This window comes from Ruegeria sp. SAZD011, assembly GCF_059612545.1.
On the sequence record NZ_JBXWQU010000001.1, the window covers coordinates 112,850 to 155,515 of the forward strand.

The window sequence follows — 42,666 nt, forward strand, 5'->3', positions numbered from 1 at the left end:
CTGGATCCGACGCTGTCGGATGATGATTTCGGCGATTTCATCTTTGCCCCGCTGGGGGAATGGGTCGCGGCGGTGGGGATAGAGCATCCCGACCTGGCGCTTGATGTGCTGGCAGAGCTGACGCAGCGGTTTTCGATGGAATGGGCGATCCGCCCCTTTCTGAACCGCTGGCCGGATCAGGTGCTGGCGCGGATGGAGCTGTGGTGTGATCACGACAGCTATCACGTGCGCCGGCTCACCAGCGAAGGCACCCGCCCGCGGCTGCCCTGGGGGTTGGGCGTGTCACTGGATCTGGAGGCGGCGCTGCCGTTGCTTGATCGGTTGCACGGCGATCCCACCCGCTATGTCACCCGCTCGGTTGCCAATCACCTCAACGATATCTCCAAGAAGGCCCCCGATCTGGTGCTGACCCGGCTGGCGGACTGGCGCGAGGCGGGGCGGCAACGGCCCGAGGAGCTCAGCTGGATGACCGGCCACGCGCTGCGCGGTCTGGTCAAGGCAGGGCACCCGGGCGCCATGGCGGCACTGGGCTATGATCCCGACGCGGCACTTGACGTGGCGCTGAACCTGCCCGCCGAGGCCCGGATCGGCGGCGCGGTCGAGATCGGCGTGACCCTGAGCGGCGCGCCGGATGTGCCGGTGCTGGTCGACTATATCGTGCATTTCCAGCGCCCCGGCGGCAAGACCTCGGCCAAGGTTCACAAGTTGAAACAGGGGCGGCTGAGCGGCGGGCGTCTGCATCTGTCCAAGCTTCACAAGCTGAAGGGAGACGCCAGCACCTTTACCCTGGTGCCCGGACCCCACCGGGTGGAGGTGCAGGTCAATGGGCGGGTACGCGCCGCCGGAAGCTTTGCCCTGCTTGAGTGAGCGGGCAGGGGGCGCTGCCCCCGTCCTGCGGACTCCCCCGGAGTATTTTGGGCGAAATGAAGGGCGATCACGCTTGGTTCAGAGAGGGTGCGGCGCCGTTGTCTATGGTTGCGGTGCGGGTTAGGTCAGGGACGGATGGACAGGAGGGTGTGACATGACTCACGAAGCGGTTCAGAGCTATTATGGAGAGGTGCTGCAAAGCAGCGCCGATTTGCAGACTACTGCCTGTTGTACCCCCGACGCGGTGCCTGCGCATCTGAAGCCGGTGTTGGGCAAGCTGCATGACGAGGTGATGGCGCGCTATTACGGTTGCGGGCTGATCGCGCCGCTGGCGCTGGAGGGCGCGCGCATCCTCGATCTGGGCTGTGGTGCCGGGCGTGATGTCTATGCGCTGTCGGCGCTGGTGGGCGAAAGCGGCGCGGTGGTCGGCGTCGACATGACGCCCGCGCAGCTGGCGGTGGCGCGGTCCCATCAGGCCTATCATGCCGAGGTATTCGGTCACGGCGCGCCCAATACCGCGTTTCACCAGGGCTATATCGAAAAGCTGGACGAGTTGCCGCTGGAGCCCGGCTCGTTCGACATCATCGTGTCGAACTGCGTTTTGAACCTGGCTACCGACAAGGCGGCGGTGCTGCGCGGCGCGCAAAGACTGTTGAAGCCGGGGGGCGAGATGTATTTCTCGGATGTCTATGCCGACCGGCGCATCCCCGAGGCGCTGGCGCGCGATGAGGTGCTTTATGGCGAATGCCTGTCGGGCGCGCTTTATTGGAACGATTTCCTGAGCCTGGCGCGCGGTGCCGGTTTTGGCGATCCGCGCATGGTCGAAAGCCGGTTGCTGACCATCGAGAACCCCGAGCTGGAGCACCGCGTCGGCCCGATCCGCTTTCTGTCGGCGACCTACCGGCTGTTCAACCTTGCCGGGCTGGAGCCTGATTGCGAGGATTACGGACAGGCGGTGATCTACAAGGGTACGGTGCCGCATGCGCCGCATGAGTTCGTGCTGGATGATCATCACGTCATCGAGACCGGCAAGGTGTTTCCGGTTTGCGGCAACACATGGCGGATGCTGGCCGAGACACGGTTTGCGCCGCATTTCCAGTTCGTCGGCGATTTCTCGACCCATTACGGCATCTTTGCCGGATGCGGTGGCGCGTCGCCGTTCAATGGGCTTGAGGCCGCGGCGCCCGCGGTATCCGGTGGCTGCTGCTGACGCGTCCCGCCTTGCGCAGCGGGGGCGGGGTTGTTATCCCCGGACCAACTCCCGACCAAAAGGCTTGGGATAGGCAGCGAGGCCCGGCAGGTGAACGCAGGACAGACCCCTCCGCGACTGGAGATCCGCAATCTGGTGCGCGTCTTTGACGGGCGCCGGGTCGTCGATGACGTGTCGCTGCACATTCGCGCGGGGCAGGTGACCTGTCTGCTGGGCCCGTCGGGTTGCGGCAAGTCCACCACCCTGCGGATGATCGCCGGGGTCGAGATGCAGGACAGCGGCGAGATCTACGTGGACGGCAAGCTGATCTGCGACACCGTGTTCCGTGTCCCGCCAGAGCGGCGCGCGATCGGGCTGATGTTCCAGGATTTCGCGCTGTTTCCCCATCTGAGCGTGGCGGGGAACGTCGCCTTTGGCCTGAAAGGCAGCCGCGAGGAAAAGCGCGCCCGGGTTGAGGAACTGCTGGCGCGGGTATCGCTGAGCGGTCATATCGACAGCTATCCGCATCAGCTTTCGGGCGGTGAACAGCAGCGGGTGGCGTTGGCGCGCGCGCTGGCGCCCCGGCCGCGCATCATGTTGATGGACGAGCCGTTCTCGGGGCTCGACAACCGGTTGCGCGACGGTATCCGCGACGACACGCTGGCGCTGCTCAAGGAAGAGGATGCGGCGGTGCTGCTGGTTACGCATGAGCCGGAAGAGGCGATGCGCATGGCTGACGAGATCGCGCTGATGCGAGGTGGTCGGATCGTGCAGCAGGGCGCGCCATATAACGTCTATACCCGGCCTGCGGACCGGGCGGCGGTTGCCTTCTTCAGCGATATCAACGTTCTGCGGGCAACTGTCACCGGCGCACTGGCGCAGACGCCTTTTGGTCAGTTCCTCGCTCCGGGTATCCCGGACCGCACCGAGGTCGATATCGTGTTCCGGCCGCAGCATGTGAAGCTGGATTTCGACCGGGGTGGCAAAGGACCGCTGCCGACGCCCAGCGACGGCGTCGCCGCGCGCGGGGTGGTCGAACGGGCACGGTTTCTGGGCAGCGAGAGCCTTGTGGAGTTTCGCATGGATTTCGACGGGTCGCTGCTTAAGGCCACGGTGCCCAATGTGTTCATCCCTGAAACAGGGCGGGTGATGTGGCTGACCATCCGGCGCGACCGCTGTTTCGTGTTCCCGGCGGATCGCAAGCGCTGAGCGCGTGCCCGGGGCGGCGACAAAAAATGTCCCATTTTTTGTGCCAGAATTTCTGCGAAATTCTGGGCGTTCGCCGCGAGCTGAACGGGTTTCCTCGTAAGGGGTGTCCATAGCAGGCAGGGCACAGGTGCCGCAGGCGTGCAACAGTCCGTCGGCGCGCGCTTGCCGCGCGGTGGAGGGGCGTCTATCAAGGGCCAAACAGGGCGGGGCGACATGCGCATACTCATCACCAATGACGACGGGATCAACGCGCCGGGGCTGGCGGCGCTGGAGCAGGTGGCCGAGGAGCTGGCGGGGCCAGAGGGCGAGGTCTGGATCGTTGCGCCCGCGTTCGAGCAATCCGGTGTCGGCCATTGCATCAGCTATACCCATCCGATGCTCATCGCGCGCCTGGGCGAGCGCCGCTTTGCCGCCGAAGGCTCTCCCGCCGACTGCGTTCTGGCGGGCCTGCATGACGTGATGAAAGAGGCGTTGCCCGATCTCGTGCTGTCCGGTGTAAACCGGGGCAACAATGCCGCCGAGAACGCGCTCTATTCCGGTACCCTGGGGGGCGCGATGGAGGCGGCGCTGCAGGGCTTGCCCGCCATCGCGCTGTCGCAATTCTTCGGCCCGCGCAACTATGGCCGCACCGACCCTTTCGAGATCGCCCGAAGCCATGGGGCGCAGGTGATACGGCGTATCCTCGACACCTGGCCTGAGGAACGGCCGGATTACCGGCTATTCTACAACGTCAATTTCCCGCCCGTCCCCGCGGCCGAGGTCAAGGGAATCCAAGCCGTGCGCCAGGGCTTTCGCGAGGGTACGCGGTTTTCCGCCGAGCCGCATCTGTCGCCCGCGGGCAAACGGTTCCTTTGGATCAAGGGGGGCGACCAGCAGCAGCGCACCGCGCCGGGCACCGATGCGGCGGCCAATCTTGACGGTTATGTCTCGGTCACGCCGATGCGCGCGGACCTGACCGCCGACGATGCGCTGGAGGCCTTGCAGGCGACCTTATGAGCGGCCCCGATCCCGAAACCAAGATGCAGTTCCTGTTCGCGCTCCGCTCCAAGGGGGTGACGGACAAACGGGTGCTGGCGGCGATGGAAGAGGTGGATCGCGGCCTGTTCGTGCGCGGCCTGTTTTCCGAGCGCGCTTATGAGGATATGCCTCTGCCGATCGCCTGCGGCCAGACCATCAGTCAGCCCTCTGTGGTGGGGCTGATGACGCAGGCGCTGGAGGTCTCGCCGCGCGACAAGGTGCTCGAGGTCGGGACCGGTTCCGGTTATCAGGCTGCGATCCTGGCGAAACTGGCACGGCGGGTCTACACGGTGGATCGTCACGCCCGGTTGGTGCGCGCGGCGCAACTGGTGTTTCAACAGTTGCAACTGGTCAATATCACCACGATGACGGCGGATGGCTCTTTCGGTTTGCCCGACCAGGCACCTTTCGACCGCATCATCGTCACCGCCGCTGCCGAGGATGCGCCCGGCCCGCTCTTGGCGCAGCTCAAGATCGGGGGTATCATGGTTCTGCCCGTGGGGCAGTCGGATACGGTTCAGACCCTGATCCGGGTGCGCCGCACCGAACAGGGCTTTGACTATGAAGAATTGCGCCCGGTCCGGTTCGTGCCTCTGCTCGAAGGTCTGGGCAAGGATGGCTGACGGGGATATCCCGCGCCAATAGAGATTGAACGACGCAAACCCCCGGACCACATGGGGGGCGGCATTGAGGATTGTATGATGAGCGCTTTGTTCCGGACTCTGTCACGCCCGATGATGGGCCTTTCCGCGTTGGCCCTGGTGGCCGCCTGCGAGGCGCCGCTGGATTACGATCTGCGCGGGCAGATCGGGGCGTTCAACACGACTGAAGCCGCCCAGACCGCTCGCACCGCAGCGCGGCCGAAACCGGATGGGCGTGGGGTGATCTCATATCCCAATTACCAGGTGGCGGTGGCCAAGCGCGGCGACACGGTGGCGAGCCTGTCGGATCGTGTCGGCCTGCCGGTGGGCGAAGTCGCGCGGTTCAATGGGCTGGAACCGACCGACGGACTGCGCGAGGGCGAGGTGCTGGCGCTGCCGCGCCGTGTCGCGGAACCTTCGGGCCAGGGCAACAATGTCGATATCGCCAGCCTTGCCGGCAGCGCCATCGACCAGGCCCCCGATACGACCCCGGTCCAGACCACCGCGCTGGAACCGGCCAAGCCCGCGGCCCAGCCCGCGCCGAAACCGGCAGCACCCGAGCCTGTGCGGCACAAGGTCGAGCGTGGCGAGACCGCCTATACGATCTCGCGCCTCTATCAGGTGCCGGTCAAGGCGTTGGGCGAATGGAACGGGTTGGGTCCGGATTTCGCGATCCGCGAGGGCCAGTATCTGTTGATCCCTGTCAAGGATCAGCCAGCCCCGAAATCCAGTGCCAAACCGGCCGCGGCCGCCACCACGACCGCGGCGGTCAGCGCGCCGGGGGCCGGATCGGCCACGCCCACGCCTCCCAGCGCAACCAAGCCGCTTCCCGAGGAAAAGGTGCCCGCCGCCAAGCCGGCGGAACCCGATGTGTCGGTCGGCCAGCCCACCGCCAGCAGCAATGCGCGCCTGGGATTCCCGGTCAAGGGCAAGATCGTGCGGCCCTATTCCAAGGGCAAGAATGACGGGATCGATATCGCCGGCGCGCCTGGCAGCGCGGTCAGCGCCGCCGAGAGCGGCACGGTTGCCGCGATCACCGCAGATGCCGACCAGGTGCCGATCGTGGTGATCCGCCATGCCGACAACCTGCTGACGGTCTATGCCAATGTGGACGGGATCGAAGTCAACAAGGGCGATACCGTCAAACGCGGGCAAAAGATCGCCCGCTTGCGCGACGGCGAGAACGCCTATGTGCATTTCGAGGTGCGCAAGGGCTTCGACAGTTTCGATCCCGAACCCTATCTGAAATGACGGTTACGGGCCCTGCGGCCCGTGCCTCCGGCGGGAGTATTTTCGACCAGAAAGAAGCGGCAGAGAGTCCCGGCCCTTCATTTCGCTGAAAATACTCCGGGGGAGTCCGCAGGACGGGGGCAGCGCCCCCTGCCGCGCTCAGGGCTGGTAGTCGGCCAGGGTCTTGCCCGGCTCGTCGCGGAAGAGTTCGGGCAGGGGGCTGAGCGTTTCGATCAGGTCGATGCGGAACACGCGGAAGCCCGCGCGCAGCTCACACCAGGCGGTGAGCGTCCAGACCCGGCCCCAATACTCCATGTGCAGCGGGCGAATGGTGCGTTCGGTCAGTTCCCCGTCGATCCGGCGATAGACGAGCCGCAGCTTCTGGCGCGCCTTGATCGCGGCGCGGATCGGCGCCATATGCGCCAGCCCGCGGGCGGCATCGGCAAAAGGGTAGACCGCGAATTTCCAGGCATCGGCCTCGGCCACGGTCTGGGTGGGGAGCACCGCGTCGATCTTTTCCGCCAGGCGCTGGGCGGCGGCCTTCAGATCGGGATCGGCGGCCTCGGCCACGATGGCCATGCCGAGGTTCAGCGCCTCCAGTTCCTCGGGCGTCAGGTTCAGCGGCGGCAAGGTGATCTGCTCGCGCACCATGTAACCCACGCCGCGCTCGCCCTCGACCGGAATGCCCGAGGCGACCAGCGTGTCCATGTCGCGATAGATGGTGCGGACAGAAACCTCGAGCCGTGCGGCGATGTCGCGCGCGCGGTGCAGCTTCCCGTCGCGCAGGATCTGGATGATGTCGAACAGGCGGTCGGTGCGGCGCATGGCCTACCCTTCGCGCGGGCCGGGGGCGGTGGTCAAGGCGCAAACGAGCGCCCTGACCCAGGCGTCTACATCTGCCAGAGCACGGTTTCATGCCGCATGGAAACGCTGTCGGGCGCGATTGCACCCATCAGCGCGGCGGCGCAATCGGCGCTTTCAAACGCCTTGGCCGCGGCTGTGGCAGCCGCTGCGTCGGACCAGACGACATAGTCGGTCCAGCGGCCATCGGCGCCCAGGCTGAGCCTGCGATGCTGAAAGCCGGGCAGCCCGCGCACGAAGCGTTCTGTCTCCTGGCTCAGGGTGATGAATTCGGCCTCGGTCACGCCGGGCGCCAGTGCGAAGGTGACGATTTCCGCGGTTTGTTTCATGGTCTGCTTTCCTTGTGTCCATGTTGCGATGGGCTGGATCTATCCCCCTTCAACTGACATAAACCTGTCAGTTGATTGCGGCCGCCCCGGCGTTTTGTCGTTTTTTCGGGTTTTGCGTGGCTTGCCGGACCCTGTCCCGCTTTGCCGCGCCAGATCAGAAGAGTAGACCGGGGCAGAGACATTTGCGCGGGCCGGCAGGCCCCAACGAGATCAAGGAGAGATCACATGCTCAACAATATCGGTCTTCCCGGCCTTCTGCTTATCGCCGTTGTGGTGCTGGTCCTGTTCGGACGCGGCAAGATCAGCTCGCTCATGGGCGAGGTCGGCAAGGGCATCACCGCCTTCAAGAAGGGTGTGAACGACGGCACCAAGGAGCTGGAGGACGACGCGGCCCAGGTGGCCAAGGACGTCACCCCCGAGGCCGACAAGGACAAGGCATAACCGCGCATGTTCGATCTGGGCTGGAGCGAGCTTCTGGTGATCGGCGTCGTGGCGCTGATCGTCGTGGGGCCAAAGGACCTGCCGGTATTGTTCCGCAATATCGGGCGCTGGGTCGGCAAGGCCCGCGGGCTGGCACGTGAATTCAGCCGGGCCATGAACGACGCCGCCGACGAGGCGGGGGTCAAGGATATCTCCAAGGGGCTGAAAGCGGCGACCAACCCGGTCAGCACCGCGATGGACGGGGTGCGCAAGGCGGCCACCGATTTCAAGACCGATCTGGACCCCACCAAATACGACCCTGACAGCGAAACCGGCAAGCTGGCGACCGAGCGGGCCGAGCAGGCAAAGAAGATACAGGCCGCCACCGCGCGCGTCGCTGCCGAGCGGCGTCTGCGCGAGGCCACGGCCGAGCTTGAAAAGGCGCAAGAGGCCGAGGCGGCGTTGAAACCCGGAACCGAGACATGAGCAAGACAGACGAGATCGACGATACCTCTGCGCCGCTGATCGAGCATCTGGCCGAGTTGCGCACCCGGCTGATCCGGGCGGTTCTGGCCTTTATCGTGGGGATCGTGCTGGCCTTTACGGTGGCCGAGCCGATCCTGCAATTCCTGTTGGCCCCGATCGAGGCAACGCTGCGCGACCTGGGCGATCCGTCGCCCACGCTGCAATATACCTCGCCGCAGGAATATCTGTTCACGCTGTTCCGCATTTCGATGGTGTTCGGCTTTGCACTGTCCTTTCCCGTGATCGGCTATCAGCTGTGGCGCTTTGTGGCGCCAGGGCTGTACCGGTCCGAAAAGGGCGCGTTCCTGCCGTTTCTGATCGCCTCGCCCTTCATGTTCCTGCTGGGGGCGTCGTTTGCGCAATTCGTGGTCACGCCGCTGGCGATGCAGTTCTTTCTGGGCTTTGCCGATGTCAGTTCGATCTTTGCCAACCTGCTGACGGGGGGCGGCGGCACGGTGCCCTCGGATGTGGCGGTGGTTCCCGAAACCTCGGAAGGGGTCAAGATCACCTTCTTCGGCAAGGTCAACGAATCTCTTGATATCACGCTGAAATTCATCATGGCCTTCGGTCTCTGCTTTCAGCTGCCCGTTCTGTTGACGCTGATGGGCAAGGCCGGACTGGTCAGCGCCGAGGGGCTGGGCAGCGTGCGCAAATACGCGATGGTTGCGATCCTGACCCTGGCCGCGCTGGTGACCCCGCCCGATGTGGTGACCCAGGTCATCCTGTTCACCGTGGTCTATGGGCTTTACGAGATCTCGATCTTCCTGGTGGCGCGGGTGGAGAAGAAACGCGAGGCTCAGCTGCGCGCCGATGGCTATTATGATGACGAAGAGGAGTTCGACGATCCGCTGATGGCCGAATTCGACCAGGACGCGCGCGAAGAGGATGCGCGCAAGTAGGTCTCTTCGTTTACCGCGACTGACGAAACCGATGAAAAGGCGCGCCTGTGACGGCGCGCCTTTTCAGTTCCCAACCGGCGCGGTCGCGCCCTCCGGATGTTGGGGCGCCGGCAGTTTTCCTGTCAGCCACCAGGTCTCGACCAACCCGACGCCGTCAATATTCACCCGCCCGCGCGATTCGAACCCGTAACTGTCTGCCAGCATGTCCCGCACCGGCCCGGTGGCCTGTATGCGCCCTGGCTCTCCATGGCTTTCCATGCGGCTGGCGATATTCACCGTTTCGCCCCAGACGTCATAGAACAGCTTTTGATGGCCAATCACGCCCGCAACAGCCGGACCCGCGTGCAGGCCGATGCGGATATCGATCCCATCGGCAAAGGAACGGGCGACCTCAAGCATGTCGAGCGCCATGTCGGCAACCCGGTGAGCAGGGTCGTCACAGGCGACCGGCAGGCCAGCGGCTACCATGTAGGAATCGCCAATGGTCTTGATCTTTTCCAGCCCGTGTCGTTCGGCCAGGCTGTCGAATTCCGAGAAGATGCCATTGAGGAAGTTGACGATCTGCTCGGGAGTCATGCGGGCCGCGCGTGGAGTGAAGGCGACAAGATCGGCGAACAGGATCGCCACCAGCGGCAGTTTGTCGGCGATCGTCGTGCCGGGATCCTGTTTCAGCCGCGCGGCGATCTGCGCCGGAAGCAGATTGCCCAGCAGCCTTTCCGAGCGCGCGTGCTCGGTCGCCAGTTCGGCCCGTTGCGCCTCGACCTTGGCATAAAGGTCGCCCAGACGTTCGCTGGTGGCATTCACGTTGCGGGCCAGTTCTCCCAGTTCGTCGCGATTGGCAACCGTGACCCGGGTCTCGAAATTTCCGCCTGCTATGGCCCGCAGCGTGCCGCCGATCCGCCGGACGGGCCAGACCATCGAGCCTGAGATCGCATAGCCTAACAGGACGGCGGCTCCGATCGCGGCCAGGGCCGAGGCAATGACCATTTCGCGTGAGGATTCATAGGCAAGCGCCGTGGTTCGTGCGGTTTCGGCCATTTCCGCCTCGATCTCCTGAACCTTGGAATAGGCGCCCCGTTGCATGCGCAGCGCGATGGGCATGAACTCCTGCCGGGCAACTTCGCCTGCGGCCTTGTAATCCTTGCCTTCACGCAATGCGCCCGCACGCCGGGCGATTGCTTGCAAGCGCTTTGCATCTGAACGCAGGCCTGAAACCTCCCGATTGTCGGGCATCCCCGATCGACCGAATGTGCGAAGCCCCTGACCCGTGTGAAGCACGAGATTGTTGGTCCCCTCGATGAGCAGAAATGAGGTGTTGAGAAAGAAACCGCTCGCCCTTTGACGCTGCACGTCGTTGGGGTCGATGGCCATTGCCGTGGCCAGGGTAACCAGATCGCTCAGATAGACATACTGATCGTTGAAAAAGGCGATGCGGTCCTGATCGTATAACAGCTTCTCCGTTCGGGCATTGGCCTGTCGCAGCGTCTCAAGCCCGACCCCTGCCAATCCGGCCAGCAGCAAGGTTACCCCCAGAAACGCCGCCAGCAGCTTTGACCGGATCGAGAGGGACAAGCCGGCGATTGCCCGCACAAGGAAGTTCGGCCGGGCGCCCGTCTTGTCCGGGTCGTGATGCGGCGATTGCGGCAAATCCCTTCCCCCAAAAGGTCATGACCTGCCCAGCTAAGCACAGGTGGCGGATCCAGACAAACCTCGTGCGCCTGTGCCCCGGCAGGTCTGGGTGGCGCTTCGTCCTTTGTCAGAACCTGCGAACCGCGCGATCAGGCTCTTGCCGCGCGGTCGTGAACATGGTTTCTGTGCCCGACCGCAGGGAGGAGAGACATGGACACCGACGCGCTCAACCGCATTGCCGAAGCCCTCGAACGGATGGCGCCGGTGCCCTTGCGCGCGCCCGATTTCACCTGCGCGCCCGCCTTTGTCTGGCATGTCTCCCCTGACCGGCTGGAGCCTGTGGCCCGCGTCAACAGGGTCGATCTCGATCTTCTTGTGGGCATCAACCGTTCGCGCGATACGCTGCTTGACAATACCCGCCGGTTTGCGGCTGGCCATGCGGCCAACAACGCCTTGCTCTGGGGTGCGCGCGGCATGGGGAAATCGAGCCTGGTCAAGGCAGTGCATGGCAGTCTTCAATCTGATTTCCCAGAGCTGAAACTGGTCGAACTGCAACGCGAGGACCTGCCTTCGGTCGCGCGGCTGCTCAACCACCTGCGGGCCGCGCCGCAACGTTTCATCCTGTTCTGCGACGATCTCAGCTTCAGCCATGATGATCAGCATTACAAATCGCTCAAGGCGGTGCTGGATGGCGGCATCGAGGGTCGACCCGAAAACGTGGTCTTCTACGCCACCTCGAACCGGCGCCACCTGATGCCGCGCGACATGATCGAGAACGAGCGTTCCAGCGCCATCAACCCCTCCGAGGCCGTCGAGGAAAAGGTCTCTCTCAGCGACCGCTTCGGTCTCTGGCTGGGGTTCCATCCCTGCGATCAGGATGAATACCTGGCGATGATCGACCGATACTGCGCCGCCTATGGGGTAAAGGTCGCCCCCGATACCCTGCGCGCCGAAGCCATCGAATGGCAGGCGACCCGCGGCGCCCGCTCGGGCCGGGTGGCGTGGCAGTTCTTCACCGATCTCGCGGGCCGTCAGGGCATTGCGCTGCGCTGATCCCTTTCATTCCGCCGCAAATACTCCCGCCGGAGGCGGACCCGTCCGCGCGGCTCAGAGCAACGCCACGATCCGCGCTGCCTCGTCCGCACACGGGGTCAGCGCCGCGCGGTCCTCGCCCGGATGGAACCGGGCGCGCAGCGCGGTCGCCATCGGCGCCGGTTCCACGATGGTGACGCGCGGACCGGTGCGTTCGGTCTCTGCCGCCCAGCTTCGGGCCAGCGACATCTGCGCCGCCTTGCTGGCGCCATAAGCGCCATAGAACTTGGCACCGGCCTTGGGGTCGTCAAAGAACACCGCCTGTCCGGCCTCGCCCAGCAGCGGTGCCACATAGGGGATCAGGACCGAGGTCGCGGTGGCGTTCACCGCAATGGATTTGGTCCAGTCCTTGGGGTCGACGAAGACTGCCGGGCTCAGGGGCGCTGCGTGAATCGCGGTGTGCAGCCACAGGTCGAGCCGCCCCCAACGGTCGTGGATGCCACGGCAGAGCGTTGCCATGGCGGCCGGATCGGTGATGTCCATCGGTGCCAGCGTGGCGCTGCCACCGCGCGCCTTGATCCGGTCATCGAGTTCCTCCAGCGCGCCCGAGGTACGGGCGACCGCAACGATGTGGTGGGTGGGGGCCAGGGCCTCGGCCAGGGCAGCGCCCAGCCCGCGCGAGGCACCGGTGATCAGGGCCAGTTTGGTCTCTTGTGTCATGGCTGCGGTTTGACGGTGGCAGGCGGTCGCGTCAAGGGGGGATCAGCCGCCGGCGATATCGACCCGCCGGGTCCGGCCACCATGCCGCAACACCACACCCTCGGCGTCGATGCCAAGCACCTCGCCCGCGCGTGTGCGGTCACCGGGAGAGACCTCCTCGATCTTGCCTCCCGGCAGCCGCACCAATGCACGCAGATGGCCCGAAGCACCGAACACGCCCAGCACGGTCAGGGTGTTCGCACGTATTTTCGCCGCCTGGGTGGCGGCCTCTTCGACGATTCCGTTTGCCATGATGTCTTGTGTCCGTTTGTCCTTCGGCGCGCTCTATCAGGGGACCGCCCTGGGCGAAAGCCGCCAAGCCACGGCCCGGCAGTATCCCGCCGGTGCGGTGGCCAAGAAAATTCGCCGAATTTTCTTGGGCCGTTGCGCCCAGCTTATTCGGCGGCTTTCAGGGAGAAACCCTTTTCGATCATGTCCGAGGGCCGCACCGGGTATTCGCCCGAGAAACAGGCATCGCAATATTGCGGGCAGGCGCTGTCACGGCCATTTGTCTCGCCCACGGCGCGATAAAGCCCGTTGAGCGAAATGAATTTAAGGCTGTCCACCCCCAGATGGGTGCGCATCTCGTCCTCGGTCATGGTGGCGGCCAGCAGTTTCTCGCGCTCGGGCGTGTCGACGCCATAGAAACAGGGCCAGGCGGTGGGCGGGCTGGCGATGCGGAAATGCACCTCCTTGGCACCGGCATCCAGGATCATGTCCTTGATCTTGCGGCTGGTGGTGCCGCGCACCACCGAATCGTCGACCAGGATCACCCGCTTGCCGCGGATCAGAGCCCGGTTCACGTTCAGCTTCAGCCGCACGCCCATGTTGCGGATCTGCTCGGTGGGCTCGATGAAGGTGCGGCCCATATACTGGTTGCGGATGATCCCCATCGCATAGGGAATGCCGCTTTCCAGCGAAAAGCCGATCGCCGCCGGGGTGCCGCTGTCGGGCACCGGGCAGACCAGATCGGCCTCGACCGGGCTTTCCTTGGCCAGTTCGCGGCCGATCGCCTCGCGCGTTTCATAGACGCTGCGCCCGCCCAGGATCGAATCGGGGCGCGAGAAATAGACATGTTCGAAGATGCAGAACTTGGACGGCTGCGGGCGGAAGGGGAAATGGCTTTCGACGCCGCCGTCGGTGATCACCACCATCTCGCCCGGTTCGATCTCGCGGATGAACTCGGCGCCGATGATATCCAGCGCACAGGTTTCCGAGCTGAGACACCAGCCTTCGCCGATCCGGCCCAGCACGAGCGGCCGCACGCCCAGCGGGTCACGGACGCCGATGAGCTTGGTCCGGGTCATCGCCACCACCGAAAACGCGCCCTCGACCCGGCGCAGCGCATCCTCCATCCGCTCGGGGATGTTGCGCTGCAACGAGCGGGCCATCAGGTGGATGATGCATTCGCTGTCCGACGAGGACTGAAAGATCGAGCCACGCTCGATCAGTTCGCGCCGCAGCGCGTTGGCATTGGTGATGTTGCCGTTATGGGCAATCGCCGCGCCGCCCATGGCAAACTCGCCGAAAAAGGGCTGCACGTCGCGGATCTGGGTCTGTCCCTTGGAGCCGGCGGTGGAGTAGCGCACATGGCCGATGCCCAGCGGGCCGGGCAGGGTCTCCATCACTGATTGCGAGGTGAAGTTGTCGCGGACATAGCCAAAGCGGCGGGCCGAGTTGAACCCCTGTTCAGGGTCATGGGTGACGATACCGCCCGCCTCTTGCCCCCGGTGTTGCAGCGCATGCAGGCCGAGCGCCACGAAACTGGCGGCGTCCTGAACGCCGATCACCCCGAATATTCCGCATTCCTCGCGCAGCTTGTCGTCGTCAAAGGGGTGGGCAATGGGAAAGCGCGGGGCGGGCATCTGCGGGCTTTGCACGGGGGCAGCTCCGATTCCGTTTCAGGTCAGGCCCCACATACTGCCTCTGGCCCCGGCTGTCACGAAAGGATCATAAATTCTTTCGTGACAGCCGGGGCAAAACGGGTGCTTGCCCTTTCTGATCACGCCGCCAGGTCGGGGGCCAGATTGCCACCGCTGCGCAGCATCAGCAGGGCGCGGGTCTGACCATAGTCGAGGCGATGGAAATGGCGGGCGGGAGTCTCGCCGGTCATCAGGATGCGGGCCCCGGTCTGGGCCCAGACAACCTCTTCCTCGGCAAAGCGCAGAGCATGGGCGGGCAGCGGCGCGGCAGGTCGCTTGTGAATGCCCGCGAACCCGGCCAGCGCCGCCACCGGGGCCAGCACGGTGGGCAGGCCGAACAGGCGGCGGCAGTCGGGACCGTTCAGGGCCAGGAAATGCCCCTCGGGCAACAGCAGGTCCGAGCAGGTGCCCAGCGTGCCGCCGGGAATACACCAGAGCGGCACGGGCGCGGCAGTCACCGCATTGGCTGCGGTGACCTTGCAGAACCCGCCGTCGATGGTGGCCACAAGGTCACCGGCGCGAATATCCTCGATTGCGGACCAGCCGGTTTCGGTTTCCAGCAGGGTTCCGGCAGGCAGGCCGGGATCCGCGGGCGTCAGGGCAGGGGTTACGGCGGCAAAGCGGGCAAAGGCAGTATCATGAGAGAGCAGCATCGGGGGTCCTCCTGTCGCTGACGTCTGTTCTGGACTGCCGCCAGAATGGGGTCCGAATTCCGCCGAATTTTCGACACGATTAAGGCCAAATCCGAGAACCGTTGCCAGCGCCGGAACAGTCATGCCCCAACTGCGGGATTCCCCCAAGCCCGAGAACGTGGGGTAAGGTCCTGTTAACCAAGAGAAAGCCCGCGCGGCGGGGCCGGGCGGGCTTTCGAATGCGATTCGTGGCGGCCGCGCGGTTACTGGGCGCAGGTGCCGACTAGCCCCTCGTATTGCTGGGTAACCCAGCCCAGCGCGGCCTCGGGGTTCTGTTGCTCGATCTTGCCGGTCATGCGGGCAAAGACCTGGGCCGAGCGGCTTTCATCGACGATGGTGAAATTCTGCCCGGTCATCACCGTGTCGTAGACAAAGAAGGCAATCGCCACCAGCAGCACACCGCGCGCCACGCCAAAGATGAAGCCCAGCCCCTGGTCCAGCCCGCCCAGGGCGGAACGCTGTACCAGCGAAGAGAACAGCGGCGTGAAGAAGCTGACCACCACCAGCGCCAGCGCGAAGACGGCGGCAAAGGCGGCAATCACGGACAATTCGCAACTGTCGGTCAGGAACTCGCCCACCACCGGCAATTCGCGGATAAGCGGCATCGCCTTGGGCGCAAAGAGAAAGGCAAGTACCGCAGCCGCGATCCAGCCGGCGATGGCCATGGCCTCGCGCACGAAGCCGCGCGCATAGGCCAACAGCGCCGAAAGCACGATGATCAGGGCAACGACCCCGTCGATGATGGTGAAACCTTCCATGGCCCTCGCCTGTCCGTTCCTTGCTGCCCTTTGGGGGCGGTGTTATCCGGCTCCGAAGAACTCGCCGACAAAGCCGACCAGATCGGTGGGGCGGGTCATCGCCAGCCCCTCAAGGGTACCGGTCTTGCCGCCCGCCGGAGCGATGGCTGAGGTGAAACCAAGTTTTTGCGCTTCTTTCAACCTGTTTTCCGTCTGGCTTGCGGGTCGAAGCGCGCCCGAGAGGGAAATTTCGCCGAAAATCACCGTATCGGCGGGCAGCGCCCGGTCTTCGCGCGCGCTGAGAAGCGCGGCGGCCACCGCCAGATCGGCGGCGGGTTCCGAGATCTTGAGCCCGCCCGCCACGTTCAGATAGACATCGAGCCCGGCAAAGGGGATGCCGCAGCGCGCCTCGAGCACGGCGAGGATCATCGCCAGCCGCCCGCCATCCCAGCCCACCACGGTGCGGCGTGGCTGGCTGTGGGGCGAGGGGGCGACAAGGGCCTGCAACTCGACCAGAACGGGGCGGGTACCCTCGATCCCGGCAAAGACCACCGAACCGGGGCTGGGGGCGCCGCGCTCGCTGAGGAAAAGGGCCGAGGGGTTGGTGACCTCAGAGAGCCCCGCGCCGGTCATCTCGAAGACGCCGATTTCGTCCGCCGCGCCGAACCGGTTCTTGACGCTGCGCAGGATGCGGAACTGATGGCCGCGCTCACCCTCGAAATACAGCACGGTGTCGACCATGTGTTCGACGACGCGCGGGCCGGCGATCTGACCCTCCTTTGTGACATGGCCGACCATGATCACCGAAATGCCGGTGCGCTTGGCAAAGGTCGTCAGCTCATGGGCCGAGGCGCGCACCTGGGACACGCTGCCCGGCGCGCTGTCTACATTGTCGGCCCACATGGTCTGGATCGAATCGATGATCACAAGGCCCGGTTTCTCGGCCTCGAGCGTGGTGAGGATGTCGCGCAGGTTGGTCTCGGCGGCCAGTTGCACCGGCGCATCCGCCAACCCCAGACGACGGGCGCGCATGCGCACCTGGGCGCTGGCCTCTTCGCCCGAGACATAGAGGGTTTTCAGACCCTTGCGGGCAAAAGCGGCTACCGCCTGCAACAAAAGCGTGGATTTGCCGATGCCCGGATCGCCACCCACCAGGATCGCCGAGGCGGGCACCAGCCCGCCGCCCAGCACCCGGTCCAGCTCGTCTATCCCCGACAGCGCGCGGGGCGGCGGGGTCTCTTCCGAGGCGAGATCGGTAAGCGTGACGGCCCGGCCCCGCCTGGCGCCGAGTGATGTCTTGGCCGGACCCACCGACAGGCCCGCATCCTGGGAGATGGTGTTCCATTCGCCGCAGCCTTCGCAGCGACCCGACCATTTGGTGAAGGACGCTCCGCAGGCGGAGCAGGAGAAAGAGGGTTTTGCCATACGCGCTTAGTGCCCTGTCTTTGGCGACACCTCAAGAGCGGAGCGCTCCCGCCCCCCTCGGGCGCCCCTGGCGGGACGCCTGCGGGCGTTGGGCCGGGCGCCGCTGTCGCGGCGGTTTCTTGCGAGGCTCTGCCTCGCGCTCCGGGATATTTGGGGCAAGAGGAAGGGGTCAGGGTGCCTTTTGCCGCTGGCGGTCGGTCAACAGGCTCAACGTGATCGAGGCGAGGATGCAGGCGGTGAAGAGATAGAGGCCCCAGGCGACCTCGATGGTGGCATAGGAGATGCCCTTGGCCAGGGTGATATAGAGCGCGATCAGGAAGATATCGGCCATGGCGAGCTTGCCCAGAATATGCAGGGCGGGCTGTGCCCGAGGATCGAGCAGATCCCACTGGATCAGGGCGGTGCCGATGGTTTTCACGTAGGGGGCGAAGAGGGCGAATGCGGTGACGATCAGCGCCAGCGCCACGTCCGAGGCCCAGAGGCTTTGCAGCCCGGTGATCACGCTGATCTCGCTCAGGCCAAAGATCGGCAGCAGGCCCGCGCGCATCAGCGGCGCGAACCAGGCGATGGGATAGAGGATCAGCAGCGACAGGGTGGCGAGGCGGAGGGTCATCGGGTTGTCTCGTTGTTTGCGATGACCGACCTAATCAGCCGTCCGTATCGCCACAAGCCTTGGGTGGGTTTATACCTGCCATGATGAACGGGGAAAATGGGAGGTGGACATGTCAGATTTTGTGTCGTTCCGGTCGGTGGTCGATCCATCGGATTGCGATTTTCTGGGACATATGAATGTCTCGCGCTATTTCGGGGCCTGTTCGGATGCGGTTTTTGCGGCCCAGTCCGAAATGGGGCTGACCGCCGACGACATGCGCAGCGGCCGGCGCCTGTCCTTTGCTGTGGTCCATGCCGAGAGCGATTTCCTGGCCGAACTTTCCGCCGGCGATGCCATCTACATGCGCACCAGCGTGGCGGAGTTCGGCGGCAAGTCGCTGACCTTTCGGCACCGGCTGTTCCGGGCGGCGGATGACAAGGAGGCGTTCCACACGCTGTTCAAATGCGTGTTGCTCAACCTCGAGACCCGGCGGGCCGAAACACTGCCCGAGGCGGTGCGCGCCAAGGCCGTTGCATGGGCGGAAGAGGGGTTTGGCGGGATGCCGGGGGTCTAGGCGGCCGATCGGATGACCGGGTCAGCGCACCGCCTCGATCGGCCCTTCCGCACGGCCATGGATGAACTGATCCAGATAGGGGTCGCCGCTGTCGTCCATCTGCGCCACCGGGCCGGTCCACTGGATCACGCCGCCATGCAGCATGGCCACGTTGTCGGCAATGGCGCGCACGCTGGTCATGTCATGGGTGATGGTCATAGCGGTGGCACCCATCTCGGTCACGATCTCGCGGATCAGTTCGTTGATCACGCCCGCCATGATCGGGTCGAGGCCCGTGGTGGGCTCGTCAAAGAAGATGATCTCGGGCTCGGCGGCGATGGCGCGCGCAAGGCCTACGCGTTTCTGCATGCCGCCGGAGAGTTCGGCCGGAAAGCGGTCGGCCACGTCGGGTTTCAGCCCGACGCGGCGCAGCTTCTCGATGGCGATCTCTCGGGCCTCGGCCTGGGGGCGCTTCAGCGACCCGCGCAGCAGGCGAAAGGCGACGTTCTGCCAGACCGGCAGCGAGTCGAACAGCGCGCCGCCCTGGAACAGCATCCCGAACCGGGCCAGGAACGCATCGCGGTCGCTGGTATCGGCGGCATCCTTGCCATCGACATATATCTTGCCCCCGTCGGGCTTGATCAGCCCCAGCACGCATTTCAGCGCCACCGACTTGCCGGTGCCCGAGCCGCCGATGATCACCATCGAGGTGCCGCGCGGCACATGCAGGTTCATCCCCTGCAACACGCGATTGGGGCCAAAGGCCTTGTGGACATTCTCCATCCGGATCATATCGAGAAGAACACCCCCGTGAGAACAAAGTTGGCCGCCAGGATCAGCACGGCGGCCGCCTCGACCGAGCCCTTGGTGGCGCGACCCACGCCCTGGGCGCCGCGGCCTGAATTCATGCCGTAATAGCAGCCCATGACCGCCGCGATGACGCCGAACACCGCCCCCTTGACCAGCGACGAGACCACGTCGCGGGTTTCCAGGAAATCGACGGTGTTTTGCAGATAGGCGGCGGCGTTGAAGCCGAGATTCTGCACCGCCACCGTATAGCCGCCCATGATGCCGATGATATCGCCGATACCCACCAGCAGCGGGACCGTGATCAGCGCCGCCAGCACCCGCGGCGCGGTCAGGTATTTCATCGGATGGGTCGAGAGTGTCACCAGCGCGTCGATCTGCTCGGTCACCTTCATCGTGGCGATCTCGGCCGCGATCGAGGAGGTGACGCGGGCCGCGATCATCAGCCCCACCAGCACCGGACCCAGTTCGCGCACCATGCCGATGGCGACGATCTGCGGCACCACGGCCTCGGCGTTGAACCGGGCGCCACCGGCATAGATCTGCAAGGCCAGTGCGCCGCCGGTAAAGATGGCGGTCAGACCCACAACCGGCAGCGACAGCCAGCCGATATTCAGCAGCGCAACCGCCAGTTCACGCGGGTAATAGGGCGGGCGCAGGATATGGCTGACCGCGTCGAGCGCAAACAGCGTCACCCGGCCAAAGCTGGCCAGAACAGACAGGACCAGCCGGCCCAGCCGCGCCAGAAGTGCAAGCGGGCTCATTCCGCGAGGCTCTGCGGCAACAGGTCGGGGCGGCGCTGCAACTTGTCACGGATCGATTCGACAGCGCGTTCGGCGCTGGCCGAGCGGCTGACATAGCTGCGGCGATATCGCCGGCCCATCGAAGTCAGGATCTCATAGCCGATGGTGCCGGCGGCCTCGGCCAGATCATCAACGGTCTGAAGCCGGTTGAGCAGTTGCAGGCTGGCGGGTTCGTGGTCCAGTGCGCTGACATCGACAGTGATCAGATCCATCGAGATCCGGCCCACCACCGGGCAGGCGATCTTGCCAGCATAGAGCGAGATGCCACGTCCCATCGCGCGGTGCAGCCCGTCCGCATAGCCCGCCGCCACCGTGGCGATACGGCTGGCGCGCGGGGCGGTCCAGCTGTTGCCATAGCCCACCGTTTCGCCCTGGGCCACGTCGCGCACCTGGATCACCGGCAGGTCGAGGGTGACGACCGCCTTGGCCTCGTCGAACGGTTCGCCCCCATAGAGGCCGACGCCGGGGCGGCAGAGGTCAAAGTGATAATCCGGCCCCAGCAGGATACCACCCGTGGCCGCCAGTGAGCGCGGAACTTTAATTCCGTCCGTCATCTCTTTGAAAACGCGCAATTGCTCGCGGTTCATATCATGGTCTGGCTCATCGGCGCAGGCCAGGTGCGACATGATCAGAACCGGGTTCTGGCGCAGCGCGATCTCGCGCAGCTGAGCCCAGTCTTCGGGTTCCAGCCCCAGCCGGTTCATTCCGGTGTCAAGCTGGATGCCAAAGCGGTGGCCCGGCAACTGCTCCACATGGCGGAGCATCTGATCGACCGAGTTGATCATCGGGGTCAGCCGGTTGGCGCGCAGGATGCCCGCGTCGCCCTCCATATGGCCCGAGAAGACACCGATCATCGGCTCGGGGCCGACCGCCTTGCGCACCGCGGCGCCTTCCTCGGCGGCGGCGACAAAGAACTTGCGGGCCCCGGCACGGGCCAGGCGAGCGGCGACACGGCCAGACCCAAGGCCATAGCCATCGGCCTTGACCACGGCAGCGGTCTCGGTGGCGGTGCGGGCATCCAGCGCCCGCCAGTTGTCGGCAAGCGCGTCGAGGTCGATGGTCAGATGTGCGGTACTCATGCCCCGTTCATGCCATGGGGGACGCGGGGGTCAAGGGGAATTGGCGGTTGCGCACGCGGGTTTGTGGGCGTCATAGGCGGCTTCAAGCTCGGATCTGAGGAAATCGCCAAAAACCAGCGGCGGAAATTTCGGCGCGCCGGTTCCCGGAAGCGGTTCAATCACCGTATTCACATGCGGATCGTAGAAGAACGGGCAACTGAACCGTTCGTGTCCCGAACGGTTGATCACCCGGTGCGGGGTTGATTTGAGCCGTCCGTTCGACATCCGGTGCAGCATGTCACCCACATTGACCACCAGCGCGCCGGGGCGATGGGGTACGTCGACCCACTGGCCCGCCGGGGTGCGCACCTGAAGCCCGCCGACACTGTCCTGCGCCAGCAGGGTGAGGCAGCCGAAATCGGTATGAGGAGCAGAGCCGTAGAGGTCGTCCGGGCTGGCCGGGGGCTGCGGTGGGTAATGCAGCAGGCGCAGCCAGACGGTCGGGCGATCAAAGGCCGACAGAATGGACAGGTCAGTGACACCGGCGGCTGCAAGCGCGATGGTCGTCAAGCGGCGACCAAGCGCGCTCATCGCTGCGCTGTAGCGTTCCAGGACATCGCGGAACCCGTCCAGGTCCGGCCAGCGGTTCGGCCCCGACAGATACTCCTCCGGGATCGCCACCGGGTCCTCTCGCATCATCATGAAACTGGCCGACTGGTTCGGCTTGGTCACGGTGGCAAGGGTCGAGTTCACGTCGGTCGAACTGTTGATCGGGATATAGCCGCGATGGCTGCGGTCGACCGCGATGGCCATCTTCTGCTCAAGCGGCAAGGCATGAAACCGGCGCGCGGCCTCGAACAGCGCTTCGGTCAGGGCGGGGTCGATGCCGTGACCGGTGATATACCCGAAACCTGTGGTGCCATAAGCCGCAAGGAAATCCGCGGCGCTCTCTGTGTCGGGACGATCACCCAGATGGATGACGGGAATCTCGGTGAATTCGGTCATGTCCTTCTCGCGTTGCGGGTCCGGAAAACAGGTAGGTCGCAGGTTCTGTCCGTTTCGATTTGTCGACTTGCCGACCCTCTCGCGGAGCACACCATGGATCGGGCGGAAAAAATGCTTGGCTGGTGTGCCACAAGCCCTTGGTTTTGCGTCCCTTCTCCAGGTATTTGCTGGTGGCGCGGCACGGGGTCCCGATACCCGTGGACGCTCCCTCAGTATTCCGCGATGTCGCCGCCCTGCTGCCAGGGCTTCACGAGGTTTCCAAAGCGGGTGAACTGCGCCTCGAAGCTCAGTTCGACCGTGCCGATGGGGCCATGACGCTGCTTGCCCACGATCACCTCGGCCTTGCCGTGCAACCGTTCCATCGCGGCTTTCCATTCCTCCATCCGGTCCAGTTCGTGATCGCCCGGCTTTTCGCGTTCCTTGTAATATTCCTCGCGGAACACGAACATCACCACGTCGGCATCCTGCTCGATCGAGCCCGATTCCCGCAGGTCGCTCAGTTGCGGCCGCTTGTCGTCGCGGTTCTCTACCTGGCGGGACAGCTGGGACAGCGCGATGACCGGAATGTTCAGTTCCTTGGCGATGGCCTTCATCCCCATCGAGATCTCGGCGATCTCGTTCACCCGGTTGTCAGCCATCCCCCGGCACAGCTGGAGATAGTCGATCACCAACAGGTCCAGCCCATGGGTCCGCTTCAGCCGCCGCGCGCGGGCGGCCAGCTGGCTGATCGGCAGGGCGGGCGTGTCGTCGATGAACAGCGGACACGCCTCCAGATCCTTGGCGGCGTTAACGAAGCGTCGGAACTCGTCCTCGGTCATGTCGCCCTGGCGGATCTTGTGGCTGGAGATTTCCGAAGCCTCGGCCAGAACCCGGCCCGCCAGCTGCTCGGCGCTCATTTCCAGGCTGAAGAAGCCCACCACGCCGCCATCCACCGCGCCCTCGGTGCCGTCATGGCGCTGGCCACGCTTATAGGCCTTGGCCACGTTGAACGCGATGTTGGTCGCCAGCGAGGTTTTCCCCATCGACGGACGCCCGGCCAGGATGATCAGGTCGGATGGGTGCAACCCGCCCAGCTGCTTGTCCAGATCGACCAGCCCGGTCGAGATGCCAGCCATGCCGCCGCCGCGCTGATAAGCCTGGTTGGTGACATTGACTGCCTCGGTTACCGCCTTGAGAAAGCTCTTGAATCCGCTGTCGGTCTGGCCCTGTTCCGAGAGTTTGTAAAGCTTCTGTTCGGCCTCGACGATCTGCTCCTTGGGCTCGCTGGCCACATCGACGCGCGCCGCCTTGTCCGAGATGTCACGACCCAGCCGGATCAGTTCGCGCCGGATCGCGAGGTCATAGATCATCTGCGCATAGTCGCGCACGGCAAAGGCGCTGATCGAGGCGCCGGCGAGATTGACCAGATAGGCCGCACCGCCCAGTTCCGCCAGCCCCGCATCCTCGGCCATGAAGGATTTCAGCGTCACCGGCGAGGCCAGAGCGTTCTTGGCAATCCGCGCGGCGGCCACTTCCCAGATGCGGGCATGCACCGGGTCATAGAAATGTTCGGGTCCGATGATTTGGGCGACCCGGTCATAAAGGTCGTTATTGGTCAGTATGGCGCCCAAGAGCTGCTGTTCGGCCTCGACCGAATGCGGCATGGTGTCCGGGTTTTGGACTTCGGCAGTTGCCTGTCCGATTGTGGTGATCTCGTTCATGTCTGCTCTACCGCCTCTTGGGTCAGAGGTCATAGCCGAGCGTCGCGAGTCGGCCAAGTTGTATGTTTTCTGGGGATATGCTGTGCATATCTCCGCACCCCCCGTATCTTGAAGGACCAGCAGGGGGTGCGTCAATATCTGGTGTCAAAATGGCGCTGTTCGGCCAAGAGCCGCCCGGGTGCCGTCGCGTCGGGTGTCAGCGTTTGTTGGCGGCCTGCCAGGCGCGCGGATCCTTCAGGAAGGTCTCAACCCCGCTCAGCGTGACCTCGTCAAAGGCCTTCTGCGCGCGGGCCTCGGCCAGCACATCCCACCAGGTGCAGAGGTAATGCAGCGCAACCCCGTGATCGCCCAGCGTCTTTTCCGTCTCGGGGAAGATGTCGTAGTAAAAGATCACCGCCGTATGGCCGCAGCTGGCCCCGGTCTCGCGGATCGCATCGACGAACGAGAGCTTGGAGCCGCCATCGGTGGTCAGATCCTCGACCAGCAGAACCCGCTGGCCCTCGCTCATCGCGCCCTCGATGCGGGCGTTGCGGCCATAACCTTTCGGTTTCTTCCTCACATAGGTCATCGGCAGCGCCATCCGCTCGGCCACCAGCGCGGCAAAGGGGATGCCCGCCGTCTCTCCTCCGGCGATGTTGTCGAAGGCCTCGAACCCTGCGTCGCGCATCACGGTGACGGTCAGGAAATCCATCAGAGTCGCGCGGATGCGCGGAAACGAGATCAGCTTGCGGCAGTCGATATAGCTGGGCGAGGGCAGGCCCGAGGCCAGGATATAAGGCTCCTCGGTGTTGAAATTCACCGCGCCGATTTCCAGCAGCATACGGGCAGTCAGGCAGGCGATTTCTTCGCGGGTCGGGTAAGAGGCAGGGATCATTGTCAGGTTCCGTTTTTCAAGGGCGGGACCAGAATTTTAAGTAAAATTCTGGGGCAAATTCTTCGATGAAGAATTTGCTACCCCGTCACCCGCCAGTGCAGCGGCACGCCCGGATCGAACACGGTGACGGTGTGGTCCCCGGCGGGCAGGGTCTTGGGGATAGTGAGCGGGTCATGCTTGCTGAGCGTGATCGTGTCGGTATTGACGGGCAGGCCATAAAAGGCGGGGCCATGCAGAGAGGTGAAGCCTTCCAGCTTGTCCAACGCACCCGCCTCTTCGAACACATGCGCCAGGCAGGAGAGCGCGATGGGCGCGGTGAAGCAACCCGCGGCACAGCATTCTGCCTCTTTGGCTTGGGTCGGATGGGGCGCGCTGTCAGTGCCGAGGAAATAGCGCGCATCTCCCGACGTGGCGGCGGCGACCAGCGCCTCGCGGTGTTGGCGGCGCTTGAGGATCGGCAGGCAGTAGTAATGCGGGCGCATGCCGCCCACCAGCATGTCGTTGCGGTCGAACATGAGGTGCTGGACCGTGATTGTCGCCCCCAGGCCCTCGGGGTTGGCCGCCACGTAATCGGCACCGTCCTTTGTGGTGATATGCTCCATGATCACGCGCAGTCCCGGCGTCGTGCGGCGGATCGGGTCCAGCACCCGGTCGATGAACACCGCCTCGCGGTCGAAGATGTCGATCTCGCGATCCGTGACCTCGCCATGCACGCAGAGCGGGCAGCCGATTTCGGCCATGCGTTCAAGCACCGGGCGTACCTTGTCAAAGTCCTTCACGCCGCTCGCGGAATTGGTGGTGGCGCCCGCAGGGTAAAGCTTCACCGAGGTGATCAACCCGCTTGCATGTGCTGCTGCCAGATCGTCGGGATCGGTGTCTTCGGTCAGATAGAGCGTCATCAGCGGCTCGAACGCCATGCCCTCGGGCAATGCTGCCATGATCCGGTCGCGATAGGCGGCGGCCTGTGCCCCGGTCACCACCGGCGGCACCAGGTTCGGCATGATGATGGCGCGCGCGAAATGGCGCGCGGTTTCGGGCAGGACGGCGGCCAGCATCGCGCCGTCGCGCAGATGCAGGTGCCAGTCGTCGGGGCGGCGGATCGTGAGGCTCTGGGTCATGCCGACCCGCTAGCACAGGTGCGGCATTCGGGAAAGGGGGCGAGGCAATTTGCGCGGTTCTCAGGGGACCGGCTGCGCGGCAGTCTTGAGGCTCTGGGGGACAGGATGCGCCGGACTCTATTACTCGATCACATCTACGATGCCGACCCCGATCGGCTGTTCGGGCTTGTCACCGACCTGGATACGCTGGACGCGGTTATCCACCCATGGATGCGACTGGATCACCTGCCGTCGGGGCCGGTGCATCAGGGCCAGGTGATCGATGTCGACCTGTCGATGCTGGGCCTGTTCCCCTCGCAGCCCTACAGAATGGAGGTCACGCTGTTCGATGCCGCCACCCGGCGCATGGTGTCCGAGGAATCGGGTCACGGGTTGCGACGGCTGGTGCATGAATTGCAGGTTCTGCCCGCCGGCGCAGGCGCGCGGCTGGTCGACAGGATCGAGGTCGAGGCGGGGTGGCTGACGCCGCTTCTGTTGTTCTGGCTGCGGATCACCCATGCCTGGCGTCACCATGTACGCAAGCGGTTGTTGCGGGCTCAGGCCTGACCGGGGGGCGGGGCGAACTTTCCGGCACGCGCGTCCTCTTCCAGCTCTTCCAGCCGACGGCGGAAGCGGCGTGCGGGCATCCGGGCGATCACGTTGCGGCAGAGCACCATGTTCAGATAGGGCCGGTTCTGCCGGTCGAGCACCGCCACCAACCCTTTCAGATAGCGGGGATAGGATCGACGGGCGCGGTAGACCTTGAAGAAGCTCTTGGAGTTCAGCTTGCCGGTCCCGGCCATCAAGAGGATGCGGTAGAGCAGGTTCATGTCCAACAGTCGCGCCTGCAACTCGGCTCCCATATAGCGCATGCGCAGACGGGTGACATTGTCGCGGGCGAACAGCGTGGCGTGCATCGCATCGAGCGATTCGGCAGGATCGTAAAGGACAAAGGCATGGTCGGCCGCGTCCAGCATGTCGGGGGCATAACCATAGCGGTCGGTGAACGAGATCCGGCGCATTTCGGTGAACCGGTCGTCCCATTCGGTCATGCGCGGATCAAGCGTTGCCTGCGGCTGTACCGCCACCACCGTCGCGCCGGGGGAGGCCACCGAAAAGGCCGCCGCCGCATAGCCGCAGGGACCGGCGCCATAGAACACGACCCGGTCGAAATCCTCAAAGAAGCCGTCATCGATCAACCGGTCGAAAAAAGCATAGACCTTGGCATCGCGGAACCATGTGTCTCCGTCGGAAACAATGCACAGATGCGACCAGCCCTTGGATTTGACCAGTTCAAAGCCAAAAGGTTGATGGGTCTCCGAGATCGAGCGGATGCCCTCGGCGGTTTCGAAGGTCACGATCAGAGTGGGGTCGCGGTCGATGAAAGTGGCAAAGTGGCGCGGACCCAGTTCCTGGGCCATGCCCTCGGCCTCGGCCTGTTCCAGAAGCTTCTGCTTCCAAACCTCACGACGGAACCCGGCGATGGATTCGTCGATGCTCGTCTTTGAGTCCTGCATAACTGGTCCTCGATACTCCGGCCTCGTGGCGGGCAGGTTTCGGGAACAGGATCTAGAGGGGAATTGAGGCCAAATTGGGCAAATCTCAGGCCGGTTTCGGGTCGTTTTCCGGACCGTCTCCGGTGGATTCCATGCGGCCCAGATTGGCAAATCCCACCAGCGTGCGGGCCGAGGCCGCGCTGATCAGGCGCGAGGGGGGTGTCATCAGCAACCGGGCGAACAGCGCCCGATAGGGTTCCTGCTTCATCAGGTCGGTAAAGCGTTTCTGACGCCATTCCACCGCGCGCTTGTGCAGCCGCGCCAGTTTCGCATCGGCCAGCAGGGCCTGGCGCAACGCAGTGCTGCGTTCGTCATATCGCAGGATCGAGTCGTCGCTATCGGTGTTAAAATTGCGCTCGACCCAGTAATCGACGTCCAGCATGTGCTCGGAATGCACCGCGCGGCCGCGATCGGCCTTGAGTACGTAGCTCTCCATCGCGCCCAGCGGATAGTGGTTGAGCTGGGCCAACCCGTAATTGGGGCGGCCATAGCTGGAGAATATCCGGTTCTCGCGGAACATTTCGTCCAGCGCGCGGCCGTGCCCGTCATACCAGTGCGAGGTTTCCAGCCGCTCGGGCACCGGGTTGCGCGGGCGGTGCACCCCCAGTTTGCGATAGGTGCCGTCGTTGCGATAGAGCGTCTTGAACATCGAGGCACGCCAGGGCCAGAACATGATCTCGGGCGCACAGCGGGTGAATTGCCCGGTCACCGGCGCATCCACGTAACGCGGCGTGTCGGAATTGCCGAACAGCCGCCAGGTCAGCGTGATCGCAGTGGCGCGCGGCAGCGCCTCGAACAGTGCCGACAGGCTGCCGTCGCCCACATGGATGTTGACGAATTCATCCACATCCAGCGGCAGGATCCAGTCGGCCTGTTTCACCAGCCGGTGTTTCGAGGCCGCCTTGAGTGCCGTGAACTGGATGCCCCCCTTGTCATAGGGGCCATCATTGCGCAGATGAACCAGCACGCCCATCTCGGCCAACCGGTCCAGCATCTGGTCGGTGCCGTCCTGGCAGTCATTTGAAAAGACGAGAAAATCCGTGAACCCCACCGCCTGGTGATGGGCCAGCCATTCAAGCAGAAACGCTGCTTCGTTGCGAACCGTCAGAACCGCCAGACTGCGCATGCGCCCTCACCAATCGCTGCGAAACACCGCGACCTTACCTTGGGACCAGCGCGGGAAGAAGACCAGACCGGCGCGGCGCATTGCCTCGAAAACCTGCGCGATACCCTCCTTGCCGACCCACTGCGGATGCAGTTCGATCAACACCGCCCGCAGGCCCGAGAGGTCAAGCTGCGGCAGCAGCTCCACTTCGGCCCCCTCGATATCGCAGACCAGCACGCTGGGCCGGATATCGGCCAGCGCCTTGGCGGCGCCACGCACCGGCACCTGCACCTTTTCCACCGTTTCGTCATCCTCGGGCAGCGGGTCGAGTGAGCTGTCGAGGATCGAGGCGCGCTGGTAGAAGGTGCGCCGCCCGGGATTGGCCCCCAGCAGCGCGTGGTGGATATGGGCGTTGGTGACGCCATTGGCGGCATGCACCGCCTCGATATAGGGGATCAGGCGCGGATTGGCCTCGAAACAATGCACCTCGGCGGCGCGGGTCTTGGTGGCGATCAGGGTCGACATGAATCCGATACCGGCGCCCAGTTCCATCACCACGTCGCCCTCTTTCATCATCCGGTAGGCGGCGCGGGCCTCCTTGGCTTCGTACCCGTCAGTGCGCAGCAACAGTCGCACCCGTTTCGGCAGGATGTCGGTATCGAGTGGAAAACGCATCCCGCGCGAGGTCAGGAACTTGCCGTCATGGGTCTGTGATCCGTCTGCCATGGCTCAGCTCTCCACATCCAGCGCCAGCGCATAGGCGACCCGTTCGGTGCCGGTCAGCTGTACTTCCAGCGCCTGTTTGTACAGGTGCTCGAATTCGGGCATGCCATGCAGTTCGGCCGCCTTGGCCCGGTGCCAGTCCAGCCCCGCCGCATGCAGGTCGCGCAGGGTGTCATCCTGCATCAGCCGGTCATATTCGGCGCGCATCCGGGGCAGGTTGCGCTTGATCGTGACATCGCGGTGGTCGTTCCAGTCCATCCGGATCCAATAGTTCAGCCCGATCGAGCGATCCACATGCAGGGCCCGGCCGCGCTGGCGCTTGACCAGGAAACTCTCGGCGCTGCGCAGGGCGTAATGGTTGAGCTGCAACAGGTCGTAGCCGATGGATTTCTTGGAGTTGCGCCAGCCCGATTTCAGCGCCTCGCCGGTCATGTCCTGGCCCGAGCCATTGACCCATTTCACCTGTGCTTCAAAGGCTTCGTCCAGCTTGTTGGGGCGATGACAACTGATCTTCTCATAGGCGCCGATATTGCGGAACATGGTCTTGAAGCCCCAGACCGTATGCGGCTTGGGGCAGTATTTGGGCGCACAGGCATCGAACTGGTCGATGACGAATTCGTCCTTCAATGCGGTCACGCCATTATGGCCGAACAGACGCCAGGTCATCGCGACATTGGTGGCCTCGGGTACGGCGGCAAAGAAATCGTCCAGCGTGCCGTTGCCGCAACGGATATTGATGAACTCGTCGACGTCGATATGGATGATCCAGTCGCTGTTTTTCAGCACCGGTTCCTTCAGCGCCTGGTTCAGCGCGTGTTGCTGGGGCGAGTTGCCCTTCCACTTGTCGTTGTTGCGGTGCTGAAGCACGCCAAGGTCCTGCAACCGGTCGAGAATCTCGCTGGTGCCATCGGAACAATCGTTGGTGTAGATCAGGAAATTGTCGACCCCGATGGCGCGGTGATAGGCCACCCATTCGAGGATGTAGGGGGCCTCGTTCTTCATGCAGCCGACGATGATATTGCCGGTCTTGCCCTTGGCCAGCTTGCGCGGCTTGGCGGGAGAAAAGGCAGCGGCCAGTTGCTCCTCATCCACCGCGCCGATGCGGTTATGCGGCGCGTAGGAGGATTTGCGCAGCTTCTCGAAATTCTGCACCGCCAGCGGCGGCATCAGCCGGCGGGCGGTCTCGCTGAGGCTATTGTCGCTTTCGGGCTCGGGCTGGGGCCGTGGGGCCGGGGAAGGCCCGGTTTCGGCGGGTGCGGGCGCCACTTGCTCGGCCCTGAGCGCCAGTTGCTCGGCGCTCAGCTTGTCAATCCGCCAGCGCGCCGCCAGCAGGTATTGCGAGGCGCGAAAGCCGCGCTCGGGATCGGCCTCGACCCAGTCGGCGGCGGGCGGCGGGGTGAACTGCTCCTCGTTCAGGCCGGGATGGTCCAGCATCAGGGCGCTGTTGGCGGCCTCGAACCGGGCCGATATCGCGGCCAGCCCATCCGGCGCCGGGGGCGGGCCGTCGATGGTCAGCTCGTCCAGCAGGCTGCGCCACAGTTGCCGGGTGACCACCTTGTCGCCATTGGCCATGTAGCGTAGCAGCAATTCGTTGAAACGGCGCTGGCGCGACAGGGTGGCGGCCGAGGGCAGGGGGGCGGCCAAGGTCGGCTCGGCCCGTCCGATGCCGCGCGTGATGCCGAACATCTCGCGCACCAGTTCGGGCGCGCCGGGGCCGGCCAGATCGTCAGGATCGTGCGAAAACAGCCGCACCGCTCCGGTGCCAAACCCCTCTTCCCACAGGGCCACCAGCCCGACGAGGTCGAGCCAGAAGGCTGGTCCCTGCGTCTCTTCGAACATGCCCCGGATCGGGTCGATGTGGGGCGTCGCCGCGATGGCGGCCTGCCACCAGCTGGGCGTGCCGATCAACTCCAGCTCCTGCTCCAGCGGCGCGGCGCGGCCTTCCGAGACCTGCGCGGCATAGTGATCCAGCAACATGCGCGCAGGGTCGCTCACCGTGGCGACCACCTGGAGGTCATCGGAGAGAGGTGCAAGCAGGTCGCGCAGCCGCGCCACTTCGGATGGGCGGTGGATCGAGCTGGCCATCTGTGCCGCCGACAGGATCAGCGTGTCGGGGCGGGTGGCGGCGACCTCGGCGCGCAGCCCTTCGATCATCGCATTGCGCAGCACCTCCTGTGCTTCGGGCGCGGCATAGCCACGGTTATAGCGGAACGGGTCCACATGGTCGGGGTCGGTCACCGCCATATACAGCCGCATGTGGTTGCGGTTGCCGGGGCTGCGGGCAAACAGCACGCCCTGCGATTTCAGCCCTTCGCGTTTATCCGACAGGATCGACTGGATGCGGTCCGCACCCGTGGTCTCGGGACCGATATGAAGGACGATACGCATCAGCGGGCCGGATCCTCGCTTGTGGGTGCCTCGGGTCCGGACACCGTTTCGGTGACGGTCTCGGCGCCGGTTTCGGGGTTCTCGTTCACCGTGCCCCACCAACGGATTGGCAGGTCCAGAAAGGCGCCGATCTTGGCGGGCGCTTCGGGGTCGAGAATGTCATATTCCAGAAAACGCGGATCGCCCGCGAACACCCGTCGGCAAAACCGGTTATGCCCATCGATCCAGCGCACGATATCCGCCGGCGCCCGACCGTATTTGCCTGGCAGGCCCGGCACGTCGAAGATGCGCAGCCGCTTGCGGCCCAGATTGGTCCAGCGGATCATGCTGTTGGCCTGCGCCTCGGGGTCACGATAGGACAGGATAAATTTCACCCCCGGATGCCGCTCTATGATCGCTTCGAGCAGACCCCAGTCGGTCTGCGGCCAGCGGTTCAGTTCGCCGCCCACCACGTTGATCTCGCTTAGTGCGTCAAACTCATCCAGAAGGTGGAGCGGATCGCCGGTCTCGAAATAGCCGCGATACATCAGGTCGCCCAGGAAATGCCGCGCCACCTCTGGGTTGGTCGACTGGAACTTGCGCACCTTCCAGTCGGCCACTTTCAGCCCCGAGGCGCGCAACGCCACGCCCAGCGTGGTGGTGCCCGATTTGGGCAGGCCCAGATTGATTACCCTGAGCCGCGCCATCACAGCATCCCCATCTCTTGCAGCAGCGCCTCTTCGCCCGGTGGCAGGGTCGAGGCGGCTCGCAACTGTGCCTGCATCTGGCGATAAGCGGGCTGCTTCAGCAGCGCGGCGCATTTTTCACGATGCAGGCGTACCGCGTCCGCGTGCAGCGCGCCGATGTCGCCATGCGCCTTGATCTGGTCCAAGGCCGCTTCCAGCGCCGGCAGGTAGCGGGCGATGCTGGTATCCTGCCAGGCCGGATCGTTGCGCTCGCGCCAATAGCTGTCGTCAAAGGCCCGGTTCTCGCGGTTCACATCGCCCCGGTCGTTCTTGACCAGGTAGCTGTCCAGCGAGCGCAGCGCGTAATGGTTGAGCGTCGCGAAGTCGCGCGCGCCCTTGGCCGGAAACTTGCGGATGCGGCGCGGATTGGCCGCGACCAGGAACTTGTGCGGCACCTGCCGGCCCGACCCATCGGCCCAGGCCAGCCCCTTTTTCTTGCCCTGCTTCTTGCTGAAAAAGGGCCGGTGCGCGCCGAAATACTGCAAGGGAAAGTCGCGCCGGGTCAGCGATTTGACCTCGATCGCGGTCTCGCCGCACCAGATGTCGGGATTGTGAGAGCGGGTGAACTGGGCGATCACCGGCCGGTCCTCGAACCCGTCGATGCCGTCATTGGCGAAGAACTGGAAATGCACCGAGATCGCCGCCGGGTCGCCACAGGCGGCGATCAGCGCGGGGATTGTGTTGTCGCCCACATGGATGTTCAGGAATTCGTCCACATCGGCGATCCAGACCCAGTCGGCGGCCTGTACCACGGTGCGATGGGCGGCATCCTTCAGCGCCTCCATCTGGTAATTGCGCCCCTCTGCCGGGTTGGGCAGATGCACCACGTTGCCACACAGATCCGCCAGATCGGAGCCAGCGGCGGCCAGCGCATCCAGCAGCCGGTCGGTGCCATCGGAACAGTCATTGGAATAGAACAGGAAATCGGTGACCCCGATCAACCGGTTGAACGCAATCCATTCCAGCAGGAACGGCCCCTCGTTCTTGACGCAGGTCACCGCCGTTATCCGCATGCACTTGCCCCGGTTGCCCTGGAATAGATTGCTGTCATCGCCTGTTTGCGGGCGGTTTTCCCGCCCTCCGATTGTTTCCAATGTCATGACATTTGCGCGCACAAGCGTCAACAGACCCCTAAGAGTTAGACTATCGTCGCAGTCCTTGTGTCGCAAAACCGCCCCTCTGCCGCTTGACGCGGGCGCGCCGGTGATGCCCCATTGGGCGCGACACAGGGAACGGGGACAGACATGACACAGGCGCCATCCATAGACGCGGTGCAACAGATGCTGGGCGAACAGGGCTACGTCTGCGGTCGGGCGCTGGCCACGGTCGTGTTCCTCTCGCTGCGCCTCGGGCGGCCGCTCTTTCTCGAGGGCGAGGCCGGGGTGGGCAAGACCGAGATCGCCAAGGCCATCGCCGCCGCCCTGGGCCGCCGCCTGATCCGCCTGCAATGCTACGAGGGGCTTGATGCCGCCTCGGCCGTCTACGACTGGAATTTCCCCGCCCAGATGGTCGCCATCCGCACCGCCGAGGCCGCTGGCGGCGCCGACCGCAGTGCGCTCCAGACCGAGCTTTTTTCGGATGACTTCCTCATCGAACGCCCGCTTCTGCAAGCCATGCGGCCGGATCCGGCGGGCGCTCCGGTATTGCTCATCGACGAGCTCGACCGCACCGACGAACCGTTCGAGGCGTTCCTTTTGGAGGCCCTCTCGGATTTCCAGGTCACCATCCCCGAGCTTGGCACCATCAAGGCGCCCGAGCCACCCATCGTCATCCTCACCTCGAACCGCACGCGCGAGGTGCATGACGCGCTGAAACGCCGCTGCCTCTATCACTGGGTCGATTATCCCGATTTCGATCGCGAGATGGAAATCCTGCATGCCCGCGCGCCCGAGGCCGCCGAGACCCTCAGCCGCCAGGTGGTGGCCTTCGTCCAGACCCTGCGCACCGAGGATCTGTTCAAGAAACCGGGCGTGGCGGAAACCATCGACTGGGCCAAATGCCTGCTGGCGCTCGACGTGATCGACCTGAGCCCCGAGGTGATAGCCGACACGCTGGGCGCGATCCTGAAATACCAGGACGACATCCAGAAACTGCAAGGGTCCGAGGCCAAACGCATCCTGGATCAGGCCAAGGCCTCGCTGGAACCCGCCTGATGCTTCTTTCTGGTTCGAAATACTCCGGGGGTGTGGGGGCAGCGCCCCCACGCGGCGCCCATGGCTAGGCGCGGCCCCGCGACCGGGCCGCGCTCAGTGGCGCGCCATCCAGCCGGTGATCCGGTCGAACTTGTCGCGATCGATCCGCACCGCGCCATTGCCCGATTGCGACCCGGTGGTGTGGATGGCGCAGACCTTCTCGCCCGCGTGCCCGTCCCAGACCGACCAGACGCCCGAACCGGATTGGCCCCCGGCGGTGTCGATATCATAGAACACCTTGGTGTCGGTGACCGACTTGATCACGTCCTTGTGGGTCCACAGCGTCCGCCCGCCCTTGTCGCCGGGATAGCCCGAGACGTTGACGCGGTGGTTCGAGAGCATCGCCTCGGGTCCGGTGACGATGCCGTGCCAGCCGGTCCGGTCGCCCAACTCGTCGCCCAGGATCAGCATGCCCATGTCGAATTCGGGGTTCTCGCCATTGGTCCAGCCCGCCACGGACAGCAGGCGCACGGCGCGGCTGGTGCCGAAGGGCAGCGCGCCATCGTCGCGCGCGGCCTGAAAGATCACCTCGGTCGCCCAGCCGCCACTGTCGCGCGAAAACACGCAATGGCCCGCCGTCAGCACATGGTGGCGGTTCACCATCGTCCCCGACCCGATGAAACGGCGGCCATCGGGAAAGGTCATCTCCATATGGCCATGCACCGCCCAGGGCCAGAGATTGGCGGGGCTGATGCGGAGACGGTCGTCAAGGCCGATCACCACCTCGGTCTGAAAGCCGCTGCCATGCATCAGCGCATCCAGCTCGTCGTCGGGCATTCCGGCGGCGCTGGCCTCGCGGGCCTCGGCAAAGCCCGAGACGCTGGTTTCGGCCAGATTGTCCGCGCTTTCAAGGCCGGGCCTGAACCCGGTGGTCGCGGCGATATCGCCGAACCGTTCGATACACAGGGCCGAGTGTCCGGGATGCTGCGCCTCGGGCGCCAGCAGCGCATGGGTGGTAAGGAGATCGCTCATGGTCTGTCCTTTGAATGCAGGGTGAAAGAAAGAAATTTGGTCTTGATGAATTGTGCCAGCATAGCACGAAAAACGGCTTTTCGAAACAGCGCAGGCGGGTGTCATGCCTGAATACGCCCCGCTTGCCCTGCCGGAAAATCCGCGTCTGGCCCAGAACATCACCCATTTCGCCCGCGCCCTGCGCAAGGCGGGATTGCCGATCGGGCCGGGCCGCGTCATCGACGCGGTGCGCGCGGTCGAGGCGGCCGGATTTACCGAGAAACGCGATTTCTACTGGACGCTTCACGCCTGTTTCGTGAACCGCCCCGAACACCGCGCCGTCTTTGCCCAGGTCTTCCGCCTCTACTGGCGTGACCCGCGCTATCTGGAACACATGATGTCGATGATGCTGCCCGCCATCCGTGGCGTGCAGGAGGAACGCAGCGCCCAGGCCGCCGAGAAACGCGCCGCCGAGGCTCTGCTCGACGGGAACCAGCCGGAGCTGCCGGAACCTGAACCCGAGAAGGAGGGCGAGGAAACCCTGATCGAGGTCGACGCCTCGCTCACCATGTCGGCCGAGGAAAAGCTCAAGACGCTCGATTTCGAACAGATGAGCACCGAGGAGATCGCCCGCGCCAAGCGCATGCTGGCCCGGCTGACGTTGCCGGTAAAGCCGATCCCGTCACGGCGCAGGCAGGCGGCGGTGCTGGGGCCCCGCATCGACCGCGCCCGCACCCTGCGCGCCGCCATGCGCCAGGGTGGCGAGCTGCGCGATATTGCCCGGGCAGAACCGCGCCCACGTTGGCCCAACCTTGTGGTGCTTTGCGATATTTCCGGTTCGATGAGTCAATACAGTCGTATGGTCCTGCATTTTCTCCACGCCGTATCCAATGCCAAGGGGCAGGGCTGGGCCAAGGTGCATGCCTTTACCTTTGGCACGCGGCTGACCAATGTCACACGGCACTTGCGTCAGCGCGATGTCGACGCCGCGCTGAAATCCGCCGGGGCCGAGGCGCAGGACTGGGAGGGCGGTACCCGCATCGGCGCCTGCCTTCATGCCTTCAACCGCGACTGGTCGCGGCGGGTGATGGGGCAGGGCGCGGTGGTGCTGTTGATCACCGACGGGCTCGACCGTGACGACCCCGACGCGCTTGCCGCCGAGATGGAGCGTCTGCATTTGTCTTCGCGCCGCCTGATCTGGCTGAACCCGTTGTTGCGCTGGTCCGAGTTTGCCCCCAAGGCGCGCGGCATCCGCGCCATGCTGCCCCATGTCGACAGTTTCCGCGCGGGCCATTCCATCGCCTCGCTCGAAGAACTGGCCGAGGTGATCTCGCGCCCCGACGATGTGGGCGAAAAGGCGCGGTTGCTGGCCCGGCTGGAGGAATGACCTCGGGTTGAATTGATCGTTCGCGTTCCGGGTGTATAGTTCCTCGGATTTGAATGGAGCGGCCATGGTTTTGAATTGCGTCGATTGCGAGGATCCGCCCGGCGGCAGGGCCTGTTGCGAACCCGGACAGACCCCGATGTGTTTCATAAAGGATGGCAAGGCCCAATCCGTTTGCATGTCGCTGTCCAGCGACATAACCGGGGATGTGGAACGGTTCGCCGCGGCGTTGAAAGCGACGTTGCGCGCGCTGGCGGGGCCCGCCTATTTTGACGATATCGAACGGAACTTTCACCTTGCCGGTGGGCGCGCGAGTTTTGTCAGTGCGAATGGCCGGGTAAAGATGACGGCCCTGAACCCGGAAAGCGGTCGCGGCGGTGGCAGCGCCGAGGATCACGTTCGGGGGATGTAGCGTGTTCAGTTACGAGAACCTGAAACGATTTGTCCTGTTGTTGCTGATGCTGCGCCGGAAATTTCCGGGCAGGGGATATGTGGCCTTTGCGCGGATCGGGTTGGTCATGATCGGGCTGGGCCTTCCCGGTGTGCTCGATCTTGTCATCTCGGGCGCTGTCGGGCTTGGGCTGATGACGCAGCCACCGGCCGATAATCGTCTGGCTATCGCCCAACTTGCGCTCATTGCTTGTGGCGTGGGCGTCATTCTGGTGACGCTCTGGCTGTATGACCGGTACCTCGGACGGGTGCCGCGCGGCCTCGAAAACGAGGGGTGTTTCAACCTGAACATTCAGCCGGACACGCCGCTGGGGCCGCTTGTCCAAAAGACGGCCCAAAACCTGGGCAAAGTCGTCGACCTGTCCGGCATCCCGGACGCGTATCGGAGCCTCCCCATTCTGAGCGGGCCCATGTTCAACGACGATTTCGGCAATTTTCTGGCAAATATCGACCGGCGGACCACGCCCCCCGGTCTGATGCGCTGGTCGGAGGAGGCAGAGGTCTATCGGGTCTGGATCGAGGATCCGGCAGGTGTCATCGCGGGGCGCGGCTGATGGCGGCGCGCGCCGGATGAGCGCGACGCGGGACAGTGACCGCGCCTTCTGGGTGGCGCATCAGTACGCCTCCGGCTCGGGCGGCGCGATAGAGCCGGACGCGGCGATGCAAGGCCACGACCCGGCGCTGGCGCTGGCCGGGCATGTCGTCGCTGTCAACCGGCTCTATCTGGATCAGCACCGGTTTCAGCCGCGGATCGCCCGATGTCAGACCTGGCTGCTGCCGGCCTCGCCCCGGATCAATGCACGCGCCATCCAGCATGGCGCCCGGCGCGCGGTCTTTCTGCATGGCGGGCTGCTGCGGAGCCTGTGGAACGCGCTGCACATGCTGTTGGGCGGGTCGCGCTTTCTGGCCGACCGCTTCGGCTGGCAGGCCGCCGATCTGCGCCCGCCACCGCCCGCGCCGGGCGGCGTGCGGCTGTTTCCGCAGGTGACCGGCGGTGATGGGACCGACCCGCTGTCCTATCTCAAGGAGGTTTATGGCCGCGCGGTGGAATTCGTCTATTTCCACGAGATCGCACATCACGGGCGCGACCATATTGCCCGGCTGCGCGCGGTTGGCGGACAGGGCTTTGTCGACGAGGGGCTGGCAATGGCCGGTGGGTCCGGGGCGGTGGCAGACCTGTTGCGGCTGCTTGAATTCGATGCCGATCTGAGCGCGGTCGACATGTGCCTGAACGCCACCGGCTTTGCCAGTTGGGCCGAGGGAGAGACGCCGCGCTTTGCCGATCCCGACTACATGACCAGCGAGCTGTTTCTGCACCTGACCGGCATGGTGACCCTGTTCATGCTGCTCGACCGGGCCGCCCCCAACGCCCGAGCGCAGTATGATGGCGGGCATCCCCCGGCGCTGCATCGGGCGATCCGGCTGTCGGTGGGGCTGGCCGATACGGTGCAGGCGGCAACGGGGCTGAGCCGCGCCCAGGTCGATCCGTTTCTCGATCACGCCTGGTCCGAGGTGGTGAGCCTGGCCGGGCGGCTGGGGTATCCGCCTGGCCTGTGGACCGGACGGCAGGATCAGATCGCCCGCATCGGCCTGCTGGACGACATCGCCGACCGCGCCAACGCGCTCAGCCGCGAGATCGACGCCGAACTGGGACAAAAGCCCGCCGCACGCGGCCCGGCCTGAACCCCGGGCCGCCGATGCGGCCAATTTGATCTATGTCATGCCGGAACTCGAATATGTGATGTATTCGTGATGCAGAATATGAATCTGCAAGGGGGAGTGCCATGACACTCAACTGGAAAATCGGCGGGCTGCTTCTGGGGCTGGTCTTCTTTGCCGCCGTGCTGCTGGTCAAGCCCATCGGGGTCTCGACCCAGTTTGTCATTCTTGACGGGATCGTTGCCGACGCGGTGATGCCGGACCTCGTGACCAAGACCGAAGAGGGCTATACCTCGACCAATGCCTATCTGGCCAAATCAGGCGGCAAATATGCCAAGTCGGTGGCCAATCCGCTCAACTATTCCTTTGTCTTCGTACTGGCGATGATGCTGGGCGGGTTCCTGTCGGTGATGGCGCGCGGCGGTCTTGATCGGGCCGAGCGGGCAATCCCCGCGCTCTGGCGGGCCAATTTCGGTGACAGCGCGGTCAAGCGTTATGCAGTGGCCTTTATGGGTGGTTTCATCGTGCTCTATGGCGCGCGTCTGGCCGGGGGGTGCACCTCGGGCCACATGATGTCTGGCATGATGCAGACGGCGCTCAGCGGTTACATCTTTGCCGCCGGGGCCTTTGCCGCCGCCATTCCCGTTTCCATCCTGATGTTTCGCAAGGAGGTCTGAGCCATGACGTCGATCATTCTCGCAATCGTGATCGGGGCGGCCTTTGGCGCCGTGCTGGACCGGGTCGGCGCCGCCAACCCGAACGTGATCAACCGCATGCTGAACCTGACCGACCTGCGTCTGGCCAAGGCGATCCTGCTGGCGATCGGCACCGGATCGGCGCTGATGTTCGGCGGCCAGATGCTGGGCCTGGTCGATGTGGGCCATATGTCGGTCAAGACGGCCTATGTCGGTGTCTTTCTGGGGGGCCTGATGCTTGGCGCGGGCTGGGCTGCGGCGGGCTATTGCCCCGGCACCGGCGTTGTCGCGGCGGCCTCAGGGCGCAAGGACGCGTGGTTCTTCATCGCCGGCGGTCTGCTGGGGGCCGCGGCCTATATGGTGACCTATCCGGCGTGGAAGGCCAGCGGCCTGCTTGACAAGATCGCCGGGGGCGCGGTGACGCTGGGCACCGTACCCGGGTCGAAATACGAGGGCATGACGGCGCTGCCGGGCGACATTCTGGGTCTGGTGCTGGGGCTGGGCTTTGTGGTGCTGGCCTTTGCCCTGCCGGATCGGCTGATGGGGGCGGGCGTGCCGCGCACGGCTCCGGCCGAATAGGCGCGGTTTCATATCCCGGTGCATGGCTCTCGCGCAAATTCCCTGGCCATGCATCCGCGGCCCGGCGTTCGTGTTCGCGCCGGGCCGCATTTCGTTTGTCGTCACAATTGCTTCGCCCCTACTTTCGCACCATTGAATTGGCCGCGCCGCACGCCATACTGATCGGGTGGAGGCATGCATGGAACGATTTGACAACGCACCCGAGATCGCGCTGGCCTGGCACCGGCAGGGGCTGGGCGCGGCGCTGGCCACGGTGGTCGAAACCTGGGGCAGCGCCCCGCGCCGGGTGGGCGCGCAACTGGCGATCGGCGGCGATGGCCGGATCGAGGGATCGGTCTCGGGCGGCTGTGTCGAGGGCGCGGTGATCGTCGAGGCGCTGGAAGCGCTGGAGGACGGTGAGGCTCGGCTGCTGGAATTCGGGGTCAGCGACGAGGACGCCTTTGCCGTGGGTCTGGCCTGTGGCGGTACCATCCGCGTGCTGGTCGAGCCGGTGGGCAGCGTGCTGCCCGAACCGATGCTGGCCGAGCTGGTCGATGCCCGCGCCTCGCGTCAGGCGCTGGCTTATGTGGTCGACACTGCGCGCGGCACAAGGGCGCTGGTACGGGATGGCTATCGCGAACGGATGCGGATGGACCGGTCCGGCTTCGAAGAGGACGGGCGCACCTTTGTCGCCGTGCACAACCCGCCCCTGCGGCTGATCGTGGTGGGGGCCGTTCATATCGCCCAGGCGCTGGTGCCGATGGCGCGCATCGCGGGCTATGATCCGGTGGTGATCGACCCGCGCGAGGCCTTTGCAAGCGACGCGCGCTTTCCCGGCGAGACGATCCTGCATGACTGGCCCGACGAGGCGGTTTCGAAACTGGGTCTTGATGCGCGCACCGCGCTGGTGCTGCTGACCCATGACCCCAAGCTGGACGACCCCGCGCTCGAGGCTGCCTTGGCGGCGGATGTGTTCTATATCGGCGCGCTGGGTTCGACCCGGACCCATGCGAAACGGGTTGCGCGCATGCACGAGGCCGGGTTCACCGATGCCCAGATCGGGCGCATTCACGGGCCTGTCGGCCTCGATATCGGGGCGGCGGGCCCGGCCGAGATCGCCGTGGCGATCCTGGCGCAGATGACGGCGGTGCTGCGGGGTCGGGCATGAGGTTCGGCCCTGTCCCGGTGGCCGGGGCCGACGGCGCGATCCTGGCCCATTCGGTGCAGGCGGGGTCGAAGAAACTGCGCAAGGGGCTGCGGCTGGAGTCCGAGCATCTGGAACAGCTGACTCAGGCGGGCATTGCCGAGGTGATCGTGGCGCGGCTCGACCCCGGCGATTGTCACGAGGATGCCGCCGCCCGGCGACTGGCCGATGCGCTGGCGCCCGATCCGGGTGTCGCCGGGCTGCGGGTGACCGCGCCCTTTACCGGTCGCGTCAACCTGCTTGCGGACGGGCCGGGCGTGGTCTGCCTCGACGTCGACGCGATCGAGCGTTTCAACTTGGTGCACCCCATGATCACCGTGGCCACGGTGCCGCAGCATCAGCAGATGGGGCCGGGCGGCATGGTCGCCACGATCAAGGTGATCTCCTACGCGGTGCCGCAGGCCGATGTCGACCGCGCGGCAGATGCGGCACGTGGCGCGATCCGCCTTGCGGCGCCGGTGTTGCGCAGCGCCGGGCTGGTGGTCACCGACATTCCCGGCGGTCCGCCCAATGACAAGGGCATCGCCGCGATCCGGGGTCGGATCGAGGCGCTGGGCCTGACGCTTGACGACCTGCGGCTGGTGCCCCATCGCGGTGCCGAGCTTGCGGCGGCGATCTCCGAGGTTCGGGGCGACATGGTCTTGATCCTCACCGGCTCGGCCACTTCGGACCCCGAGGACGTGGCCCCCGCCGCCCTGCGCTGTGCGGGCGGCGTGGTCGAGCGGTTCGGCATGCCGGTCGATCCGGGCAACCTGCTGTTTCTGGGTGCTCTGGGCGCGCGCCCGGTAATCGGCCTGCCGGGCTGCGCCCGCTCACCCGCGCTCAACGGCGCCGATTGGGTATTGTCGCGCGTGGCCTGCGGGCTTGAGGTCACCGGCCGCGATATCGCCGCGATGGGGGTCGGAGGGTTGCTCAAGGAGATCCCGACCCGCCCGCAACCCCGCGCCGGGCGCCGGGGGTGAGCGGCTATTTTCTGTTCTCAAACAGAGACTCCCGTGATTTAGTCATCATCAATGAATGCCATAACGGGGAGGAATGTCATGCCTGAAGTCAAGATGAAGGTTAACGGCCGAGAGGTTGCAGGGTCGGTAGAGTCCCGTGATTTGCTGGTTGATTTTTTGCGGGAAGGGTTGTCGCTGACGGGGACGCATGTTGGGTGTGACACGGGTCAGTGCGGGGCATGCGTGGTGCATGTTGACGGGGT

The 42,666-nt window shown here is 64.9% G+C and carries 46 protein-coding genes (1 of these 46 running past the window's edge); 22 read left to right on the forward strand and 24 right to left on the reverse strand.

Annotated features, from left to right (window positions below; translation table 11 throughout):
* The 6 genes from AC2FLM_RS00550 to AC2FLM_RS00575 all read left to right on the forward strand — a co-directional run.
* Nucleotides 1–867, forward strand: partial view of a YhaZ family DNA alkylation repair protein gene (locus AC2FLM_RS00550; RefSeq protein ID WP_496854723.1) — the 3' portion only. It extends 240 nt beyond the left edge of the window; 867 of the gene's 1,107 nt are visible here — the last part of the coding sequence; the start codon falls outside the window, past its left edge; the stop codon is at nt 865–867.
* A 154-nt stretch (nt 868–1,021) separates the two neighbouring features.
* Nucleotides 1,022–2,077: a methyltransferase domain-containing protein gene (locus tag AC2FLM_RS00555; RefSeq protein WP_496854725.1), complete on the forward strand. Its 1,056-nt coding sequence runs from the start codon at nt 1,022–1,024 to the stop codon at nt 2,075–2,077.
* A 90-nt stretch (nt 2,078–2,167) separates the two neighbouring features.
* Entirely contained in the window at nt 2,168–3,265 is a 1,098-nt protein-coding gene (locus AC2FLM_RS00560; RefSeq protein ID WP_496854727.1) for an ABC transporter ATP-binding protein, read from the forward strand.
* 213 nt (nt 3,266–3,478) lie between these two features.
* Nucleotides 3,479–4,261 carry a 5'/3'-nucleotidase SurE gene (surE, locus tag AC2FLM_RS00565; protein ID WP_496854729.1) on the forward strand — a complete coding sequence of 261 codons (783 nt, stop codon included), beginning with the start codon at nt 3,479–3,481 and terminating at the stop codon, nt 4,259–4,261.
* Nucleotides 4,258–4,905 (forward strand): protein-L-isoaspartate(D-aspartate) O-methyltransferase, encoded by a 648-nt coding sequence (locus tag AC2FLM_RS00570; RefSeq protein WP_234136184.1) that lies wholly within the window; start codon nt 4,258–4,260, stop codon nt 4,903–4,905. Before surE ends, AC2FLM_RS00570 begins: the two co-directional genes overlap by 4 nt.
* A gap of 78 nt (nt 4,906–4,983) precedes the next feature.
* Nucleotides 4,984–6,174 carry a peptidoglycan DD-metalloendopeptidase family protein gene (locus tag AC2FLM_RS00575; RefSeq protein WP_234143565.1) on the forward strand — a complete coding sequence of 397 codons (1,191 nt, stop codon included), beginning with the start codon at nt 4,984–4,986 and terminating at the stop codon, nt 6,172–6,174.
* Between the two features lie 138 nt (nt 6,175–6,312).
* Here the strand turns inward: AC2FLM_RS00575 and AC2FLM_RS00580 are convergent, their stop codons facing one another.
* Nucleotides 6,313–6,978, reverse strand: coding sequence for a helix-turn-helix transcriptional regulator (locus AC2FLM_RS00580; protein WP_496854731.1), 666 nt, complete (start codon nt 6,976–6,978; stop codon nt 6,313–6,315).
* A 65-nt stretch (nt 6,979–7,043) separates the two neighbouring features.
* Nucleotides 7,044–7,343: a hypothetical protein gene (locus AC2FLM_RS00585; RefSeq protein WP_496854733.1), complete on the reverse strand. Its 300-nt coding sequence runs from the start codon at nt 7,341–7,343 to the stop codon at nt 7,044–7,046.
* A 225-nt stretch (nt 7,344–7,568) separates the two neighbouring features.
* Between AC2FLM_RS00585 and AC2FLM_RS00590 the strand changes: the two genes are divergently transcribed.
* The 3 genes from AC2FLM_RS00590 to tatC are packed head-to-tail and all read left to right on the forward strand — an operon-like array spanning nt 7,569 to nt 9,187.
* Complete coding sequence (locus AC2FLM_RS00590) at nt 7,569–7,784, forward strand: twin-arginine translocase TatA/TatE family subunit (protein ID WP_234143568.1); 216 nt, start codon at nt 7,569–7,571, stop codon at nt 7,782–7,784.
* A gap of 6 nt (nt 7,785–7,790) precedes the next feature.
* Entirely contained in the window at nt 7,791–8,249 is a 459-nt protein-coding gene (gene tatB, locus AC2FLM_RS00595; RefSeq protein ID WP_234136189.1) for a Sec-independent protein translocase protein TatB, read from the forward strand.
* On the forward strand, nt 8,246–9,187 hold the full coding sequence (gene tatC, locus AC2FLM_RS00600; RefSeq protein ID WP_496854736.1) for a twin-arginine translocase subunit TatC: 942 nt from the start codon (nt 8,246–8,248) through the stop codon (nt 9,185–9,187). Before tatB ends, tatC begins: the two co-directional genes overlap by 4 nt.
* A 63-nt stretch (nt 9,188–9,250) precedes the next feature.
* Here the strand turns inward: tatC and AC2FLM_RS00605 are convergent, their stop codons facing one another.
* Nucleotides 9,251–10,834, reverse strand: a complete 1,584-nt coding sequence (locus AC2FLM_RS00605) for an adenylate/guanylate cyclase domain-containing protein (RefSeq protein ID WP_496854738.1) — start codon at nt 10,832–10,834, stop codon at nt 9,251–9,253.
* Between the two features lie 192 nt (nt 10,835–11,026).
* Here AC2FLM_RS00605 and AC2FLM_RS00610 point away from each other — a divergent pair, with 192 nt between their 5' ends.
* The gene (locus tag AC2FLM_RS00610; RefSeq protein ID WP_496854740.1) at nt 11,027–11,869 is read left to right on the forward strand and encodes an ATP-binding protein; all 843 of its coding nucleotides are present in this window, start codon (nt 11,027–11,029) and stop codon (nt 11,867–11,869) included.
* A 54-nt stretch (nt 11,870–11,923) separates the two neighbouring features.
* Here the strand turns inward: AC2FLM_RS00610 and AC2FLM_RS00615 are convergent, their stop codons facing one another.
* The 7 genes from AC2FLM_RS00615 to AC2FLM_RS00645 form a co-directional block, all read right to left on the reverse strand.
* Entirely contained in the window at nt 11,924–12,568 is a 645-nt protein-coding gene (locus tag AC2FLM_RS00615; protein ID WP_496854742.1) for an SDR family NAD(P)-dependent oxidoreductase, read from the reverse strand.
* A 42-nt stretch (nt 12,569–12,610) separates the two neighbouring features.
* Nucleotides 12,611–12,859 carry a hypothetical protein gene (locus AC2FLM_RS00620; protein ID WP_496854744.1) on the reverse strand — a complete coding sequence of 83 codons (249 nt, stop codon included), beginning with the start codon at nt 12,857–12,859 and terminating at the stop codon, nt 12,611–12,613.
* Between the two features lie 143 nt (nt 12,860–13,002).
* On the reverse strand, nt 13,003–14,472 hold the full coding sequence (purF, locus tag AC2FLM_RS00625) for an amidophosphoribosyltransferase (protein WP_234176136.1): 1,470 nt from the start codon (nt 14,470–14,472) through the stop codon (nt 13,003–13,005).
* Nucleotides 14,473–14,609: 137 nt separating this feature from the next.
* Nucleotides 14,610–15,182 carry a Hint domain-containing protein gene (locus tag AC2FLM_RS00630; protein ID WP_496854746.1) on the reverse strand — a complete coding sequence of 191 codons (573 nt, stop codon included), beginning with the start codon at nt 15,180–15,182 and terminating at the stop codon, nt 14,610–14,612.
* Nucleotides 15,183–15,424: 242 nt separating this feature from the next.
* Nucleotides 15,425–15,979, reverse strand: coding sequence for a CvpA family protein (locus AC2FLM_RS00635; protein WP_234136195.1), 555 nt, complete (start codon nt 15,977–15,979; stop codon nt 15,425–15,427).
* A 42-nt stretch (nt 15,980–16,021) separates the two neighbouring features.
* Nucleotides 16,022–17,383 (reverse strand): DNA repair protein RadA, encoded by a 1,362-nt coding sequence (gene radA, locus AC2FLM_RS00640; RefSeq protein WP_234221525.1) that lies wholly within the window; start codon nt 17,381–17,383, stop codon nt 16,022–16,024.
* A 169-nt stretch (nt 17,384–17,552) separates the two neighbouring features.
* Nucleotides 17,553–17,996: a paraquat-inducible protein A gene (locus tag AC2FLM_RS00645; RefSeq protein ID WP_234221526.1), complete on the reverse strand. Its 444-nt coding sequence runs from the start codon at nt 17,994–17,996 to the stop codon at nt 17,553–17,555.
* A 109-nt stretch (nt 17,997–18,105) separates the two neighbouring features.
* On the opposite strand from AC2FLM_RS00645, the gene AC2FLM_RS00650 reads away from it, so the two are divergent.
* Nucleotides 18,106–18,549, forward strand: coding sequence for an acyl-CoA thioesterase (locus AC2FLM_RS00650; RefSeq protein ID WP_496854748.1), 444 nt, complete (start codon nt 18,106–18,108; stop codon nt 18,547–18,549).
* Nucleotides 18,550–18,570: 21 nt separating this feature from the next.
* Here AC2FLM_RS00650 and AC2FLM_RS00655 read toward each other — a convergent pair whose 3' ends face one another.
* The 7 genes from AC2FLM_RS00655 to pyrC all read right to left on the reverse strand — a co-directional run bounded on the left by AC2FLM_RS00655 (nt 18,571) and on the right by pyrC (nt 25,893).
* A complete protein-coding gene (locus tag AC2FLM_RS00655; protein ID WP_496854750.1) occupies nt 18,571–19,320 on the reverse strand; it encodes an ABC transporter ATP-binding protein in 750 nt (249 codons plus the stop codon).
* Nucleotides 19,317–20,099 carry an MlaE family ABC transporter permease gene (locus tag AC2FLM_RS00660; RefSeq protein ID WP_234136200.1) on the reverse strand — a complete coding sequence of 261 codons (783 nt, stop codon included), beginning with the start codon at nt 20,097–20,099 and terminating at the stop codon, nt 19,317–19,319. Before AC2FLM_RS00660 ends, AC2FLM_RS00655 begins: the two co-directional genes overlap by 4 nt.
* Complete coding sequence (gene alr, locus AC2FLM_RS00665; protein ID WP_496854753.1) at nt 20,096–21,217, reverse strand: alanine racemase; 1,122 nt, start codon at nt 21,215–21,217, stop codon at nt 20,096–20,098. Before alr ends, AC2FLM_RS00660 begins: the two co-directional genes overlap by 4 nt.
* A gap of 30 nt (nt 21,218–21,247) precedes the next feature.
* Nucleotides 21,248–22,201: an isopenicillin N synthase family dioxygenase gene (locus AC2FLM_RS00670; protein ID WP_234221529.1), complete on the reverse strand. Its 954-nt coding sequence runs from the start codon at nt 22,199–22,201 to the stop codon at nt 21,248–21,250.
* Between the two features lie 209 nt (nt 22,202–22,410).
* Nucleotides 22,411–23,901 carry a replicative DNA helicase gene (locus AC2FLM_RS00675; protein ID WP_234221530.1) on the reverse strand — a complete coding sequence of 497 codons (1,491 nt, stop codon included), beginning with the start codon at nt 23,899–23,901 and terminating at the stop codon, nt 22,411–22,413.
* Between the two features lie 196 nt (nt 23,902–24,097).
* Nucleotides 24,098–24,775: an orotate phosphoribosyltransferase gene (locus tag AC2FLM_RS00680; RefSeq protein ID WP_496854756.1), complete on the reverse strand. Its 678-nt coding sequence runs from the start codon at nt 24,773–24,775 to the stop codon at nt 24,098–24,100.
* Nucleotides 24,776–24,852: 77 nt separating this feature from the next.
* Nucleotides 24,853–25,893, reverse strand: a complete 1,041-nt coding sequence (gene pyrC, locus AC2FLM_RS00685; protein ID WP_496854758.1) for a dihydroorotase — start codon at nt 25,891–25,893, stop codon at nt 24,853–24,855.
* 105 nt (nt 25,894–25,998) lie between these two features.
* Between pyrC and AC2FLM_RS00690 the strand changes: the two genes are divergently transcribed.
* A complete protein-coding gene (locus tag AC2FLM_RS00690) occupies nt 25,999–26,439 on the forward strand; it encodes an Rv1443c family protein (protein WP_234221534.1) in 441 nt (146 codons plus the stop codon).
* On the opposite strand, the gene AC2FLM_RS00695 is transcribed toward AC2FLM_RS00690, so the two are convergent.
* The 6 genes from AC2FLM_RS00695 to AC2FLM_RS00720 all read right to left on the reverse strand — a co-directional run bounded on the left by AC2FLM_RS00695 (nt 26,430) and on the right by AC2FLM_RS00720 (nt 33,382).
* Nucleotides 26,430–27,389, reverse strand: coding sequence for a phosphoadenosine phosphosulfate reductase (locus tag AC2FLM_RS00695; RefSeq protein WP_496854760.1), 960 nt, complete (start codon nt 27,387–27,389; stop codon nt 26,430–26,432). The two genes, AC2FLM_RS00690 and AC2FLM_RS00695, sit on opposite strands and share 10 nt — an antisense overlap.
* Nucleotides 27,390–27,474: 85 nt before the next feature.
* Nucleotides 27,475–28,554 (reverse strand): glycosyltransferase family 2 protein, encoded by a 1,080-nt coding sequence (locus AC2FLM_RS00700; RefSeq protein WP_496854762.1) that lies wholly within the window; start codon nt 28,552–28,554, stop codon nt 27,475–27,477.
* A gap of 6 nt (nt 28,555–28,560) precedes the next feature.
* Nucleotides 28,561–29,259 (reverse strand): FkbM family methyltransferase, encoded by a 699-nt coding sequence (locus AC2FLM_RS00705; RefSeq protein ID WP_234221537.1) that lies wholly within the window; start codon nt 29,257–29,259, stop codon nt 28,561–28,563.
* A gap of 3 nt (nt 29,260–29,262) precedes the next feature.
* A complete protein-coding gene (locus AC2FLM_RS00710; protein ID WP_496854765.1) occupies nt 29,263–31,644 on the reverse strand; it encodes a glycosyltransferase family 2 protein in 2,382 nt (793 codons plus the stop codon).
* Complete coding sequence (locus AC2FLM_RS00715) at nt 31,644–32,330, reverse strand: sulfotransferase (RefSeq protein ID WP_496854767.1); 687 nt, start codon at nt 32,328–32,330, stop codon at nt 31,644–31,646. The genes AC2FLM_RS00710 and AC2FLM_RS00715 overlap by 1 nt, the downstream gene beginning before the upstream one ends.
* Entirely contained in the window at nt 32,330–33,382 is a 1,053-nt protein-coding gene (locus tag AC2FLM_RS00720; RefSeq protein ID WP_496854769.1) for a glycosyltransferase family 2 protein, read from the reverse strand. The genes AC2FLM_RS00715 and AC2FLM_RS00720 overlap by 1 nt, the downstream gene beginning before the upstream one ends.
* Before the next feature lie 231 nt (nt 33,383–33,613).
* On the opposite strand from AC2FLM_RS00720, the gene AC2FLM_RS00725 reads away from it, so the two are divergent.
* Entirely contained in the window at nt 33,614–34,522 is a 909-nt protein-coding gene (locus AC2FLM_RS00725; RefSeq protein ID WP_496854771.1) for an AAA family ATPase, read from the forward strand.
* Nucleotides 34,523–34,615: 93 nt separating this feature from the next.
* On the opposite strand, the gene AC2FLM_RS00730 is transcribed toward AC2FLM_RS00725, so the two are convergent.
* Entirely contained in the window at nt 34,616–35,533 is a 918-nt protein-coding gene (locus tag AC2FLM_RS00730; RefSeq protein ID WP_496854773.1) for a trypsin-like serine peptidase, read from the reverse strand.
* Between the two features lie 103 nt (nt 35,534–35,636).
* Between AC2FLM_RS00730 and AC2FLM_RS00735 the strand changes: the two genes are divergently transcribed.
* The 9 genes from AC2FLM_RS00735 to AC2FLM_RS00775 form a co-directional block, all read left to right on the forward strand.
* On the forward strand, nt 35,637–36,899 hold the full coding sequence (locus tag AC2FLM_RS00735; RefSeq protein ID WP_234136213.1) for a vWA domain-containing protein: 1,263 nt from the start codon (nt 35,637–35,639) through the stop codon (nt 36,897–36,899).
* 136 nt (nt 36,900–37,035) lie between these two features.
* Nucleotides 37,036–37,308: a hypothetical protein gene (locus tag AC2FLM_RS00740; RefSeq protein WP_496854776.1), complete on the forward strand. Its 273-nt coding sequence runs from the start codon at nt 37,036–37,038 to the stop codon at nt 37,306–37,308.
* Between the two features lies 1 nt (nt 37,309).
* Nucleotides 37,310–37,900 carry a hypothetical protein gene (locus AC2FLM_RS00745; RefSeq protein WP_496854778.1) on the forward strand — a complete coding sequence of 197 codons (591 nt, stop codon included), beginning with the start codon at nt 37,310–37,312 and terminating at the stop codon, nt 37,898–37,900.
* Complete coding sequence (locus AC2FLM_RS00750; protein WP_496854780.1) at nt 37,878–39,029, forward strand: hypothetical protein; 1,152 nt, start codon at nt 37,878–37,880, stop codon at nt 39,027–39,029. The genes AC2FLM_RS00745 and AC2FLM_RS00750 overlap by 23 nt, the downstream gene beginning before the upstream one ends.
* 101 nt (nt 39,030–39,130) lie before the next feature.
* Nucleotides 39,131–39,682: a YeeE/YedE thiosulfate transporter family protein gene (locus AC2FLM_RS00755; RefSeq protein WP_234143594.1), complete on the forward strand. Its 552-nt coding sequence runs from the start codon at nt 39,131–39,133 to the stop codon at nt 39,680–39,682.
* 3 nt (nt 39,683–39,685) lie between these two features.
* Entirely contained in the window at nt 39,686–40,279 is a 594-nt protein-coding gene (locus tag AC2FLM_RS00760; protein WP_496854782.1) for a YeeE/YedE thiosulfate transporter family protein, read from the forward strand.
* 178 nt (nt 40,280–40,457) lie between these two features.
* A complete protein-coding gene (locus tag AC2FLM_RS00765; RefSeq protein WP_234215944.1) occupies nt 40,458–41,426 on the forward strand; it encodes an XdhC family protein in 969 nt (322 codons plus the stop codon).
* Nucleotides 41,423–42,424 (forward strand): molybdopterin-binding protein, encoded by a 1,002-nt coding sequence (locus AC2FLM_RS00770; RefSeq protein ID WP_496854784.1) that lies wholly within the window; start codon nt 41,423–41,425, stop codon nt 42,422–42,424. Before AC2FLM_RS00765 ends, AC2FLM_RS00770 begins: the two co-directional genes overlap by 4 nt.
* Before the next feature lie 78 nt (nt 42,425–42,502).
* Nucleotides 42,503–42,666, forward strand: a 164-nt coding sequence (locus tag AC2FLM_RS00775; RefSeq protein WP_496854795.1) for a 2Fe-2S iron-sulfur cluster-binding protein, incomplete at its 3' end; no start/stop codon positions are given.

Coding starts and splice junctions, on each gene's coding strand:
- AC2FLM_RS00555 (WP_496854725.1), top strand. CDS start 1,022: ATGACTCACGAAGCGGTTCAGAGCTATTATGGAGAGGTGCTGCAAAGC.
- surE (WP_496854729.1), top strand. CDS start 3,479: ATGCGCATACTCATCACCAATGACGACGGGATCAACGCGCCGGGGCTG.
- AC2FLM_RS00570 (WP_234136184.1), top strand. CDS start 4,258: ATGAGCGGCCCCGATCCCGAAACCAAGATGCAGTTCCTGTTCGCGCTC.
- AC2FLM_RS00575 (WP_234143565.1), top strand. CDS start 4,984: ATGAGCGCTTTGTTCCGGACTCTGTCACGCCCGATGATGGGCCTTTCC.
- AC2FLM_RS00580 (WP_496854731.1), bottom strand. CDS start 6,978: ATGCGCCGCACCGACCGCCTGTTCGACATCATCCAGATCCTGCGCGAC.
- AC2FLM_RS00585 (WP_496854733.1), bottom strand. CDS start 7,343: ATGAAACAAACCGCGGAAATCGTCACCTTCGCACTGGCGCCCGGCGTG.
- AC2FLM_RS00590 (WP_234143568.1), top strand. CDS start 7,569: ATGCTCAACAATATCGGTCTTCCCGGCCTTCTGCTTATCGCCGTTGTG.
- tatB (WP_234136189.1), top strand. CDS start 7,791: ATGTTCGATCTGGGCTGGAGCGAGCTTCTGGTGATCGGCGTCGTGGCG.
- tatC (WP_496854736.1), top strand. CDS start 8,246: ATGAGCAAGACAGACGAGATCGACGATACCTCTGCGCCGCTGATCGAG.
- AC2FLM_RS00610 (WP_496854740.1), top strand. CDS start 11,027: ATGGACACCGACGCGCTCAACCGCATTGCCGAAGCCCTCGAACGGATG.
- AC2FLM_RS00615 (WP_496854742.1), bottom strand. CDS start 12,568: ATGACACAAGAGACCAAACTGGCCCTGATCACCGGTGCCTCGCGCGGG.
- AC2FLM_RS00620 (WP_496854744.1), bottom strand. CDS start 12,859: ATGGCAAACGGAATCGTCGAAGAGGCCGCCACCCAGGCGGCGAAAATA.
- purF (WP_234176136.1), bottom strand. CDS start 14,472: ATGCCCGCCCCGCGCTTTCCCATTGCCCACCCCTTTGACGACGACAAG.
- AC2FLM_RS00630 (WP_496854746.1), bottom strand. CDS start 15,182: ATGCTGCTCTCTCATGATACTGCCTTTGCCCGCTTTGCCGCCGTAACC.
- AC2FLM_RS00635 (WP_234136195.1), bottom strand. CDS start 15,979: ATGGAAGGTTTCACCATCATCGACGGGGTCGTTGCCCTGATCATCGTG.
- radA (WP_234221525.1), bottom strand. CDS start 17,383: ATGGCAAAACCCTCTTTCTCCTGCTCCGCCTGCGGAGCGTCCTTCACC.
- AC2FLM_RS00645 (WP_234221526.1), bottom strand. CDS start 17,996: ATGACCCTCCGCCTCGCCACCCTGTCGCTGCTGATCCTCTATCCCATC.
- AC2FLM_RS00650 (WP_496854748.1), top strand. CDS start 18,106: ATGTCAGATTTTGTGTCGTTCCGGTCGGTGGTCGATCCATCGGATTGC.
- AC2FLM_RS00655 (WP_496854750.1), bottom strand. CDS start 19,320: ATGATCCGGATGGAGAATGTCCACAAGGCCTTTGGCCCCAATCGCGTG.
- AC2FLM_RS00660 (WP_234136200.1), bottom strand. CDS start 20,099: ATGAGCCCGCTTGCACTTCTGGCGCGGCTGGGCCGGCTGGTCCTGTCT.
- alr (WP_496854753.1), bottom strand. CDS start 21,217: ATGAGTACCGCACATCTGACCATCGACCTCGACGCGCTTGCCGACAAC.
- AC2FLM_RS00670 (WP_234221529.1), bottom strand. CDS start 22,201: ATGACCGAATTCACCGAGATTCCCGTCATCCATCTGGGTGATCGTCCC.
- AC2FLM_RS00675 (WP_234221530.1), bottom strand. CDS start 23,901: ATGAACGAGATCACCACAATCGGACAGGCAACTGCCGAAGTCCAAAAC.
- AC2FLM_RS00680 (WP_496854756.1), bottom strand. CDS start 24,775: ATGATCCCTGCCTCTTACCCGACCCGCGAAGAAATCGCCTGCCTGACT.
- pyrC (WP_496854758.1), bottom strand. CDS start 25,893: ATGACCCAGAGCCTCACGATCCGCCGCCCCGACGACTGGCACCTGCAT.
- AC2FLM_RS00690 (WP_234221534.1), top strand. CDS start 25,999: ATGCGCCGGACTCTATTACTCGATCACATCTACGATGCCGACCCCGAT.
- AC2FLM_RS00695 (WP_496854760.1), bottom strand. CDS start 27,389: ATGCAGGACTCAAAGACGAGCATCGACGAATCCATCGCCGGGTTCCGT.
- AC2FLM_RS00700 (WP_496854762.1), bottom strand. CDS start 28,554: ATGCGCAGTCTGGCGGTTCTGACGGTTCGCAACGAAGCAGCGTTTCTG.
- AC2FLM_RS00705 (WP_234221537.1), bottom strand. CDS start 29,259: ATGGCAGACGGATCACAGACCCATGACGGCAAGTTCCTGACCTCGCGC.
- AC2FLM_RS00710 (WP_496854765.1), bottom strand. CDS start 31,644: ATGCGTATCGTCCTTCATATCGGTCCCGAGACCACGGGTGCGGACCGC.
- AC2FLM_RS00715 (WP_496854767.1), bottom strand. CDS start 32,330: ATGGCGCGGCTCAGGGTAATCAATCTGGGCCTGCCCAAATCGGGCACC.
- AC2FLM_RS00720 (WP_496854769.1), bottom strand. CDS start 33,382: ATGCGGATAACGGCGGTGACCTGCGTCAAGAACGAGGGGCCGTTCCTG.
- AC2FLM_RS00725 (WP_496854771.1), top strand. CDS start 33,614: ATGACACAGGCGCCATCCATAGACGCGGTGCAACAGATGCTGGGCGAA.
- AC2FLM_RS00730 (WP_496854773.1), bottom strand. CDS start 35,533: ATGAGCGATCTCCTTACCACCCATGCGCTGCTGGCGCCCGAGGCGCAG.
- AC2FLM_RS00735 (WP_234136213.1), top strand. CDS start 35,637: ATGCCTGAATACGCCCCGCTTGCCCTGCCGGAAAATCCGCGTCTGGCC.
- AC2FLM_RS00740 (WP_496854776.1), top strand. CDS start 37,036: ATGTGTTTCATAAAGGATGGCAAGGCCCAATCCGTTTGCATGTCGCTG.
- AC2FLM_RS00755 (WP_234143594.1), top strand. CDS start 39,131: ATGACACTCAACTGGAAAATCGGCGGGCTGCTTCTGGGGCTGGTCTTC.
- AC2FLM_RS00760 (WP_496854782.1), top strand. CDS start 39,686: ATGACGTCGATCATTCTCGCAATCGTGATCGGGGCGGCCTTTGGCGCC.
- AC2FLM_RS00765 (WP_234215944.1), top strand. CDS start 40,458: ATGGAACGATTTGACAACGCACCCGAGATCGCGCTGGCCTGGCACCGG.
- AC2FLM_RS00770 (WP_496854784.1), top strand. CDS start 41,423: ATGAGGTTCGGCCCTGTCCCGGTGGCCGGGGCCGACGGCGCGATCCTG.